The organism is Amycolatopsis rifamycinica, from assembly GCF_000695625.1.
In the GTDB taxonomy this organism is placed as follows: Bacteria; Actinomycetota; Actinomycetes; order Mycobacteriales; family Pseudonocardiaceae; genus Amycolatopsis; species Amycolatopsis rifamycinica.
On record NZ_JMQI01000050.1, the window covers coordinates 1 to 57,671 of the forward strand.

50 protein-coding genes, 1 tRNA gene and 1 pseudogene (1 of these 52 running past the window's edge) are annotated in these 57,671 nt (G+C 70.5%); 30 read left to right on the forward strand and 22 right to left on the reverse strand.

Annotation, left to right across the window (positions count from 1 at the left end):
* The first annotated feature begins 48 nt into the window (after window positions 1-48).
* Window positions 49-917 (forward strand): IS5 family transposase gene (locus DV20_RS44230; RefSeq protein ID WP_235190703.1). Its coding sequence is split into 2 segments (ribosomal slippage): window positions 49-420 and window positions 423-917, totalling 867 coding nucleotides; the frame shifts between segments, so codons are not numbered across the junction.
* 7 nt (window positions 918-924) lie between these two features.
* Here the strand turns inward: DV20_RS44230 and DV20_RS23325 are convergent.
* Window positions 925-1,209 (reverse strand): annotated as a pseudogene (locus tag DV20_RS23325) (diguanylate phosphodiesterase); the annotation flags it as partial.
* A gap of 228 nt (window positions 1,210-1,437) precedes the next feature.
* Here DV20_RS23325 and DV20_RS23330 point away from each other — a divergent pair.
* From DV20_RS23330 to lon, 3 genes are all read left to right on the forward strand, one after another.
* Window positions 1,438-2,385: a GNAT family N-acetyltransferase gene (locus DV20_RS23330; RefSeq protein WP_084093631.1), complete on the forward strand. Its 948-nt coding sequence runs from the start codon at window positions 1,438-1,440 to the stop codon at window positions 2,383-2,385.
* A 71-nt stretch (window positions 2,386-2,456) separates the two neighbouring features.
* Entirely contained in the window at window positions 2,457-3,311 is an 855-nt protein-coding gene (locus DV20_RS23335) for an SAM-dependent methyltransferase (RefSeq protein ID WP_043783761.1), read from the forward strand.
* A 100-nt stretch (window positions 3,312-3,411) separates the two neighbouring features.
* Entirely contained in the window at window positions 3,412-5,814 is a 2,403-nt protein-coding gene (gene lon, locus DV20_RS23340; protein ID WP_043783763.1) for an endopeptidase La, read from the forward strand.
* A 415-nt stretch (window positions 5,815-6,229) separates the two neighbouring features.
* Here the strand turns inward: lon and DV20_RS23345 are convergent.
* Window positions 6,230-6,311: transfer RNA gene (locus tag DV20_RS23345), tRNA-Tyr, on the reverse strand.
* Window positions 6,312-6,428: 117 nt separating this feature from the next.
* Here DV20_RS23345 and DV20_RS23350 point away from each other — a divergent pair.
* From DV20_RS23350 to rfbA, 3 genes are all read left to right on the forward strand, one after another.
* Complete coding sequence (locus tag DV20_RS23350) at window positions 6,429-6,920, forward strand: YajQ family cyclic di-GMP-binding protein (RefSeq protein ID WP_043783765.1); 492 nt, start codon at window positions 6,429-6,431, stop codon at window positions 6,918-6,920.
* 124 nt (window positions 6,921-7,044) lie between these two features.
* Window positions 7,045-8,199 carry a sialidase family protein gene (locus tag DV20_RS23355; RefSeq protein WP_084093624.1) on the forward strand — a complete coding sequence of 385 codons (1,155 nt, stop codon included), beginning with the start codon at window positions 7,045-7,047 and terminating at the stop codon, window positions 8,197-8,199.
* A gap of 53 nt (window positions 8,200-8,252) precedes the next feature.
* A complete protein-coding gene (gene rfbA / locus DV20_RS23360; RefSeq protein WP_043783766.1) occupies window positions 8,253-9,134 on the forward strand; it encodes a glucose-1-phosphate thymidylyltransferase RfbA in 882 nt (293 codons plus the stop codon).
* A 14-nt stretch (window positions 9,135-9,148) separates the two neighbouring features.
* On the opposite strand, the gene htpX is transcribed toward rfbA, so the two are convergent.
* Complete coding sequence (gene htpX, locus DV20_RS23365) at window positions 9,149-10,000, reverse strand: zinc metalloprotease HtpX (RefSeq protein WP_043783768.1); 852 nt, start codon at window positions 9,998-10,000, stop codon at window positions 9,149-9,151.
* Between the two features lie 129 nt (window positions 10,001-10,129).
* On the opposite strand from htpX, the gene DV20_RS23370 reads away from it, so the two are divergent.
* The 12 genes from DV20_RS23370 (at window position 10,130) to DV20_RS23425 (ending at window position 23,210) form a co-directional block, all read left to right on the forward strand.
* Window positions 10,130-11,098: a YncE family protein gene (locus DV20_RS23370; protein ID WP_043783770.1), complete on the forward strand. Its 969-nt coding sequence runs from the start codon at window positions 10,130-10,132 to the stop codon at window positions 11,096-11,098.
* 225 nt (window positions 11,099-11,323) lie between these two features.
* A complete protein-coding gene (locus tag DV20_RS23375; protein WP_043783772.1) occupies window positions 11,324-12,556 on the forward strand; it encodes a class I SAM-dependent methyltransferase in 1,233 nt (410 codons plus the stop codon).
* Between the two features lies 1 nt (window position 12,557).
* Window positions 12,558-13,352: a glycosyltransferase family protein gene (locus DV20_RS23380; RefSeq protein WP_043783774.1), complete on the forward strand. Its 795-nt coding sequence runs from the start codon at window positions 12,558-12,560 to the stop codon at window positions 13,350-13,352.
* Window positions 13,349-13,996 (forward strand): PIG-L deacetylase family protein, encoded by a 648-nt coding sequence (locus DV20_RS23385; RefSeq protein ID WP_043783775.1) that lies wholly within the window; start codon window positions 13,349-13,351, stop codon window positions 13,994-13,996. Before DV20_RS23380 ends, DV20_RS23385 begins: the two co-directional genes overlap by 4 nt.
* Before the next feature lie 5 nt (window positions 13,997-14,001).
* On the forward strand, window positions 14,002-15,021 hold the full coding sequence (locus tag DV20_RS23390; protein ID WP_043783777.1) for an NAD-dependent epimerase/dehydratase family protein: 1,020 nt from the start codon (window positions 14,002-14,004) through the stop codon (window positions 15,019-15,021).
* Complete coding sequence (locus tag DV20_RS23395) at window positions 15,021-16,301, forward strand: DUF4910 domain-containing protein (protein ID WP_043783779.1); 1,281 nt, start codon at window positions 15,021-15,023, stop codon at window positions 16,299-16,301. Before DV20_RS23390 ends, DV20_RS23395 begins: the two co-directional genes overlap by 1 nt.
* Window positions 16,302-16,306: 5 nt before the next feature.
* Entirely contained in the window at window positions 16,307-17,632 is a 1,326-nt protein-coding gene (locus tag DV20_RS23400) for an MATE family efflux transporter (RefSeq protein ID WP_043783964.1), read from the forward strand.
* 7 nt (window positions 17,633-17,639) lie between these two features.
* Window positions 17,640-18,584: a glycosyltransferase family 2 protein gene (locus DV20_RS23405; protein WP_043783781.1), complete on the forward strand. Its 945-nt coding sequence runs from the start codon at window positions 17,640-17,642 to the stop codon at window positions 18,582-18,584.
* The gene (locus tag DV20_RS23410; protein WP_043783783.1) at window positions 18,581-19,765 is read left to right on the forward strand and encodes a polysaccharide pyruvyl transferase family protein; all 1,185 of its coding nucleotides are present in this window, start codon (window positions 18,581-18,583) and stop codon (window positions 19,763-19,765) included. Before DV20_RS23405 ends, DV20_RS23410 begins: the two co-directional genes overlap by 4 nt.
* Window positions 19,762-20,310 carry a dTDP-4-dehydrorhamnose 3,5-epimerase family protein gene (locus DV20_RS23415; RefSeq protein ID WP_043783784.1) on the forward strand — a complete coding sequence of 183 codons (549 nt, stop codon included), beginning with the start codon at window positions 19,762-19,764 and terminating at the stop codon, window positions 20,308-20,310. The genes DV20_RS23410 and DV20_RS23415 overlap by 4 nt, the downstream gene beginning before the upstream one ends.
* Before the next feature lie 8 nt (window positions 20,311-20,318).
* Entirely contained in the window at window positions 20,319-21,635 is a 1,317-nt protein-coding gene (locus DV20_RS23420; protein ID WP_043783786.1) for a glutamate-1-semialdehyde 2,1-aminomutase, read from the forward strand.
* A gap of 93 nt (window positions 21,636-21,728) precedes the next feature.
* The gene (locus DV20_RS23425; RefSeq protein WP_043783788.1) at window positions 21,729-23,210 is read left to right on the forward strand and encodes a right-handed parallel beta-helix repeat-containing protein; all 1,482 of its coding nucleotides are present in this window, start codon (window positions 21,729-21,731) and stop codon (window positions 23,208-23,210) included.
* A gap of 259 nt (window positions 23,211-23,469) precedes the next feature.
* Here DV20_RS23425 and DV20_RS23430 read toward each other — a convergent pair whose 3' ends face one another.
* The 14 genes from DV20_RS23430 to ddaH all read right to left on the reverse strand — a co-directional run bounded on the left by DV20_RS23430 (window position 23,470) and on the right by ddaH (window position 43,109).
* The gene (locus tag DV20_RS23430; RefSeq protein ID WP_043783789.1) at window positions 23,470-24,117 is read right to left on the reverse strand and encodes a phosphatase PAP2 family protein; all 648 of its coding nucleotides are present in this window, start codon (window positions 24,115-24,117) and stop codon (window positions 23,470-23,472) included.
* Entirely contained in the window at window positions 24,114-25,283 is a 1,170-nt protein-coding gene (locus DV20_RS23435) for a glycosyltransferase (RefSeq protein ID WP_043783790.1), read from the reverse strand. Before DV20_RS23435 ends, DV20_RS23430 begins: the two co-directional genes overlap by 4 nt.
* Window positions 25,280-26,467, reverse strand: a complete 1,188-nt coding sequence (locus DV20_RS23440) for a membrane protein (protein WP_043783965.1) — start codon at window positions 26,465-26,467, stop codon at window positions 25,280-25,282. Before DV20_RS23440 ends, DV20_RS23435 begins: the two co-directional genes overlap by 4 nt.
* Before the next feature lie 118 nt (window positions 26,468-26,585).
* Window positions 26,586-28,112: a right-handed parallel beta-helix repeat-containing protein gene (locus DV20_RS23445; RefSeq protein ID WP_043783791.1), complete on the reverse strand. Its 1,527-nt coding sequence runs from the start codon at window positions 28,110-28,112 to the stop codon at window positions 26,586-26,588.
* 9 nt (window positions 28,113-28,121) lie between these two features.
* Window positions 28,122-30,353, reverse strand: coding sequence for a heparinase II/III family protein (locus tag DV20_RS23450; RefSeq protein WP_051736100.1), 2,232 nt, complete (start codon window positions 30,351-30,353; stop codon window positions 28,122-28,124).
* Entirely contained in the window at window positions 30,350-32,527 is a 2,178-nt protein-coding gene (locus tag DV20_RS23455) for a bi-domain-containing oxidoreductase (RefSeq protein WP_043783794.1), read from the reverse strand. Before DV20_RS23455 ends, DV20_RS23450 begins: the two co-directional genes overlap by 4 nt.
* Window positions 32,524-34,434: an asparagine synthase (glutamine-hydrolyzing) gene (gene asnB, locus DV20_RS23460; protein WP_043783795.1), complete on the reverse strand. Its 1,911-nt coding sequence runs from the start codon at window positions 34,432-34,434 to the stop codon at window positions 32,524-32,526. The genes DV20_RS23455 and asnB overlap by 4 nt, the downstream gene beginning before the upstream one ends.
* Before the next feature lie 42 nt (window positions 34,435-34,476).
* Window positions 34,477-36,441 (reverse strand): Wzz/FepE/Etk N-terminal domain-containing protein, encoded by a 1,965-nt coding sequence (locus DV20_RS23465; protein ID WP_043783796.1) that lies wholly within the window; start codon window positions 36,439-36,441, stop codon window positions 34,477-34,479.
* A complete protein-coding gene (locus DV20_RS23470; RefSeq protein WP_043783797.1) occupies window positions 36,438-37,796 on the reverse strand; it encodes an exopolysaccharide biosynthesis protein in 1,359 nt (452 codons plus the stop codon). Before DV20_RS23470 ends, DV20_RS23465 begins: the two co-directional genes overlap by 4 nt.
* A 110-nt stretch (window positions 37,797-37,906) precedes the next feature.
* Complete coding sequence (locus DV20_RS23475) at window positions 37,907-39,088, reverse strand: glycosyltransferase family 4 protein (RefSeq protein ID WP_167344394.1); 1,182 nt, start codon at window positions 39,086-39,088, stop codon at window positions 37,907-37,909.
* Window positions 39,078-40,388 carry a nucleotide sugar dehydrogenase gene (locus DV20_RS23480; protein WP_043783798.1) on the reverse strand — a complete coding sequence of 437 codons (1,311 nt, stop codon included), beginning with the start codon at window positions 40,386-40,388 and terminating at the stop codon, window positions 39,078-39,080. Before DV20_RS23480 ends, DV20_RS23475 begins: the two co-directional genes overlap by 11 nt.
* A gap of 194 nt (window positions 40,389-40,582) precedes the next feature.
* Complete coding sequence (locus DV20_RS23485; protein WP_043783800.1) at window positions 40,583-41,278, reverse strand: glycoside hydrolase family 75 protein; 696 nt, start codon at window positions 41,276-41,278, stop codon at window positions 40,583-40,585.
* Between the two features lie 252 nt (window positions 41,279-41,530).
* The gene (locus DV20_RS23490) at window positions 41,531-42,190 is read right to left on the reverse strand and encodes a polysaccharide deacetylase family protein (RefSeq protein WP_043783801.1); all 660 of its coding nucleotides are present in this window, start codon (window positions 42,188-42,190) and stop codon (window positions 41,531-41,533) included.
* A gap of 82 nt (window positions 42,191-42,272) precedes the next feature.
* Window positions 42,273-43,109, reverse strand: coding sequence for a dimethylargininase (gene ddaH / locus DV20_RS23495; RefSeq protein ID WP_084093625.1), 837 nt, complete (start codon window positions 43,107-43,109; stop codon window positions 42,273-42,275).
* Window positions 43,110-43,183: 74 nt separating this feature from the next.
* Between ddaH and DV20_RS23500 the strand changes: the two genes are divergently transcribed.
* Both DV20_RS23500 and DV20_RS23505 read left to right on the forward strand, forming a co-directional pair.
* Window positions 43,184-43,630: an Lrp/AsnC family transcriptional regulator gene (locus DV20_RS23500; protein ID WP_043783804.1), complete on the forward strand. Its 447-nt coding sequence runs from the start codon at window positions 43,184-43,186 to the stop codon at window positions 43,628-43,630.
* 107 nt (window positions 43,631-43,737) lie between these two features.
* Window positions 43,738-44,310, forward strand: coding sequence for a dihydrofolate reductase family protein (locus tag DV20_RS23505; RefSeq protein ID WP_043783806.1), 573 nt, complete (start codon window positions 43,738-43,740; stop codon window positions 44,308-44,310).
* Between the two features lie 73 nt (window positions 44,311-44,383).
* On the opposite strand, the gene DV20_RS23510 is transcribed toward DV20_RS23505, so the two are convergent.
* The gene (locus tag DV20_RS23510; RefSeq protein WP_043783808.1) at window positions 44,384-44,773 is read right to left on the reverse strand and encodes a hypothetical protein; all 390 of its coding nucleotides are present in this window, start codon (window positions 44,771-44,773) and stop codon (window positions 44,384-44,386) included.
* 36 nt (window positions 44,774-44,809) lie between these two features.
* On the opposite strand from DV20_RS23510, the gene DV20_RS23515 reads away from it, so the two are divergent.
* From DV20_RS23515 to DV20_RS23530, 4 genes are all read left to right on the forward strand, one after another.
* Window positions 44,810-45,574 carry an enoyl-CoA hydratase gene (locus DV20_RS23515; RefSeq protein WP_043783810.1) on the forward strand — a complete coding sequence of 255 codons (765 nt, stop codon included), beginning with the start codon at window positions 44,810-44,812 and terminating at the stop codon, window positions 45,572-45,574.
* Between the two features lie 258 nt (window positions 45,575-45,832).
* Complete coding sequence (locus DV20_RS23520; RefSeq protein ID WP_043783812.1) at window positions 45,833-47,758, forward strand: 2-oxoacid:acceptor oxidoreductase subunit alpha; 1,926 nt, start codon at window positions 45,833-45,835, stop codon at window positions 47,756-47,758.
* Window positions 47,755-48,819, forward strand: a complete 1,065-nt coding sequence (locus DV20_RS23525; RefSeq protein WP_043783813.1) for a 2-oxoacid:ferredoxin oxidoreductase subunit beta — start codon at window positions 47,755-47,757, stop codon at window positions 48,817-48,819. The genes DV20_RS23520 and DV20_RS23525 overlap by 4 nt, the downstream gene beginning before the upstream one ends.
* Before the next feature lie 96 nt (window positions 48,820-48,915).
* Window positions 48,916-49,266, forward strand: coding sequence for a VOC family protein (locus tag DV20_RS23530; RefSeq protein WP_043783815.1), 351 nt, complete (start codon window positions 48,916-48,918; stop codon window positions 49,264-49,266).
* Here the strand turns inward: DV20_RS23530 and DV20_RS23535 are convergent.
* Together DV20_RS23535 and DV20_RS23540 are read right to left on the reverse strand one after the other, a co-directional pair.
* Window positions 49,259-50,476: a sunset domain-containing protein gene (locus DV20_RS23535; RefSeq protein ID WP_043783817.1), complete on the reverse strand. Its 1,218-nt coding sequence runs from the start codon at window positions 50,474-50,476 to the stop codon at window positions 49,259-49,261. The genes DV20_RS23530 and DV20_RS23535 overlap by 8 nt on opposite strands.
* A 23-nt stretch (window positions 50,477-50,499) precedes the next feature.
* A complete protein-coding gene (locus DV20_RS23540; RefSeq protein WP_043783819.1) occupies window positions 50,500-51,552 on the reverse strand; it encodes a polyprenyl synthetase family protein in 1,053 nt (350 codons plus the stop codon).
* Window positions 51,553-51,811: 259 nt separating this feature from the next.
* Here DV20_RS23540 and DV20_RS23545 point away from each other — a divergent pair, with 259 nt between their 5' ends.
* The 5 genes from DV20_RS23545 (at window position 51,812) to DV20_RS23560 (ending at window position 55,655) form a co-directional block, all read left to right on the forward strand.
* A complete protein-coding gene (locus DV20_RS23545; protein ID WP_043783821.1) occupies window positions 51,812-52,438 on the forward strand; it encodes a hypothetical protein in 627 nt (208 codons plus the stop codon).
* Window positions 52,439-52,748: 310 nt separating this feature from the next.
* On the forward strand, window positions 52,749-53,021 hold the full coding sequence (locus DV20_RS23550; RefSeq protein WP_235190927.1) for a hypothetical protein: 273 nt from the start codon (window positions 52,749-52,751) through the stop codon (window positions 53,019-53,021).
* 35 nt (window positions 53,022-53,056) lie between these two features.
* The gene (locus tag DV20_RS23555; protein ID WP_268747438.1) at window positions 53,057-53,647 is read left to right on the forward strand and encodes a DUF3558 domain-containing protein; all 591 of its coding nucleotides are present in this window, start codon (window positions 53,057-53,059) and stop codon (window positions 53,645-53,647) included.
* Window positions 53,647-54,981: a hypothetical protein gene (locus DV20_RS44235; protein WP_152603752.1), complete on the forward strand. Its 1,335-nt coding sequence runs from the start codon at window positions 53,647-53,649 to the stop codon at window positions 54,979-54,981. Before DV20_RS23555 ends, DV20_RS44235 begins: the two co-directional genes overlap by 1 nt.
* Window positions 54,978-55,655: an ESX secretion-associated protein EspG gene (locus tag DV20_RS23560; RefSeq protein WP_043783825.1), complete on the forward strand. Its 678-nt coding sequence runs from the start codon at window positions 54,978-54,980 to the stop codon at window positions 55,653-55,655. Before DV20_RS44235 ends, DV20_RS23560 begins: the two co-directional genes overlap by 4 nt.
* A 28-nt stretch (window positions 55,656-55,683) precedes the next feature.
* Here the strand turns inward: DV20_RS23560 and nuoN are convergent, their stop codons facing one another.
* Window positions 55,684-57,213, reverse strand: a complete 1,530-nt coding sequence (nuoN, locus tag DV20_RS23565; protein WP_407638348.1) for an NADH-quinone oxidoreductase subunit NuoN — start codon at window positions 57,211-57,213, stop codon at window positions 55,684-55,686.
* 44 nt (window positions 57,214-57,257) lie between these two features.
* Window positions 57,258-57,671, reverse strand: partial view of an NADH-quinone oxidoreductase subunit M gene (locus tag DV20_RS23570; protein ID WP_043783827.1) — the 3' portion only. It continues 1,137 nt past the right edge of the window; 414 of the gene's 1,551 nt are visible here — the last part of the coding sequence; its start codon lies off the right edge, out of view; the stop codon is at window positions 57,258-57,260.

The window sequence follows — 57,671 nt, forward strand, 5'->3', positions numbered from 1 at the left end:
GGGCGTGTCCTGTAAGTGGTTGAGCTGGTCTTCTGGTAGTCGTGTTCGGTGGTTGGTCGCGGTGAGTTGACGGACAAGGCATGGGCAGTGATCGAGCCGTTGCTGCCGCCGCAGCAGGGCGGCGGGCGGCGATGGCGGGATCACCGTCAGGTGATCAATGCGATCCTGTGGAAGCTGCGCACCGGTGCTCCGTGGCGTGACCTGCCCGAACGCTATGGCCCGTGGAAGACCGCGCATGAGCGGCTGCGGTTGTGGACCAAGGACGGCACCTGGAACAAGATCCTTGACCGCGTGATCGTCAAAGACGACGCCGTCGGCGACCTCGAATGGATCATCTCGGTGGACTCGAGCGTGGTCCGGGCCCACCAGCATGCCGCTGGTGCCCGGAAAAAGGGGGATGCAGCGACGGAATCGAAGCCCTCGCACTCGACGGGGAAGGGCTCGGCCGGTCCCGAGGCGGGCTGAGCACGAAGATCCACCTCGCCGTCGAGGGGCGTGGCCTGCCGATGCGGTTCCTGCTCACCCCAGGCCAGGCCGGTGACAACCCGCAGTTGCTGCCGTTGCTGGATGGCATCAGCGTCGCCCGGATCGGACCGGGCCGGCCACGCTGCCGGCCGGAGACGGTGATCGCGGACAAAGCCTATTCGCATCCTTCGACCCGCCAGGCGATGCGAGACCGCAGGATCGCCTTCGTCAGTCCCGAGCGGGACGATCAGATCACCCGCCGCGCGGCCAAGGGCTCCCGCGGCGGGCGACCACCCACGTTCGATGCTGAGGTCTACAAGCAGCGCAACGTGGTCGAACGGTGCTTCAACCGGCTCAAGCAGTTCCGTGACCTAGCCACCCGCTATGCCAAACGCGCCGCCTACTACCAGGCCGAACTGACCATCGCCGCCATCGTGCTCTGGCTCCGATGACTTACAGGACAGCTCCGCGGACGTCGACGTTGATGCCGAGCTGTTCGGCGAGCAGGAAGGCGACCGCGAGCACCGGCCCGATCCACAGCAGCCGGTCGTCCCAGTGGAACGGCAGCCACGAGCCGACCGCGAACGCGGCGACGAGCCCGAGGCTCAGGACGGCGAAGGTGTAGACGCGGAAGCGGCGTTCGTCGGTGCGGGCTTCGGCGGAAACGGGTGGTGCCCCGGAGGCGGCTCCCGGCCCGGGCTGCGCCTGCGCGACGGCGTCGCCGTGGGCGTTCGTGTCCGGCATCCGACCTTCCCTCCCGGCTTGTCCACCGGTGCTGATCCGTGACTTCGGGTGTGGACAGGGGCCATACCGTACCCCGTAGGGCGTACCCGTGTCCCTTTCGAGACAGTAGGAGATCACCCCAGGGTTAACAATGCCTCGAACGCGCTGACCTGCGTGGACCAAGGGGTGAAAGGCCGGGTGTACGAACTCGGCCGGTTCCCCGCACACGGCGGCCCGGGTCGCGCTTCAATGGGGCGCATGCACAGCGATGTGATTGCCACCGAGCACGCGGCGCGGCTCGCGGCGGTGGATTCCCTCCTCCCCGGCTCGTCCCCTTTCGAAGCGGCGGAAAACGCGGTGGTCCTGGAGGTCGCGACCGGCGGCTCGGCGGCGTCCGGGCTGGCTTCCCGCGTCCAGGTCGACCGCGACGCCCCGAACGCGCCGTGGCGCGCGCTCACCGAGCACCGGCTCGACGTCCAGCTGGCCGGTCCGGAGCCGGCGGCCGTCCTGGACGCCCTCCTCACCCGATGGGATGAACATCTGCGCGCGGTCGCTGAACCGGGTGACACCGAGACGGCGGCGATCGTGCCGCGCGCGAGCCGGGACGCCGCCGGGGCGCGGGAAATGCTGCACCACGGCTTCGCGCCGCTGCGGGTGGTCGCGGTCCGCCCGGCCCAGCGGATGGTGCCGGCGGCCCCGCTCGGCACCCCCGGCGTCAAGATCCGCCGCGCCGAGCCCGGCGACCTCGAGACCGCGGTGGCGCTCGGCATGGAGCTGCACTCCTACGACGCCCAGTACGGCACGGTGAACTGGCGCACCGGCGTCGAGGAGATCCTCGCCAAGGACCTCGCCGAGCAGCTGAAGCGGCCGGAGCCGCCGTTGTGGATCGCCGAGCTGTACGGCCGTCCGCTCGGCATGGTGAGCGTCCAGCACCCGGGCGAGACCGGCTGGATCAGCGGCCGCGTCGCCGCGTCCCGCGTCGGCTACCTCTCGTCGCTGGCCGTGGCGGAGGCCGCGCGGTCGTCCGGTGTCGGCACGGCGCTGGCGACGCACGCCCACCAAGTCCTCGACGAAGAAGGCGCCGACGTCGTCCTCCTGCACCACGCGGCGGCGAACCCGCTGTCGACGCCGTTCTGGTACGCGCAGGGGTACCGCCCGCTGTGGACGTACTGGCAGCGTCGACCGGCTGTTCGGTGAACCACCGGAGGATTTCCGGGCGTGCGCGGGGCTTATAGGCTGGGCCCCGCCGCCAGCGAGGGGAGCCTGAAGTGACCGACCAGCGGGATTCGGCGCCGAGAGCGCCCGAGGGTGTCGACACCGAGAAGCCGTCCGCGGCCCGGATCTACGACTGGTACCTGGGCGGTACCCAGAACTGGGCCGTGGACCGCGAGTTCGGCCGGCGCATGGAGCAGCAGTGGCCGCTGGTGCGCCCGGGGTCGAAGCAGAACCGCGAGTTCATGAACCGCGCGGTGCGAGCGGCGCTGCGGGCCGGCGTCCGGCAGTTCATCGACCTGGGCTCGGGCGTGCCGACGGCCGGCAACGTGCACGAGGTCGTCGAGGCGGAGCTGCCCGAGGACCACGACGCGAAGGTCGTGTACGTCGACTACGAGCCGGTCGCCGTCGCCCACGCGACGCTCATCCTCGAAGAGGGCATGGCGACCGACTGGGCCGGCATCGTCCAGGCCGACATGCGCGACGCGAAGTCCGTGCTGCGCGCCCCGGAGACGCGGCGGTTGATCGACTTCTCCCAGCCGGTCTGCTTGATCATGGCGGCGGTGCTGCACTTCGTCGGCCCCGACGACGACCCGGAAGGCCTGCTCGCGGCGTACCGGGACGCCCTGGCGCCGGGCAGCTGGCTGGCGATTTCGCAGATGAGCGAAGGCGACGGGGCCGGCGAGATGCTGGAGGGGCTGCGCTGGTTCGTCGAGCAGTACCGGAAGACGAGCAACCCGGTCTGGCTGCGCGACCGCGACGAGATCGAGCCGCTTTTCGGGGACTGGCCGCTGCTCGAACCGGGCATCGTGCACCTGCCGGACTGGCGGCCGGACCGGAAGATCAACGCCCTCGAGGCGGAGGCCCGGCCGTTCGCCTGGTGTGCCGTCGGCGTCAAACCAGGGGCCTGACCTGCGGTTTTCGCGATCGCTGTGGGCGAACGCACCATCGGAAACAAACACACCCATCGGAGAGTTGAGCTAGGCAGACTCAACTAACCGAGGAGTGCACATGTCCGACACCCGCCTCCTGCCCGTCCTCCCGCTCGATGACGACGTCGTGCTGCCGGGCATGGTCGTCCCGCTCGACCTGACCGACACCGAGACGCGGGCCGCGGTGGAGTCCGCCCAGGCCAAGACGCCGAGCCAGGCGTCCTTCCCCGGCATCCGCTCGGCCGCGGCCACCAAGGCCGAGGTCCTCATCGTCCCGCGCGTCCACGGCGAGTACGCCGAGTTCGGCACCGTCGCCACGGTCGAGCGCATCGGCCGCGTGCCCGGCGGGAAGGCCGCCGTCCTGCTCCGCGGCACCGCCCGCGCCGCCGTCGGCCGGATCGCCGACGGCCCCGGCGCCGCGCGCTGGGTGCACGCCGAGGACGCCCCCGAGACCACCGACGACCGGACCGCCAAGCTCGCGGCCGAGTACAAGGCCGTCGTCATCTCGATCCTCCAGCAGCGCGGCGGCTGGCAGCTGATCGACGCCGTCCAGCAGGTCGAAGACGCCTCCGCGGTCGCCGACCTGTCCGGCAACGCGCCGTACCTCGACACCGACCAGAAGCTCACCCTGCTGTCCACTTTGGACGTCAGCGCGCGGCTGGAGAAGGCGCTGGAGTGGAGCAAGGAGCACCTCGCCGAGCTCGAGGTGACCGACACGATCCGCAAGGACGTCGCCGAAGGCATGGAGAAGCAGCAGAAGGAATTCCTGCTGCGCCGCCAGCTCGAGGCCATCCGCAAGGAGCTCGGCGAGCTCGACGGCACCGCTGACGAGACGGACTACCGCGCCCGCGTGGAGGCCGCCGAACTGCCCGACGCCGTCAAGAAGGCCGCACTGGCCGAAGTGGACAAGCTCGACCGGACGTCCGACCAGTCCCCCGAAGGCGGCTGGATCCGGACCTGGCTGGACACCGTCCTGGAGCTGCCCTGGAACGAGCGCACCGAGGACGTCTACGACATCGCGGCCGCGCGGGCCATCCTGGACGCCGACCACGCCGGCCTCGACGACGTGAAGGAACGCATCATCGAGTACTTGGCCGTCCGGAAGCGCCGCGCGGAATCGGGCCTCGGCCCGGTCGGCGGCCGCCGGTCCGGCGCCGTGCTCGCCCTCGCGGGCCCTCCCGGGGTCGGCAAGACGTCGCTGGGTGAGTCCGTCGCGAAGGCCATGGGCCGCAAGTTCGTCCGCGTGGCGCTGGGCGGCATCCGCGACGAGGCGGAGATCCGCGGCCACCGCCGCACGTACGTCGGCGCCCTGCCCGGCCGGATCGTCCGCGCCATCAAGGAAGCCGGTTCGATGAACCCGGTCGTCCTGCTCGACGAGATCGACAAGGTCGGCGCCGACTACCGCGGCGACCCGACCGCGGCGCTGCTCGAAGTGCTGGACCCGGAGCAGAACCACACGTTCCGCGACCACTACCTCGAGGTCGAGCTCGACCTGTCCGACGTCGTGTTCCTGGCGACGGCCAACGCGCTGGAGACCATCCCCGGCCCGCTGCTGGACCGCATGGAGCTCGTCACGCTGGACGGCTACACCGAGCACGAGAAGGTCACCATCGCCCGCGACCACCTGCTCCCCCGCGAGCTGGAGCGCGCCGGGCTGGGCACTTCGGACGTCGTCCTGACGGACGCGGCGTTCAGCCGGATCGCCGCCGAGTACACCCGCGAGGCGGGCGTGCGCGACGCGAACCGGACGATCGCCAAGGTGCTGCGCAAGGTCGCGACCAAGGTGGCACTGGACGAGGTCGCGCTGCCGGTTTCCATCGACGCCCCCGACCTTCCGGACTACCTGGGCCGCCCGCGGCACATCCCGGAGTCGTCGCTGCCGGCGTCGACGCAGCGCACGGCGATCCCGGGCGTGGCAACGGGCCTGGCGGTGACCGGCGCGGGCGGTGACGTCCTCTACATCGAGGCGTCGCTGGCCGACGAGGAGTCCGGCGCGTCCGGGCTGCAGCTGACCGGCCAGCTCGGCGACGTGATGAAGGAGTCGGTGCAGATCGCGCTGTCCTACCTCAGGTCGCACGGAGCGGAGCTGGAGCTCCCGGTGGGCGACCTGCGCAAGCGAGGCATCCACGTCCACGTGCCGGCGGGCGCGGTCCCGAAGGACGGACCGTCGGCGGGCGTGACGATGACGACGGCGCTGGCCTCGCTGCTCTCGGGCCGCGTGGTCCGCGCGGACGTGGCGATGACGGGCGAGGTGTCCCTGACCGGCCGCGTCCTGCCGATCGGCGGCGTCAAGCAGAAGCTGCTGGCGGCCCACCGGGCGGGGATGAAGACGGTGATCATCCCCCAGCGCAACGAGCCGGACCTCGACGACGTCCCGGCCGAGGTGCTGGCCGAGCTGGACGTCCACGCGGTGGCGAACGTCCGCGAGGTCCTCGACCTGGCATTGACCCCGGCTTCGACGCCGGTTTCCCAGGCGGCGTAACCCCGAGCGCCGCCGACGGCCGGTTCCCCCTTCCCGCGGGGGAACCGGCCGCTCATCCGGATGAGGCCCCGTGACCACCCCCCGGTCACGGGGCCTCCGGCTGCGCGCCTGCCGCTTGCGGGACAACCGCACGACTGTCGCGTGGAGCTGACAGGCCACCCGGGAGTGGTCGTCCCGGCGGAGCCGCACGAAGGCCTCTTGGGCGACGTCCTCGGCGTCGTCGGCACCGAGCAGGCGCGCCAACCACACGAGGCGGCCGAAGTACTGCGCGAACAACACCTCGTCACTCGGAGCTTCGCTGGTCACGTCACCCCCACGCACGGCCGGGCCTGCCGGTTTAGTCCGCGTCGGGGTGGCAGCGCACGCGCGAAGAAGCCCCGTGACCACACAGTGGTCACGGGGCTTTCTCGCTGGGTGGCGGGTGAGGGATTCGAACCCCCGTAGGCAATGCCAACTGGTTTACAGCCAGTCCCCTTTGGCCACTCGGGTAACCCGCCCAGGCCGGTCTCACCGGCCGGGGTGAAGCTTACCCAAGGCCTCCCGGCGGGGAGCAACCGGGTTACCCGGGGCTAGTCTGGGAGGCCCCGACAAGCGAGTACGAGGTGTGAGGACACGTGGCGGATCCCTCTTTCGACGTCGTGAGCAAGGTCGACCGCCAGGAGGTGGACAACGCGCTCAACCAGGCGAGCAAGGAGCTGGGCACCCGGTTCGACTTCCGCGGCACCGGCACGACGATCAACTGGGCCGGCGAGGAGGCGCTCACGATCGAGTCCGAGACCGAGGAGCGCGCGCTGGCCGCGGTCGAGGTGTTCAAGGAGAAGCTGATCAAGCGCAACATCTCCCTGAAGGCCTTCGAAGCCGGCGAGCCGGCGCTGTCGGGCAAGATCTACAAGATCTCCGGCAAGATCCTCCAGGGCATCGCCTCGGACAAGGCGAAGCAGATCGCCAAGTTCATCCGCGACGAAGGCCCCAAGGGCGTCCAGGCCCAGATCCAGGGCGACCAGCTGCGGGTGTCGGGCAAGAAGAAGGACCAGCTGCAGGACGTCATCGCCCTGCTCAAGGGCAAGGACTTCGAGATCGCGCTGCAGTTCACGAACTACCGGTGACGCCGCGGGCACCCGCGCGCCGGGTGCCCGCTCCCGGCGGCATCAGCACCACGAGCGGTTACCCGAACGCGTGAATGCGCCCCGAAACCAACGGCAACCCGTGTTGTAATCGCGCGGTCACCGCGTGGAGGGGGTCGAGTTGCGCCGTTCGCTGGCCTTCCTGCTGACGCTCGCGGCCGTCGCCTCCCTGCTGACCCCGGCGAGCGCCGCAAGCGCCGCGAGCGCCACCGAGCGACAGCAGCTCGTCCCCGGCTTCGGCGCCTACCCGCGCCTGATCCGGCTGGCGAACGGGCACATCGTCGCCACCCTGACCAGCGAAGACGCCGATGGCAAGTTCACACCCGTCATGGAGAGCACCGACGAAGGCGAGTCGTTCCACCGGATCGGCGTGATCCGCGACCCCGACGGGCGGTCCGGCATGTGCTGCGGCACCGTCTACGAACTGCCGGAACGGGTCGGCAGGCTGCGCGCGGGCACCCTGCTGTGGGCCGCGTCCTACCGGCAGGACGCCGGGCCGCGGCGGCGCATCGGGATCCGCGTCTGGGCCAGCAAGGACGGCGGCCGCTCGTGGAGCTTCCTGTCCGAAGCCGCGCGGTCGCACAACATCGACGGCATCTGGGAGCCCGAGTTCACCGTCGACGCCGGCGGCACGCTCTGGCTCCACTTCGCCGACGAGACGCAGGCGCCGAAGTACGCGCAGGTGCTCAACCGGGTCGCCTCGACCGACGGCGTCCACTGGGGCACCAAGCAGCTCACCATGGCCATCCCGCCCGACCGCGTCCGGCCGGGGATGCCGATCATCCGGCGGCTGCCCGACGGCCGCTACTACTTCGCCTACGAAATCTGCAACTTCCGCGACCGCTACTGCGACCCGTACTTCAAGATCTCCACCGACGGCGCCAACTGGGGCGACCCGGCCGACCCCGGCACCCGCGTCGAGACCGCCACCGGCAACTACTTCCAGCACGCGCAGACGATCACGCTGTTCCCCGGCGGGCCGAACGGGGTCCGGATCGTCATGGTCGGGCAGATCTACACCGACGCCAAGGGCGTGCCGCAGCCGCAGAACGGCCAGGTCCTGCTCGCGAACGACGACTTCGGCAGCGGCCACTGGTACGAACTGCCCGCTCCCGTGCACATCAGCGGCATCTCGAACAACTTCTGCCCCAACTACTCCTCGACGCTGCTGCCGGTCGACGACGGCCGGAACGTGCTGGAGATCGCCACCGAGGACAACGGCGGCTGCAAGGCCTACTTCGGTAAAGGATCCGCCCTCTAGTGACGGCCCGTAGGGTGGGCGACGTCGCGGCCACGGGAAGAGGGAGGCAGTTCATGAAGGGGATCGTGCTGGCCGGAGGCAGCGGGACACGCCTGCACCCGATCACCCAGGCGGTGTCCAAGCAGCTGCTGCCGGTCTACGACAAGCCGATGGTCTACTACCCGATCTCGGTGCTGATGCTGGCCGGGATCCGCGAGATCCTCGTCATCTCCACCCCCACCGACCTGCCGATGTTCCGCCGGCTGCTGGGCAACGGCGACCAGTTCGGCGTCTCGTTCTCCTACGCCGAGCAGCCGAGCCCGAACGGGCTGGCCGAGGCCTTCGTGATCGGCGCGGACTTCATCGGCGACGACGACGTGGCCCTCGTCCTCGGCGACAACATCTTCTACGGCCAGGGCTTCTCCAGCCGGCTGCAGCAGGCCGTGCGCGAGCTCGACGGCTGCGTCCTGTTCGGCTACCCGGTCAAGGACCCCGAGCGCTACGGCGTCGGCGAGGTCGACGACACCGGCAAGCTGCTCACCATCGAGGAGAAGCCGCTGAAGCCGCGTTCCAACAAGGCGATCACCGGCCTGTACTTCTACGACAACCAGGTCGTCGACATCGCCCGCGCGCTGCAGCCCTCGAAGCGCGGTGAGCTCGAAATCACCGACGTCAACCTGACCTACCTGCGCCAGGACCGCGCCACGCTGGTCGAGCTCAGCCGCGGGTTCGCGTGGCTCGACACCGGCACGCACGACTCACTGCTCGAAGCCGGCCAGTTCGTGCAGGTGCTGGAGCACCGCACCGGCGTGCGCATCGCCTGCCTCGAGGAGATCGCGCTGCGCATGGGCTTCATCGACGCCGACGAGTGCTACGCGCTGGGCGCGAAGCTGGCGAAGTCCGGCTACGGCGATTACGTGAAGGCAGTCGCCGTAGCGGCGGGAGCGTCGGCCTAGCGGAGCGCATCCGGTCAGATCTGGCGGCGGGCGATTTCCTCCAGGCGGGCGATGCGGTCGGCGATCGGCGGGTGGGTCGAGAACAGCTTGCTCAGGCCCTCGCCCGGGCGGAACGGGTTCGCGATCATCAGGTGCGACTGCGACACCAGCTGCGGCTCGGCGACCAGCGGCCGCGCCCGCGTGCCGGCGTCCAGCTTCCGCAGCGCCGAGGCCAGGCCCAGCGGGTCGCCGGTCAGCTCGGCGCCGGACGCGTCGGCCTGGTACTCCCGCGACCGGCTGACCCCCATCCGGATGACGGCGGCCGCGATCGGCCCGACGAAGATCAGCAGCAGGCTGAGCAGCGGGTTCCCGTCGCGGTTGCTGCCGCCGAAGAACAGCGCGATGTTCGCCAGCACGCTGATCAAGCTGGCCAGCGCGCCGGCGACGCAGGAGATCAGGATGTCGCGGTTGTAGACGTGCGACAGCTCGTGGCCGAGCACGGCCCGCAGCTCGCGCTCGTCGAGCAGGTCGAGGATGCCGGTGGTGCAGCACACCGCCGCGTGCCGCGGGCTGCGGCCGGTCGCGAACGCGTTGGGCGCGACGGTCGGGCTGATGTACAGCTGCGGCATCGGCTGGCGGGCGACCTGCGCGAGCTCGCGCACGATCCGGTACATCGCGGGCTGCTCGACCTCCGACACCGGCCGCGCCCGCATCGCTCGCAGCGCCAGCTTGTCGGAGTTGAAGTAGGCGAACGCGTTCATCCCGAGGGCGACGAGCAGGCCGATCACCAGCGCGCCGCGGCCGAAGAGCCCGCTGATCGCGACGATGATCGCCGACAGCAGGCCGAGCAGCATGGCCGTCTTCAGTCCGCTCTGGTGCCCGTGCACGCTCGCCTCCGTCCGCTCTGGCAGTGGGTTACCCAGTGGAAACAACGCGATCGGGGGACGCGAAGTTCCTTCACGTGAGGATGGCGCGGGTTACGCTCGCACGGGGGATGATCAGGAGCGGAGGCGCCGATGCGAGGTGGCCGGCTACCCCGGCGGACCCTGTTCGCCCTGGTCACGGCGGGTGCCGGTGCTCTGGTCCTGCCCGGGACGGCGCGCGCGGAGAACGTCCGGTCGATCGAGCTGGGCGGGGCGCCGGCCGCGGTCGCGGTGAACCCGGTCAACGGGCTGGGGTACCTCACCGACGCCCAGGCCGGGACGGTTTCGGCGGTCGATCCGCGCAGCGCGTCGGTCGTCGACGTGGTCCACGTCGGCGGCGAACCCGGTGACGTCGCGATCGACCCCGACGCCGGCCGGATCTACGTCGCGAACCCGCCGGCGGGCACCGTGGTGGTCCTGGACGGCCGGACCCACGACCTGGTGAGCGTGATCGGCGCGGGCGCCGGCGCCTCGGCGCTGGCGGTCGACGAGGCGACCGGCCGCGTCTACGCCGCCAGCGGCACCACCGGGACGCTCGCCGTGCTCGACGGGGTGAGCTGCACGCTGGCGGCCCTCGTGCCGGGCCCGAAACCGGGGTTCGCGGGCATCGGCGTCGACCCCGGCCGCAAGCTGGCCTACTGCGCGAGCCCCGCCACCGATTCGGTCGAGGTGTTCTCGACTGACAGCGGGCAGTTCGTCGCCTCGGTCAAGGTCGGGCGCAACCCCACCGACGTCGCGGTGCACCACGCGAGTGGCACGGTCCACGTCGCGAACTCCGGCATCCACCACATGTCCATTGTGGACTCCGCGACGCTCGCCGAGCGCAAGACGGTACTGCTGCGCAGCGAAGCCTCGGCGCTGGCCGTGCACCAGGGCACGAACACGGTGTTCACCAACGGCGGCCAGAACGGCCTCGCCCGCGTCGACGGCACGGCGGGCACGCTGAGCGGCGAGCTGTCGCTGGGCGTGAACCCCGGCGACGTCGCCGTCGACCAGCGGAGGCGCGCGGTGTGGGTCACCGACCCCCTGCACGGCCGGGTCTTCGTGGTCCGCGATTTCTGACCGGCCCGGGCGCGGTCAGCCGTCCTCGGCGAGGGCCCGGGAGCAGGTCCACTGTGGACGTTACGGGTACGGACGAGCACGGTTGGTGATTCTCACCACAGTTAGCCCATTCAGGTTGCGGTTCCGAATCGGTCCACCAGCGGGTCCCGCGTCGCTGTAACGACCTCCCGGCGCCGGTCGACGTGTCTGGTGCACATCGCGACCGCGAGCCAAGGAGCCTGGTAGATGACCACATGTCGACTCTGCGGTTCGACAAACACGGCCAGCGTCGTCGACCTCGGCGCGACTCCCCCGTGTGAGCGATTTTTGACGGCCGAGCAGCTCGACGAGCCGGAAGCCACCTTCCCGCTCCACCTGAAGGTGTGCACCGACTGCTGGCTCGCCCAGATCCCGCCGCTGATCGACCCCGACGACACCTTCACCGAGTACGCGTACTTCTCGTCCTTCTCGACGTCGTGGGTCGAGCACGCGAAACGTTTCGTCGACGGCGCCGTCGACCGGCTCGGGCTCGGCGAGAAGTCGTTCGTCGTCGAGGTGGCGAGCAACGACGGATACCTGCTCAAGCACGTCGTCGGGCACGGGATCCGGTGTCTGGGCGTGGAACCTTCGGTGAACGTCGGGCAGGCGGCGCGCGACGCCGGCGTGCCCACCCTGACGGCGTTCCTGTCCGAGGAAACCGGCCTGAAGGTGCGCGAAGAGCACGGGCCGGCCGACCTCGTCGCCGCGAACAACGTCTACGCGCACATCCCCGACGTCCTCGGCTTCACCAAGGGCCTGCGGGCGCTGGTCGCGGACGACGGCTGGGTCTCCATCGAGGTCCAGCACCTGCTCACGCTGATCGAGAAGAACCAGTACGACACGATCTACCACGAGCACTTCCAGTACTACACGGTCGAATCCGCACGCCGGGCCCTGGCGACCGGCGGGCTGACCGTGGTCGACGTCGAGCTGCTGCCCACGCACGGCGGGTCGATCCGGCTGTGGGCGCGGCCCGCCGAGGTGGCCGGTGAGCCCAGCGAGCGGATGACCGACGTGCTGGAGCGCGAAAAAGCCGCCGGGCTGCACGAGCTGTCCGGGTACACCGAGTTCGCCGAGCGCGTCACCCGAGTGCGGCTGGACCTGCTGAAGTTCCTCATCGAGGCGCGGGGCGACGGCAAGACCGTCGTCGGTTACGGCGCCCCCGGCAAGGGCAACACCCTGCTCAACCACTGCGGCATCCGGACGGACCTGCTGCAGTACACGGTCGACCGCAACCCGTACAAGCACGGCCGGTTCACCCCGGGCACCCGGATCCCGGTGCTGCCCCCGGAGCGGATCGAAGCGGACCGGCCCGACTACGTGCTCGTCCTCCCGTGGAACCTCCGGGACGAATTGACCGAACAGCTTTCGTTCGTGGGTGTCTGGGGCGGAAAGCTCGTGTTCCCCATCCCCCACCTGGAAATCGTCGAGGTGCAGTGAAGTGAAGGTCGTCCTCTTCTGCGGTGGTTACGGGATGCGGATGCGCAACGGCGCGGCCGACGACGTCCCGAAGCCGATGGCGATGGTCGGTCCGAGACCGCTCATCTGGCACGTCATGCGCTACTACGCGCATTTCGGCCACACCGAGTTCATCCTGTGCCTCGGTTACGGCGCGGCGCACATCAAGAACTTCTTCCTGAACTACCAGGAAACCATTTCCAACGACTTCGTCCTGCGCAACGGGCAGGCGGAGCTGTTGTCGACCGACATCGCGGACTGGACGATCACGTTCGTGCAGACGGGCATCGAATCGCCGATCGGTGAGCGGCTGCGCCGGGTGCGCCCGTACCTCGACGGCGAAGAAATGTTCCTCGCGAACTACGCCGACGTCCTTTCCGACGTGCCGCTGCCCGACATGATCGAGCGGTTTTCGAACTCGGACGCCGGCGCGTCGATGATGGTCGTGCCGCCGCAGTCGTCGTTCCACTGTGTGGAAATGGACGAGGGCGGCATGGTCGGCTCGATCACCGCGGTCAGCGAAATGCCGCTGTGGGAGAACGGCGGGTACTTCGTGCTGCGACAAGAGGTGTTCGACCACATCCCGGAGAACGGCGACTTGGTCGCCGACGGCTGCGGTGAGCTGGCCAAGCGCGGCCGGCTGCTCGCCTACCCGTACCGCGGCTTCTGGAAGCCGACCGACACGGTCAAGGAGCGCGCGGCGCTGGACTACGCCTACAGCCACGGCGAACGGCCCTGGGCGCTCTGGGAGAAGCAGCCCGCGGCGAGCATCGCGTGATCGGGCTGCGCCCGGACCGGCTCGGCAGCGTCGTCACCCTCGGCGCCCACTGCGACGACATCGCGATCGGCGCCGGTGGCACGCTGCTGACGCTGTGCTCGTCCCGGCCCGGCCTGCGGGTCGACGCCCTGGTCCTCAGCGGCGGCGGCACGCCCCGCGAGGACGAGGAGCGGGCGGCGCTGGCGGCGTTCTGCCCGGGCGCGGACGTCGCCGTCACGGTGCTGAAGCTGCGGGACGGGCGCTTCCCGGCCCACTGGGAAGAGGCCAAGGACGCCCTGGAGGAATTGCGGCGGCGGACCGACCCGGACGTCATCCTGGCCCCGCGCACCGACGACGCCCACCAGGACCACCGCGGGCTGGCGAAGCTGGTGCCGACGACGTTCCGCGACCACCTGACGCTGGGGTACGAGATCGTCAAGTGGGACGGCGACCTCGGCCGTCCATCGGTGTACCAGCCGCTGTCCGACGAGCTCGCGGAGGAGAAGGTCCGGCTGCTGCAGGCGCACTACGCCTCGCAGCGGCACCGGCCATGGTACGACCGCGAGGCGTTCCTCGGGCTGGCCCGGATCCGCGGGATCGAAGCCGCCGCGAAGTACGCCGAAGCGTTTTTCGTCAAGAAACTCACTCTCGATCTGAAGGGCTGAATCCGATGCGGGTGTTGCTGACGGGGCACAAGGGCTACCTGGGGACGGTGATGGCCCCGGTGCTCGCCGCCGCCGGCCACGAAGTCACCGGCCTGGACTCCGGGCTGTTCGAGGACTGCCTGCTCGGGCCCGCCCCCGCCGACCCGGCCGGGCACGCCGTCGACCTGCGGGACGTCACGCTTTCCCATGTCGAAGGCTTCGACGCGGTCATCCACCTGGCCGCCCTGTCGAACGACCCGCTGGGCTCGCTCGCGCCGGAGCTGACCTACGACATCAACCACCACGCGTCGGTGAAGCTCGCGAAGCTGGCGAAAGAGGCCGGCGTCAAGCGGTACATCTACGCGTCGACGTGCTCGGTGTACGGCGCCGGCGGCGAGAACCTCGTCGACGAGGACGCGCCGCTGCGGCCCGTGACGCCGTACGCGGAGTCGAAGGTGCGCGTCGAAGCCGACGTCCACGAGCTCGCCGACGACGACTTCACGCCGGTGTACATGCGCAACGCGACCGCGTTCGGCTACTCGCCCCGCCTGCGCGGCGACATCGTGCTGAACAACCTGACCGCGCACGCCCACCTGTCCGGTGAGGTGCTGGTGCTGTCGGACGGTACGCCGTGGCGGCCGCTGGTGCACGCCCAGGACATCGCGCGCGCGTTCACCGCGGTGCTGACGGCGCCGAAGGAGGCCGTGCACGACAAGGCCTTCAACATCGGCACCGAGGAGAACAACGTCACCGTCGCCGAGATCGCGCAGGAGGTCGTCGAGGCCGTGCCGGGCTCGACGCTGAACATCACCGGCGAGGCGGGGCCCGACCCGCGGTCGTACCGGGTCGACTTCTCGCGCTTCCGCGCGGCGATCCCCGGCTTCACCTGCGAGTGGTCGGTCAAGGACGGCGCCGTCGAGCTCATCGAGGCCTACCGCAAGTTCGGGCTCACCCGCGAGTCGTTCCAGCAGCTGTTCACCCGGCTGGCCTGGCTGAAGAGCGAGGGCGAAGCGGGCCGCGTCGACACCACCATGCGGCGGAAGTAGTGGCGGCCCCGCAGCTGCGGACCGGGGCGGAACTGCACGCCCTGGTCGAGCGGCTGTACCCGCTCTGCCGCAGCATCACCGGCGACGGCGTGCGGCAGACCCTGGACATGATCGGCGAGCACATCGCGCTCGAGCGGCACGAGGTCCCGACCGGCACGGCGGTGCTGGACTGGACGATCCCGCAGGAGTGGAACATCCGGGACGCCTACGTCGCTTCGCCTTCGGGCGAGCGCGTGATCGACTTCCAGGAGCTGAACCTGCACGTCGTCGGGTACAGCGTCCCGGTGTCGCGGCGGATGCCGCTGAGCGAGCTGCGGGAGCACCTGCACACGCTGCCCGACCAGCCGTCGTGGGTGCCGTACCGGACCAGCTACTACGCCCCGGCCTGGGGCTTCTGCCTTGCGCAGGAGAAGCTCGACGCGCTGCCCGACGGCGACTACGACGTCGTCATCGACTCGACCCTTTCCGACGGCTCGCTGACCTACGCCGAGCACGTCGTGCCGGGGCGCGTCACGGACGAGGTCATCGTGTCCTGCCACGTGTGCCACCCGTCGCTGGCCAACGACAACCTCGCCGGTATCGCGGTGGCCGTCTCGCTGGCCCAGCAGCTGGCCCGTTCCCAGCCGCACTACACGTACCGCTTCCTGTTCATGCCGGGCACGATCGGCTCGATCACCTGGCTGGCGCGCAACGCCTCCCGGATCGAGAAGGTGCGGCACGGGCTGGTGCTGGCGTGCGCCGGCGACCCGGGCTCCTTGACGTACAAGAAGTCCCGCCGCGACGACGCCGAGATCGACCGGGTCATGCAGCACGTGCTGCGCTCGCGCGAACACCAGGTCGTCGACTTCTCGCCGTACGGCTACGACGAGCGCCAGTTCTGCTCACCGGGCTTCAACCTCGGCGTCGGCTCGCTGACGCGCACGCCGTACGCGGGCTACCCGGAGTACCACACCTCCGCCGACAACCCGGGTTTCGTGTCGCCCGCGGCCATGGAGGACACGCTCGGTGTGTTGAAGGACGCGTTCGGCGTCCTGGACCGCAACCGCCGGTACGTCAACCTCAGCCCGTACGGCGAGCCGCAGCTCGGCAAGCGCGGGCTGTACGACTCGCTCGGCGGCCGCAGCGACGCCAAGCAGGCCCAGATGGCGATGCTGTGGGTGCTCAACCTCTCCGACGGTTCGCACAGCCTGCTCGACATCGCCGAGCGCGCCGGGCTGCCCTTCGACATCGTCGACGTCGCGGCCCGTGCGCTCCACGACGCCGGTTTGGTCAAGGAGTGAGCGACGTGGCCGACCACCGCCGTGCACCGCGCTCGATCTTCCGGTCGGGCGCGGTGCGCGCGATGGCGGGGAGGTTGAGCTGGGGCCTCGGCGACCAGGCGGTGTCCAGCCTGACCAACTTCGCCGTCGGGCTGTACGTGGCCCGCTCGCTCGGCACGTTCGCGTTCGGCATCTTCAGCCTCGCCTGGGTCACCTACGGCGTGGTGCTCAACATCTCCCGCGGCCTCGCCACCGACCCGCTGATGGTGCGGTTCAGCGCCGTGCCGGAGGACCGGTGGCGGACGGGCGTGGCCAGCGCGTCCGGCACCGCGATCGGCGTCGGCTGCGTGACCGGGCTGGTCAGCCTCGTGGCCGGGCTGGCCGCGGGCGGCCCGCTCGGCAACGCGTTCGTCGCGCTCGCCGTGGTCCTGCCGGGCCTGCTCCTGCAGGACGCCTGGCGCTTCGCGTTCTTCGCGCGCGGCGCGGGCAAGAAAGCGTTCGTCAACGACTGCGTGTGGGGCGTGGCCCTGATCCCGGCGCTCTACGTCGCCGCGCAGATCCACACGGTGGTCGCGTTCGTGCTGGCCTGGGGCCTTTCCGGCGCGGTCGCCGCCCTGTACGGCGGGTTCCAGACGGGCATCCTGCCGCACCCGCGGGAGACGCTCGGCTGGCTCCGGACGCAGCGTGATCTCAGCGTCCGGTACCTCGTCGAGAACGTCAGCAACAGCGGCGCGTCGCAGCTGCGCGCGTACGGCCTCGGCGCCATCACCGGGATCACCGCCGTCGGCGCGGTCCGCGGGGCCGAGCAGCTGCTCGGCCCGTTCCTGGCCCTGCTCATGGGGCTGTCCCTGGTCACCGTCGCCGAAGGCGCGCGGGTGCTCCAGCGGGCCCCGCACCGGCTGAAGCACTTCTGCGTGATCCTCGGCGGCGGACAGGCCGCCGCCGCGCTGTGCTGGGGCCTCGGCCTGCTGCTGCTCGTGCCCGACGCCGCCGGCCGCTGGGTGATGGGCTCGGTCTGGGACTCGTCGTCCCCGCTGATCCTCCCGGTCACCCTCGCCGTGGTCGGCGCGAGCTTCGCCACGGGCGCGGCCGCCGGCCTGCGCGCCCTCGGCGCCGCTCCCCGCAGTTTGCGGTCCCAGCTGATCGCCTCCCTGTTCTACGTCACCTTCGGCATCACCGGCGCGTTCCTCGGCGGCGCGGCCGGCTCCGCGTGGGGCGTCGCGACGGCCACCCTCAGCGGGTCCGTCGTCTGGTGGTTCCAGCTCCGCCTGGGACTGCGCGACTACGTCCCGCCGGGCGCCGACGAGCCCACCGTGGTCTTCGAGCCGATCAAAGAGCCGATCAAGGAATGAGGACTCCATGACCACCGCCCCGCGGCTGAGCCTCGGCCTCCCGGTGTACAACGGCGAGGAGTACCTCGCCGAGTCGCTGGACGCCCTGCTCGGCCAGACCTACGAAGACTTCGAGCTGATCATCTCGGACAACGCCTCCACCGACGGCACCGACGAGATCTGCCGCCGCTACGCCGAGAAGGACTCCCGGATCCGGTACGTCCGCCAGCCGAAGAACATCGGCGCGACGCCGAACCACAACTTCGTGTTCGACGTCTCCCGCACCGAGCTCTTCAAGTGGGTCTCCCACGACGACCTCTACGCCCGCGACCTGCTCAAGCGGTGCGTCGAGGCCCTCGACGAGCACCCGGACATCATCCTCGCCCACTGCGACCAGGCGATCATCGACGGCGACGGCCGCATCGTCCAGCGGCTCGAGTACACGCTGAACACGGCGTCCCGGCACGCGCCGGACCGCTTCCGCAGCATCCTGTTCGAGCCGGGCGGCGACGACTTCTACGGCGTCATCCGCGCCGACGTCCTCCGCCGCGTCAAGCCGCTCGACAGCTACCACCACGCCGACCGGACGTACTCGGCCGAGATGGCCCTGCACGGCCCGTTCCACCAGGTGCCCGAGCTGCTCTACTTCCGCCGCGACCACCCCGGCCGCGCGGAGCGGGCCAACCCGACCATCCGGAGCCGGTGCGCGAATCTGGACCCGCGGCGCGCGAACCGGCTCCGGAACCCCACCGTCCGCCTGCTCGGCGAGTACGTCTACGGGTTCGCGGACCTGATCCGCCGCGCGCCGATCTCGGCCGCCGACAAGCGCGAGTGCTTCGGCCACCTCGGCGCCTGGCTGACCAACCGGGCCCGCTCCGGCCACGGCGAGCGCGTCGAGGACCGCGCGCCGACCGCCTCCGACGTCGCCACGGTCAACGAGATCGTGGCCGGCCGCGAAGGCAGGCTCGCGTGAGGCGTCCACCCCGCGTCGGCGTGTTCGGCCTGCTCGGCTCGGGGAACCTCGGCAACGACGGTTCCCTCGAAGCCGTGCTCGGCTACCTGCGCGCCGAGTACCCGGACGCGGTGCTGAGCGCCCTGGTCGGCGGCCCGGACCTCGTCCGCGACCGGTACGGCCTCGACGCGACGCCGCTGCACTGGAACCAGTCCGAGTACGAGACGGCGTCCGGCCTGCGCTCGATCGTCCTCAAGGGACTCGGCAAGCTGGTCGACGTCGGCCGCACGGCCGCCTGGGTCCGGAAGCAGGACGTCGTCATCGTGCCCGGCATGGGCGTGCTCGAAGCGACGCTGCCGCTGCGTCCCTGGGGTTTCCCGTATTCGCTTTTTCTCCTCTCCGCCACCGGGCGCCTGTTCGGCACCAAGGTGGCACTCGTCTGTGTCGGCGCCAACGAGATCAGCGCCCGGGCGACGCGCACCCTGGTCCGCTGGTCCGGCCGGCTCGCCGCCTACCGCTCCTACCGCGACGACATCTCGCGCGACGCCATGCGCGCCATGGGCGTCGACACGAGTGCCGACGGGGTCTATCCCGACCTCGCGTTCTCCCTTCCCACCCCGGCCGCCGACGGCAAGCCGGGCACCGTCGGCGTCGGCGTGATGGCCTACTACGGCGGCAACGACGACCGCGCCGAGGCCGACCGCATCTACCGTCACTACGTCGACACGATGAACCGTTTCGTCGCGTGGCTCGTTGACCAGGGCAGACCCGTCCGGCTGTTCATCGGTGACCGGATCGACCGGCAGGTCGTCGACGAGATCATCGAGCAGACCGCTTCCCCGCTGGTGACGGCGGCTCCGGCGGAGACCCTGGACGAGCTGATGCACGAGATGGCCGCGGTGGACAGCGTGGTGGCCACGCGCTACCACAACGTGCTCTGCGCCCTGAAGGTCGCGAAGCCGACCGTGGCGATCGGCTACGCACCGAAGAACGACGTCCTCATGGCGGAGATGGGCCTCGAGGGCTTCACCCAGCGGGCGAAGACCGTCGGCTTCCACCGGCTTGTCGAACAATTCACCGAACTGGAGAACCGTTCGGCCGAACTTCGCCAGACGCTCCAGGAACGGAACGAGATGAACGCGCAACGGCTCAAGGACCAGTTCGCCGCGCTTTCGGCGGCCCTCTTCGGGGGTGGGCGATGAAGGCCATTCCGGTGCCCGAGATCGACGGTGCGTATCTGTTCGAACCCACCCCGCATACGGACCAACGCGGATTTTTCAGCCGGACGTTCGACCGCGACGTCGTCGCGTCGGTCGGGATCGACCCGGACGGCTTCGCCCAGGACAGTCTTTCCCGCTCCCGCAAGGGCGTCGTCCGCGGGATGCACCTGCGCGGCGGGGCCGGCGAGGCGAAGCTGGTGCGGTGTTCGCACGGCGCGATCTTCGATGTCGTCGTGGATCTCCGACCGGATTCGCCGACATTCCGGAATGTGAAAACCTTCGAACTCTCCGGTGAGACGCAGGTTTCCGTGTACATCCCGGCGGGCTGCGCGCACGGATTCCAGTCACTCACTGATCCCTCTGACGTTTCGTACCGTATCGATCGGCCGCATGATCCGAACGAAGACATTACGATCTCGTACAAAGACCCCGAACTGGACATTTCCTGGCCACTTTCGGTCACAATGGTCAGTGACCGGGACGAACGGGCGCCCTCCCTCGGAGAGGCGTTGAAATCAACGAGGTGAGCCACGACATGGGAACGAACCTGCCCCGCTCCACGGAGGCGAACGAGCGGTTGCACCGGGTCATCCCGGGCGGTGCGCACACCTACGCCAAGGGCTCGGACCAGTATCCCGAAGGGATGGCCCCGGTCATCTCCCACGGCCGCGGCGGCCATGTCTGGGACGTCGACGGCAACGAGTATGTCGAGTACGGCGCCGGGCTGAGAGCCGTCAGCCTCGGCCACGCCCACCCGCGGGTCGTCGAAGCGGTGCGCGGCGAGCTGGACAAGGGCAGCAACTTCATCCGCCCGTCGATCATCGAGGCCGAAGCCGCCGAGCGGTTCCTCGAGAACGTCCCGACGGCCGACATGGTGAAGTTCACCAAGAACGGCTCCGACGCGACGACCGCCGCGGTCCGGCTGGCCCGCGCCGCCACCGGCCGCAAGCTCGTCGCCAAGTGCGCCGACCACGCCTTCTTCTCCACCGACGACTGGTTCATCGGCACCACGCCGATGAACGCGGGCATCCCGGAGGAGACGACGGAAGCGACGGTGTCCTTCCCGTACGGCGACCTTCAGGCCGCGGAGGAGCTGCTGCAGCGCCACGAGGGCGAGATCGCGTGCATGATCCTGGAGGCGGCCGCGGCGGTGGAGCCGCCGCCGGGGTACCTGCAGGGCCTGCGCGAGCTCGCCACCCGCCACGGCGTCGTCCTGGTCTTCGACGAGATGATCACCGGCTTCCGCTGGTCCGCCCACGGCGCCCAGGGGCTCTACGGCGTCACGCCCGACCTCTCGACGTTCGGCAAGGCCCTCGGCAACGGCTTCGCGGTGTCGGCGCTGGCGGGCAAGCGGGAGCTGATGGAGCTCGGCGGCCTGCGCACCGACCGCGAGCGGGTGTTCCTGCTCTCGACCACGCACGGCGCGGAGACCCACTCGCTGGCCGCCGCGATGGCGGTCATGGACGTCTACCGCGACGAGGACGTCATCGGCAGGCTGCACGCCCTCGGCGACCGGCTCGCCGCCGGTGTCCGCGAGGTGGCGGCCGGGATCGGCGTCGAGGACCACGTGGTCGTCCGCGGCCGGGCCAGCAACCTGGTCTTCGGCACGCTCGACGAACAGGGCAAGCCGTCGCAGCCGTACCGGACACTGTTCCTGCGCGAGCTGATCAGCGGCGGCGTGCTCGGACCGTCCTTCGTGGTCAGTGCCGCGCTCACCGAAGCCGACATCGACAAGACCATCGACGTCGTCGCCCAGGCCTGCACGGTGTACCGGAAGGCCCTGGACGCGAACGACCCCACGCCGTGGATGGGCGGGCGCCCGGTGCAGCCCGTGTTCCGCAAACACGCCTGATCCCCGCACGGGCGGGCCGGATTCACCCGTTGGGTCCGACGAGGACACTTGAGGGTGACTGTTTTCCGGCCCGTTCGTGCGTAACTTCCTGCCATGGGCAGATCTCGTGCGGTACTCGTCGCTGCTTGCTCGCTCCTGATCGCCGTCGCGTGCCCGGCGGTCGCGCGCGGCGCGGAGGGGCCGGGCCCGGTCTGCGGCCACCAACCCGCCGAACACCAGCGGCCACCCTCCGGAGCCGTCGCCGTCGACCCGGCCGTCGACGGCGACCTTTCCGCCAAGACGGCGGCGCACCCGGCGGGCACGACGTTCTGGCTGGCGCCCGGCACCCACACGCTCGGCAAGGACGAGTACGGCCAGGTCGTCCCCAAGGACGGCGACGTCTACCTCGGCGCGCCGAACGCGGTCGTCGACGGCCGCGGCGTCAACCGGGCGGCCTTCACCCAGCAGGCCCGCGACGTGCAGATCCGCGGGCTCACCATCCGCGGCTTCGTCGCGCTGCAGGACCAGGGCGTGGTCAACCACGACTCCGGCGACGGCTGGCTCATCGAGAACACCACGATCGAGGACAACGCGGGCGCGGGGCTGATGGCCGGCGCCGGCCAGGTCGTGCGGCACAGCTGCCTCCGCGACAACGGGCAGTATGGGCTCAACGCGTACCAGGCGGGCGACGGCATCACCGGGCTCGTGCTGGAGGGCAACGAGATCACCGGCAACAACACCGGTGACTGGGAAGCGAAGGTGCCGGGCTGCGGGTGCAGCGGCGGCGCCAAGTTCTGGGCCGTGAACGGGGCCGACATCCGCGGCAACTGGGTGCACGGCAACCACGGCGCGGGCCTGTGGGCCGACACGAACAACAACGACTTCCTCGTCGAGGACAACCTGTTCGAGGCCAACGACGCCGAGGCCCTGTTCTACGAGACCAGCTACAACCTCGTGCTGCGCGGCAACACGTTCCGCCGCAACACCCTGGTCCAGGGCCGCACGTTCGCGGGCCGCGGCGACAACTTCCCGGTGGCGACGGTGTACCTGTCGGAATCGGGCGGCGAGCCGCGCGTGCGGGCCCGGACGTCGGCCATCGACATCAGCGGCAACACGTTCGAGGACAACTGGGCCGGGATCACGTTGTGGGAGAACGCCGACCGCTTCTGCAACAGCCCGGCGAACACCTCGACGGGCTACTGCACCAAGACGGCGGCGAAGTCTTCGTGCACCGCGGGCGCGATCGAGAAGGCCCCGGCGTACGACGACTGCCGCTGGAAGACGCAGCGGGTGGAGATCCACGGCAACACCTTCCGGCTCGATCCCGGCCGCATCGGCTGCACGAGCCTGTGCGGGCGGATGTCCCTGCTGTCCAACTTCGGGACGTTCCCGGACTGGTCGCCCTACAAGGGAACGGTGGTCGAGGAGGCCATCACGTTCCGCCAGGCCAACCGCTGGCACGACAACACGTACGCCGGGCCGTGGGCTTTCGTGGTGCATGACACCTCCATGACGGTGGATGCTGCGGGCTGGCAGGCGAAGCCCTACGCGCAGGACGAGTGCTCTTCGTTCGGCGGTGGGTCCGCCGGCTGCTGATCACGAGCATGCCGACGGGGTCCGACACTTTCAAACGCCATTTCCGTCGAAGACACAGATTTCCGTTGTGGCATAAGGGAAAAGTCGCGAACGGAGAATTTCGGCGCGACTGTTCACCCGATTCAGCGACTGGCATTCGCACGGGTGTTCGGTACCGTCGAAGACATGACCGCATCGACAGCCAGCATGTCCACAGTGGACTCTTTCGCCCACCGCCCCGGCGGGCGACCGACTCTCGACTCCGCGCCCTGGCGCGCGCTCAGAGCCGGTCGGCCACCCGATCCACCACCCAAGCCGTAGCCGGGACGGCGGCCAGCGCAGCGCAGAACCCGCCGAGGGCGTCTGTCGGGTAGTGCGCGCCCAACGCCACCTCGGCCCAGCCCATCACCAGCCCGGCCACCACCGCCAACCCCAGCGCCAGTGCGGCCCCGGCGGGGCGCCCCAGCCCCAGCCGCTGGGTGAGCACCAGCGCGATGATCAGCGCGAGCGCCGTCGCCAGGGCCGTGTGCCCGCTCGGGTACGACAGGAACTCGCCGTGGATGGTGCGGCCGACCACCGGCTTCAGCACCGTCGTCACCGCGACCGTCACCGCGACACCCAGCACCGTCACCACGGCCGTCCGGACGAGGCGGACCAGCCAGCACACTGCCGAAAGGAGCGCGATCAGGATCACCGACCCCACCGGCTCGCCACCGAAGTCGACGACCAGGGCGACGTACCGCCATGGCGGCTGGACCGGATAGAGCGAAGGGAGCACAGCCGCGTCGATGCCGGTCAGGCTCGCGTCGCGGAAGTGCAGGATGCCGAGCGCCACGACGACCGCGGTCGCCAGGGCGGCCGTCATCGCCAGCGGGGCGCGCAGTGCGGCCGGCAGGGCCGCGGGCGCGGTCCGGACCAGCTGCCTCACGCCTCGATCGCCGCCTCGTAACCGGCGATCAAGCGGTCCAGGCCGACCGCGGGGGTGAAGTCCTTCTCGTACCGGACGCGGGCCGCGTCGCCCATGTCGCGGTTGCGGTCGCCGATCACCGCGCGCAGGCGGTCGGCGAGTGAGGCCGCGTCGTTCGGGACGTGCAGCAGGCCCGTCACTCCGTCGTCGACGAGTTCGGGGAACGCGCCGTGCGCGGCCGCGACCGTCGGCACGCCGGCGGCCATCGCCTCGACCACCACCAGGCCGAAGGCTTCCAGCCACGTCGAGGGGGCGACCACCGCCACCGCGTCGGCGGTCAGGGCACGGCATTCCGCCTTGTTCTGCAGGCCGACGTACGAGACGTCGTCGCGGGTGGCGGCCCAGGCCGCGACCTGGTCCTGCATCGGGCCGGTCCCGGCGATGACCAGCGGCACGCCCAAGGCACCGTCGAGACGCTCCCAGGCGCGCATCAGCAGGCCGACCCCCTTCTCCTCGGTGACGCGGCCGAGGAACAGCACGTGCCGTCCGGCGCCGGTCCGGCGGACACCGGGGTCGGTGACGAAGTTGTGCTTCACCGCCATCCGCTCGCCGGGCATCCCGGCCGACACCAGGAGGTCACGTTGGGCCGCCGAAATGCAGAAGAACCGGGAAACGCCCGTCCACCACCGGCGCCGGTTCGCGACCATGCTCGCCGCCATCGGGAGCGTGGCCGCGCTGGAACCGCGGTAGCAGCCGTGCTTCACCGCCGGCAGCGGTGAGCCGCCGACGCACTCGGTGCAGATGCGGCCGTCGCGGTGGAGCGTGCCGGGCGGGCAGACCATCGTGTAGTTGTGCAGTGTCGCGACCGCGGGCACGCCCGCGTCCGCGCACGCGGCGACCACCGACGGCGACAGCAGCGGGAACGTGTTGTGGATGTGCACGACGTCCGGGCGCGACGCCCGCAGCCGGCCGGCGAGCTCCTTCCGCACCGCCGGGTTCCACGGCACCATCAGCGGCACCGCGGCCTTGCGGGGCAGCGGCATCTCCGCGATGTCGTCGCTGCGGCGTTCGAACAACGACACCTGGTGACCGCCCTCGGCGAGGAGCGTCACCTCCGCGTCGACGACGTTGTTCTCGCCGCTCGGCTGCTCGGACCGGTACCGGTTGTGCACCACGAGCACCTTCACGCGCCTGCACCTCGCACGTCTGCCCCCTTCGCCGGGATGAATGCTTGTTCGTCGTACTGCGGCACCCCGCGGACCAGCAGTGACGCGGCGACCGCCAGGTGCAGCAGGTACGGCGACGCGTCGCCGAGACCCGCTTCGGTGTAGGAGGCCGAAACGCAGTAGGTGATCAAAAAGATCGCGCACGCCCTCGCCAGCGAAGGCGGCCGCAGGACCGCGACGACGCTCAAGGTGAGCAAGAACGCGGCGACCAACGCAATGCCCAGGAAACCCTGCTCGTGGTAGATCGCGAGCCAGCTGTTGTCGATCGGGAGGCCGTCGTAGGACTTGTCCGTCAGGCCGACGCCGAAGATGTACTCCGCCGTCGTCCGCGGGGCCTCCAGCAGCGCGTCCCACACCTTCGCGCGGCCGGTCAGGCTGGAGAAGTTGTCGGCGCTCTGCCCGCGGAGGAACCACGTCTGCAGCGCACCCGCCAGGACCACGCCGGCCACCCCGCCGATACCGACCGTCCACGCGAACACCTTCCGGGCGCGGGCACTGGTCAGCACCATCGACAGGAAGGCCACCGCCAGGCCGGCGACGAGGCCGAGCGTCGCCGTGCGGGTGTGCGTGAGCAGCAGCAGTCCCAGCACCGGTACCACGATCCCCAGCGCGCTGCGCCAGGTCGTGCGGCGCCCGAACCAGAGGAGGAGCGTGAGCCCGGAGATGACCGCTGCGTACTGGCCGATCTGCGGCGGGGTCAGCGGCCAGACCGCGCCCGAAAGCCGGCCGCCGTACTCCTCCGGCATCGCGTTGCCGGGCGAGATCACCAGGCCGACCGCCACCGACGCGAGCACGACCGCGTACGTGCGGATGTGGTACCGGACGAAGCTGAACCCGCCGTCCCACCAGCGGGTCAGCAACCAGAGCGTGGAGACGAACACCGTGAGCCGGAAGCACCGGAACAGCGCGCCGAAGCCCTCCTGGAGGTCGGCGCTGGAGAGGATGCTGGCCCCCAGCAACACCGTCAGCAGGGTCAGGTACGCGCTCGGGCGGATCCGCAGGTGCTTGTTCAGGGCCAGCGCGATCACGAAGGCCGTCATCAGCGAGCCCATGGTGACCAGCTGGCTGACCGACCGCGGCAGCGGGAGGACCGTCTTGGCGCCGGTCGAGCCGAGCGTGTTGAGGATCAGGAGCGCCCACGCCAGGCCGGCCCACTTCGGCGTCGAAGACGCCGGCTCGGGCGCGGCGTCGCCGCGGAGGCCGCTCAGCCCGGTCGATCCGGTCGATCCGGCCCGACCGGCCGGTCCGGTGTGTGCGGTCATGTCAGCCCCCGCCCTGCGCGGTGAAGGTGCTGCCGCTGTCCTGCGAGTACGGCGCACCCTCCCACTCGCCGATCTGGAGGACGCGGTCGGCCGAGTAGGCGATGAACGTCCAGGGGCCGGCGTAGCTGTTGTCGTGCCAGCGGTTGTCCTGCTTGAACGTGATCGCCTCCTGGACGACGTCGCCGCGGTACGGCGACCAGTCCGGGTAGCTGCCGAAGTTCGACAGCAGGCCCATCCGGCCGCAGGAGGCCTGACATCCGACGACCGCCGGGTCGAGGACGAACTTGTTGTCGTGGATGTCGACGTGCTGGGTCTTCCAGCGGCAGTCGGCCAGCAGCGCGCCGCTGGTGATCGCCGGGGCCGCGCACTGCTTGACCGACGGCACCAGCCGGGTGCAGTCGCCCGAGGAGGTGTTGGCCGGGCTGTTGCAGAACCGGTCGGCGTTCTCCCACAGCGTGATCCCGGACCAGTTGTTCTCCAGGTAGTTGCGGGAGACGTCGATCTTCGCCGTGCGGGCCTTGATCCGCGGCTCGCCACCGGACTCGGAGATGTAGATCGCCGAGGTCGGGAAATTGTCGCTCTTGTCGGCGTACCGGCGGCCGTCGGCCCAGTTGTTCTTGCGGATCGTGTTGTCGCGGATGACCGCGTTATAGCTGATCTCGTAGATCAGCGCGGCGCTGTCGTTGTTCTCGATGAGGTTGCCCTCGATGAGGAAGTCGTTGTTGTTCGTGTCGGCCCACAGCCCGGTGCCGTGGTTGTCGTGCACCCAGTTGCCCCGCACGTCGGCGCCGTTCACGGCCCAGAACTTGACTCCGCCGCTGCAGCCGCAGCCGTCGATCTTCGCTTCCCAGTCGCCGGTGTTGTTGCCGGCGATCTCGTTGCCCTCGACGACGAGCGCGGTCAGCGGCGTGCCGCCGGAGTAGGCGTTCATGCCGTACTGGCCGTTGCGGCGCAGGCAGTTGCCGCGCACCTGCTGGCGGGCGCCCGCCATCAGCCCGGCGCCGTCGTTGTCCTGGACGGTCGAGTGCTCGATCGCCCAGCCGTCGCCGGAGTCGTGGTTGACCACGCCTTCGTCGTGCGGGGCGGCGAAACCCTGCACGGTCAGGTAGGTGATCTTGACGTTGACCGCGTGGCCGGTGAAGGCGTACTGGTTGATCTTGCGGCCGTCGAGGACAGCGCCGGGGGCGCCGACGTAGACGTCACCGTCCTTGGGGGACACCTGGTCGTACTTGTCGTCGCCGAGGATGTGCTTGCCGGGCTTGAGCCAGAACGTCGTACCGGGAGCGGCCGAGCGTGTCTTCGCCGCCAGGTCCCCCGGCACGGCGGGATCGACGACGACGGCCCCGGCCGGCGCGGCGGCCGGACCGGCGGGCTGCTTGTCGCACACGGCGGCGACCGACCCGCTGGGAGCCGCGGTGGCCTGGGCCGGGCCGCCGTCGGTATCGGGCCCGCCCGAGCACGCCGCGACCGTGAGCAGGACACCGAGCAACGGAGCTGCACGGCGAAGTCGGAAGCGGCGGACTGTCACGGGCGGGTCCTAACTGAAGCGGAGCAGGGTGGTGAGAAGTCCGGGCGACCCGGAGCCGACAAGGGTGGTGGCGGGTTCCTTGCGCCCGAACCCCGCGGAGTACCAGCCAAGCGGCGGCTCGGTATCCCCGCGGTGCACGGTCCACGAGAGCTCGGAAGGCAACTCCATGACGGCGGTGCGCACGGCGCCGGCAAGAGAACCGGAGACCCGCCCGACAAGCGGATCGCCGGCGGCACCCGCCGAAGCCCCACCGCCGGTGGCAGGACCGACCCGGCCGGCGGCAGCAACGGAACCGGCCGCCCGGCCCCCGTCGCGAACCGGGGAGCCGGGCTGCCCAGCGCCGGCGGGGGAACCGATGAGGCCCTCTCCCCCAACGGCGTCGGGCGCACCGGCAACCGAGGAACCGAGGTGCCCAGCGCCGGGCGCACCGGCAACCGAGGAGTCGGGCCGCCCAGCGCTGGGCGCACCGACGAGCGGCGACTCCGGCGCGGCCGTCCAGCGGAGGCGGGCCGTGGTGCCGTCCAGCATCACCGTCACCGATGGGCCGAAGTGGAACGCCAGGCGTGCCTCCTCCGGTGGCTGGTCGCCCAGGACCTCGTCGACGATCTTCAGCACGTCGCCGTCCAGGTCGACCGTGCGGCGGTGGAGGGCCGGGGCGTAACCGTCGTGGGCTGCGGACCAGCGGGCCGGGCCGTTGTCCGGGGTGTGGACCTCCAGGACCCTCGTCACCGCGTGGCGGGTCCACAGGAACGGGCCGCCCGAGACCGACTGGTCGCGGCCGGCCAGCTCGAGGGTGTTGTGGCCGAGGGTCGAGCGGAAGTACTGCCGCCACCGCGGTTCGCCGTGGTAGCAGAACGTGCCCGGGTCGGCCAGGATGTCCACGCCGTCGTGGCGGACCTCCAGCGACAGTGCGTCCGCGTGGGCGTGCGCCGCGATCGACAGGAACCCGTGGGGGCCTCCGTCGCAGCGGACCCATACCGGGCCCGAGCGCAGGATCGTCATCCCCGCGTCCCGCAGGTGCGCCTGCCGGCGGCCGGGGCGGGCACCCGATACCCGCGGGGTGCGCGACACCAACGACGCCAGCAGCGGTGTCCGCACGTCGTCGGCCGGGACCGGTGGCCACCAGTCCAGGCGGCCGAACAGCGCGTCCCCCGAGGCCAGCAGCGAGGCCCAGCGGTCCGTCGCCGTGCCGTCGACGATCAGGCCGAAGCCGTCGTCGGCGTCGCCCTGGCGGGGCGGGCGCAGCCTCTGGTCCACAATGGACGCCAGGGCGTCGGTCATCCGGAGCAGGACGTCCCACGTCGAGTCCGGCGCCGGGGTGCCCGCGGCGTCGGCCTCGGCCGCCGCCGCCAGGCCGAGTTCCAGCACCAGGCCGTGGTACTCGGACGCCAGTTCGGCGTTGAGGCCGGAATCGAACGTGTTGCGCCCCAGCTGGACGTCCAGCGAGCGCATCGCCGCGGCCCGCCAGCCCGCCGACTCCGGGAACCAGCCGAACGCGCACGCCGCGGCCAGCAGACCGGCGTCCTCGGCGATCACGTGGTTGTTCGCCGACGAGCCGTGGCTGCGCAGCGTCGCGAGCCAGTTCTGGTGGTGCCACAGCTGGAGCTGGAAGTCCGGGTTCTCCTCGAACAGCTCCGCCACGCCCGGCCAGCCGTCGAGCAGCCGGCGCGTCCAGACCCACGACAGGAGGCGGATACCCAGCTCGATGCCGCTCACCCAGTGCGGCCCCCGCAACGGCGGGTTCGCCGCCCACCACGACCGCAGGTGCTCGGCCGCGCGCGCGGCGTACGCCGAAGAGCCGGTCAGGGCGTAAGCCGCGGCCAGCACGGTGAGGTGCTGGTGGCGCGACGGCTCCCAGATCTGCTTGATGTCGCCGACCGTGTCCTCCGACCGGTACGGGACGTCGAACGCGTACACGGCCGAAGGCGCGCGACGCCCGGTCTTCGGGTCGAGGAACCAGTCGGGCGCCTCGAAATCCGTGCGCTCGACGCCGAAGTACTCCGCGCGGCCGGCCATCAGCTCGTCGGCCGTCGCCAGCAGCCGCTTGGCCGCTTCGCCGGACACCTTGTCCAGCGCCCCGGCGGGCAGCGTGGCCGTGAACCGGGGGTGCGACGGCCAATCGGGGGGCGTCGGCGGCGCGGACCGCCACTGCCGCTGGACGACGGCGTGCCGCGCGCGCCCGACGACCTCCGCCGGCCCCATCCGGGACAACCGGCGCAGGTACCAGCCGGGACCCATCATGCCGGGGCACCCGCCTTCCGCGGCAGCTCGATCCGCACCGGCGCCGCGTTCGCGACGCTCGTCTGCGCGGCCAGCGTCGCCAGCGTCGTCGCCGCCAGCGAGGTGATCGAGATGGGCATCGGGCCGCCGGTCCGGACCGCCTCCAGGAAGGCGTTCACCTCCGCGGCCTGCCCCTTGTCCCGGCCCTTCGGGATGCGCGAGCTGGCCCACTTCTTCCGCGAGTACACCGACGCGCGGACGAAGTCGTCGAACTTGAGGACCTTGCCGTCCGCGGTGAGGTCCAAGGTTTCCTTCGGGAAGCCCGACGAGCCCGTCTCGGCGTAGGTGATCACCGCCGTCGAACCGTCCGGGTAGCCGAGGGTCACCTGGAGGTCGCCGGTGGCGTACACCGAGACCGGGTCGGCGTCGAGCAGCCAGCTCACCGTGTCGATGAAGTGGCCGCCCTCGCCGGCGAAGCGCGACCCCTCCGACTCCGTCTGGTTGTACCAGCTGCCGTGGTCGAGGCGGCCGGCGTTGACCAGGTACCGGACGGTCGCCGGTCCGACGCGCGGGCCGAACTGGTCGCGGGCCTCGTGCAGCAGCGGCGCGAACCGGCGGTTGAAGCCGACCTGCAGGCGGTCGTTGCCGGACTCCTCGATCGCGTCGAGGACCTTCTGCAGCTCTTCGGGAGACAGCGCGAGCGGCTTCTCGACGAACACCGTCTTGCCCGCCAGCAACGCCTGCCGGGTCAGCTCGGCGTGCGAGCTGTGGCGGGTCACGACGAACACCGCGTCGATGGACGAGTCGCCGAGGACGTTGTCGATGTCCGTCGACGCCTCGGCGAAGCCGAACTTGCGCCGCGCGTTGGCGCCCGACAGGGCCGACGTGGTCGCGACGTGCTTGAGCTGGACGTCGTCCCGCTCGACCAGGTGCGGCAGCAGCATCGACGACGCGTAGTTCCCCGCCCCGACGAAGCCCAGGCGCACCGGCTGCCCCGCCGGGAGGGCGGTTGCCGAAGACGACGCCACCGCGACCCGTGCGGAGGTCACCACGGGCTCCGTCCGGGCGACCGCGTCCGGGTAGCGGAACAGCACCGCCACGGCCTTCAACGCGCCCTCGTTCAGCGACTGGTACGTCGAAACCGCGTCGGAGAAGTCCGAGACGTGCGTGATCAGCGGCTCGACGTCCAGCCTGTCGCGCGCGATCAGGTCGAGGACGCACTCCAGGTTGCGGCGCTCGGTCCAGCGGACCTGGCCGATCGGGTAGTCACGGCCTTCGAGCTCGTACGACGGGTCGTAGCGGCCCGGCCCGTAGGAGCGCGAGAACCGGACGTCCAGTTCCTTCTCGTAGTAGGCGTTCCACGGCAGGTCGAGCTTGCACTTGCCGATGTCGATGACGCGGCCGCGGTCGCGCGACAGCTTCGCGGCCAGCTCCACCGGGTCGTTCGTGTTGCCGCCGGCGGCGAGGTAGGTCTGGTCGACGCCCGCGCCGTGCGTCAGCTCGTCCACGGCCGTGTCGACGATGCCGGACGCCGGGTGCGCGCAGGTCAGCGCGCCGAGGCTCTCGGCGAGCTTGCAGCGCTCCGGGTCGGGATCGACGCCGACGACGCGCACGCCGGACGACGACAGCAGCTGCACCACCAGCTGGCCGATCAGGCCGAGGCCGATGACCAGGGCGACGTCGCCGATCTGGGGCTCACCGCGGCGGACGCCCTGCATCGCGATGGACCCGACCGTGCCGAACGCCGCGTGCCGCGGGTCGACGCCGGCCGGAACGCGCGAGTACAGGTTCTTGGGCACCCAGTTGAGCTCGGAGTGCAGCGCGTGCTCGTTGCCCGCGCAGGCCACCAGGTCGCCCACCGCCACGTCGGTGATGCCGTCGCCAACCCGCTCGACGATGCCACACAGCGAGTAGCCGAGCGGGGTGTAGGAGTCCAGTTTGGACGTCACCTTGCGGTAGGTGGCCGAGAGGCCGTTGGTGGCCACGCTCTGCATGACCTTCGCGACCTGGTCCGGCCGCGCCTTCGCCTTGCCCACCAGCGACATGCTGGCCTCGGACACCTTCATCATCTCGGTGCCGGTCGAGATCAGCGAGTACACCGTCCGCACCAGCACGCCACCCGGCTTGCACGCCGGCTCGGGCACGTCGAGGAGCGCCAGTTCCCCGCTCTTGTAGTTCTGGACTACCTGCTTCACTTCGCTCCCGCTCCAGACATCGCGTTCCGGTACCAGTATTCGAGGGTCAAGACGTGCCAGAGGTGCTTGCCGCGGTCTTCCTGACCGGCGGCGTCCTCGGCGACCATGCGCTGCAACGCCTCGCGCTGCAGGAAGCCCGACGAGACGAGCACCCCTTCGTTGACGACTTCGCGCACCAGCGGCGCCAGGTCACGGCTCATCCAAGCCCGCAGCGGCGCGCTGAACAGGCCCTTCGGCCGGTGCACGATCTCGCTCGGCAGGATGTTCAACGCCGCGTTCTTCAAGGCCATCTTCCCGGCGCGGCCGACGATCTTCTTGTTCCCCGGGATCTTGAACGCCGCCCGCACGACCTCGACGTCGACGAACGGGGTCCGCACCTCGGTGGACGCCGCCATCGTCGAGCGGTCGGTGTAGGTCAGGTTCAGCCCGGGGAGGAACATCCGCGAGTCCGCCAGGCACATCCGGTTGACGAAGTCGTCGAGCGCTTGGTCGTGGTAGGTGTCCGCGTGCTCGGTGAGGACGTCGTCGACCAGCGGGGCGAAGTCCGGGTTCAGCAGCGAAACCAGCTCGGCGCGGTCGTACATCGTGTAGCTGCGCCGGAACGCCGTCTCCTCGGGCAGGCCCGCGAAGGACAGGAACCGCTTCGCGAACCGCACCGACCGGTAGCCGCGCTTGGCCGACGCCACCGGCAGTCTGTCCACAAGGGACTCGACCGGCTTCCGGACCGCACCCGGCACCTTGTGGTAGCGCAGGGCGATCAGGTTCGCGAGGTGCTTGCGGTAGCCGGCGAACAGTTCGTCGGCGCCCATTCCGGACAGCATCACCTTGACGCCGGCCTCGCGCGCGGCCGAGCAGATCAGGAACGAGTTGATCGCCGCCGGGTCGCCGATCGGCTCGTCGAGGTGGTAGGTCATCTTCGGCAGCAGGTCGAGCACCTGCGGCGCGATCTCGATTTCGTGCAGGTCGACGCCGAACTGCTCGGCCACGATCCGGGCGTACTTGAGGTCGTCCGGCATGGCTTCGAACTTGGCGTCTTCGGCCCGGAACCCGATGGTGTAGGCCGAGATCCCGGGCTGCGACCGCGCGGCCAGCGCTGTCAGGTAGCTGGAGTCGAGCCCGCCCGAGAGGAAGGTCGCCACCGGGACGTCGGAGAGCAGGTGCTTGGCCGTCGACTCGGCGATCACGGCGTGCAGGTCGACCTCGCCGTCGAAGGCCGCGCCCTCCTCGGCGACCTCCCGCAGCGACCAGAACCGGCCGCGGTCGACTTGGCCGTCCGGGCGGCAGCGCAGCCACGTGCCCGGCTGCAGCTTCTCCGCGCCCTGGTAGGCGCACCGGCTGTCCGGCACCCAGTAGTAGAGCAGCGACGCGATCAGCGCGGCGTTGTCGACCTGCAGCGACCCGCCGAGCTCACCCGCGAGGGCTTTGAGCTCGGAGGCGAACGCGACCCCGCCGTCCCGCTGCACGAAGAACAGCGGCTTGATGCCCAGCTGGTCGCGGACCAGGAACAGCTCGCCGGTGCCTTCCTCGAACAGCGCGAAGGCGAACATGCCGCGCAGCTTCGGCAGGCAGTCGGTGCCCCAGCGCCGCCACGCCTGCAGCAGGACCTCGGTGTCGGACGTCCCGCGGAAGCGGACGCCGGCCGCGGACAGCTCGGCCCGCAGCTCGGGCGCGTTGTACAGCTCGCCGTTGTAGCTCAGCGCGAGCCCGTCGAGGACCATCGGCTGGGCGCCGGTCTCGGACAGGTCGATGATCGAGAGCCGCCGGTGTCCCAAGTGGACTTCACCGGGGCCGGCGCGGTGCTCGTAGCGGCCGGAACCGTCCGGGCCGCGGTGGGCCAGCGTCTTCGTCAGCCGGTCGGTGAGCGGCCCGCCGTCCGGCCAGAGGTAGGTGCCTGCGATGCCGCACATCTCGGGTGCGTTCCCCTTCGGTCGCGGCGCGGGTCGGGAGACTCACGCACTCTTTTCGGGGGTCTGGGTGGCGGAGCCCCCGGTCCGGGGCGAAGCCCCGGTTGTCACAGCACTCTTTTCGGGGGTCTGGGTGGCGGAGCCCCCGGCCCGGGGCGAAGCCCCGGTTGTCACAGCACTCTTTTCGGGGGTCTGGGTGGCGGAGCCCCCGGCCCGGGGCGAAGCCCCGGTGGTCACACTGCTCTTTTCGGGCTCGAGTCCGGCGTTCAGTTCGCCCTGGTGGGTCGGTTCGGCTTGGTCGCGCTTGAAGGGCGTCGGCCGCCGCTTCGGGGGCTTGACCGGCGCGAACTTCTTCGTCGGCGCGTTCAGGTGGTCCGGGACGCTCACCCGGCCCGGTGGCGGCAGCGGCGACGCCGGCGGCCGCGGGGTGGCGAGTGCGGGCGGGAGCACCGGCCGGACCGGGGTGAACCGGCGCGTCGGCTGTTCGGTGGTGGCGACGCGCTCGGCGACGCGGGCGACCAGCTCGTCCAGCCGGTCTTCGCGCTCGGCCGAGGCCGGCGGCGCCGCGGCGGCGGCGGCCGGGCGGCCGCGTCCGCGCAGGGCCGTGTGCAGGCCGTCCCACAGCGTTCCGTCGGACTTGTCGCGCGGGTCCGGGTCGACCAGCACGACGCCGATGATCGGGATCTGCTGGTCGGCCAGCTGCCGCGCGACCGTGTGCAGCCACAGCGTGTTCGCGTGCCCGGCCTTCACGACCAGCACGGTCTCCTTGCCGAGATGCTCCAGGTCGGTCCACGCCGTGCCCGGCGAGACCGTGCCGACGCCGACGCGGCGCTCCTCCGGCGTCCCGGCCGGGTCGCCGGCTCCGACGACCGGGACGTCGCTCTGGGTTTCCTGCGCCAGCTTGCGGACGTCCTCGCCCGGCAGGTCGTCGACGACGCTCGCGGCGCCCTCGGTGGCCAGCTCGCTCGCGATGTCCAGGCCGAGTGCGGCGGCGACCTTCGGCGCGCCGAGCTCCAGCAGCGACACCTCGCGCGGGTCCTGCTTGATCAGGCGGACCAGCGTCGTGGCGACGCGCCGGCGTTCGGTGACCGCGCGCGAGCGCCGCCACAGCCGGGCGGGCCCGCGCGGCTTCGACGGCAGCTGCGCGATCACGGACGCGCCGAGGTGCGTCGAGATCTCGCGGCGCAGCACCGGCCGGTCGCGCGAGACCGCGCCGACGGCGACGAGCGCGAGCCCGAGGGCCAGGCCGAGCGCGAACCCGATGCCGGCGTTGGTCGCGGTGGTCTTGAGGAACGCCTTGGGCAGCACGCGGGCCGCGTCGACGATCTGGGTCCCCGCGGCGACCTGCGGGCTGCCGATGCCGGCCTGCTGGGCGCGCGAGGTGAAGTCGGTGATCTGCGCGGTGAGCGCCGCGCGGCGGCTGTAGAGGTTCTCGAGGGCGGGTTGGCTGGCCTGGCGGCCCTTGCCCTCCTCGGCGACGATCTGCTGCTCGACCTTGGCCAGCTCGTCCTGGGCGTTCTTGCGCTGGTCGAGGATGGCCTGCGACTGGGCGGCCGCGGCCGCCTGGCTGCGCTTGACGTGGTCGGCGATGAACGTCTCGGCCAGCGCCTGCGCCCGCGACACGGCCTCTTCGTTGCTCTTGGCCTTGACCGTGATCTGCAGGATGTTGTTCGTCAGCCCGAGGCCCGCGTAGTTCTTCATGAAGTCTTCGGGCGAATCGGTGCTGCCCAGCTTCTTCAGCGCCGCCTCGGCGACCTGGGTCGTCTGCAGGACGGCGACGTCGGTGCGCATCAGCGTGCCGCTGTCGGTCGGCGAGTCGTCCTGGTGGACCACGATGACCTTGGCGACCGCGGTCGGCGGCGCGGGCAGCGCGACGGCCAGTGCCGCGCCGGCGATGAGCCCGAGCAGCGCGGTGGCCAGCCAGATGCGCTTGCGGCGGCGGATGGCGACGAACAGGCGCTGCAGATCGATCAGCGGGGCGGCCTGGGCCTGCGAGGAGGGAGTCGTCACGCCGAACCTGCCAGAGCTTTCTCGGGGGCTTCCGCCGCGGGTCCGGGGTCCTCCGGCGCAGGCGGCCGGACGGGGTGGGTGAGGACGGCGCCGACGATCTCCTGGCCGGCGTCGGCGGCGGCCTCGGCGAGCCGGACGAGCTGCCACGCGGTGCGCGTGCCGGCACCCAGCACGACCAGCACGCCGGAGCTCGCCGTTGCGTCCGGCACGGTCGGCCGGTCGGGCGAGAACTCGAAGACCCGCAGCGGCACGGAGAGCCGGTCGGCCAGTTCGGCGAGCTGCGCGGCGGCCAGGCGGCCGGTCTCGTCGTCCTCGGCCACCAGCAGCAGAACGTCGGCGGGACCGGTGGCCACCCGGGCCAGCACCCGGCGGTAGCGGATGTCGCGGTTGACCTCGTCGGCCGAGGTCGCGACCGGCGGCAGCACCCACGGCCGGTCGCCGCCGAGCAGGTGCCGCACCTTGCCGAGGAAGCCGGTGGCCGGGCGGCGGTCGCCTTCCGGGGTGGTGACGTCGACGCCGGCCAGGATCGGCGCGCCGAGCGCGGCGGCGATCTGCGGCTCGCCGCGGAGGCGCCGGTCGGTGCGGGCGGTGAACAGGTGGCCGATCAAGCCGGCGAGGAAGAACAGCACCGCACCCCCGGCGACGAACTGCGTCATCGTCGGGGCCGCCGGTGACGTCGGGCGCTGCGACGGCCCGAGCACGACGGTGTTGCCGACGCCGGTCGCGAGATCGGCTTCGTTCAGGTCGTTGATCGCCTGCTCCAGCGACGACTTCAGGCCTTCGAGCTGGGTGCGGACCTGCACGCTCTCCACGGTCAGGTCGCCGCCGACGTTCTTGGCGAGGTCGCTGATCTTCTCCGTGGTGAGCTTGACCTGCTGGCGCAGCGACTCGCGCTGTTCCTGGGCCAGCTGCACCGAAGCGTCGGCGGAGTTGCTCGCCAGCTGCCCGGCGAACTTGACGTACTGCTGGGCGACCTGGTCGGCGAGCTGCTGGGCGTGTTCGGCGGTGTCGGCGGAGACGGTGATCGTCACGACGTTGCTCTGCGCCACCGACGTGCTGACCTGGTCCTTCAGGTCGGCGCCGCTGGGGTGCCACGGCAGCATGGCCGCGGCGCGGTCGAGGACGACCGAAGCCTTCGCGATGTCGGCCTGGGTGAGCAGCTCGTCGGCCTGGCGCGGGCCCTGGAGCAGCACGCTGGCCGTCGTCTTGTAGCCGGGCGAGAACAGGACCGACGCTCCGGCGCCGATCAGCGCGCCCAGCACGGCGATGGCGGCCAGCAGCCGCCAACGCCGTCGCAGGACCTGCCCGACCAGGGCCAGGCGCACCGTGTCTTCAGTCAACGGCGGGATCTCCATTCCTGAGACGGGTACGCCGAACGGATCCAGTTGATCGGCCGGTTACCCCAACCGTCGTCGGACCGGAGGCATTGGTTACACGTCCGGGTGACTTCTTGACCGAATGGCGATCAAGACTTCACGGCGTGCTCATACGCGGCGAGCAGGTTCTTCGCGGAGTTCTCCCAGGAAAGGGGCCCCGCCACCCTGGCCTGGCCGAGCTTGCCCATGCGAACCCGTTCCTCCGGGTCGTCGAGCAGCTGGGCGACGAGCTTCGCGAACGCCGACTCGTCGTTCGCCGGGGCGTAGACCGCCGCGTCACCGGCGGACACCCGCGCTTCCCGCAGCTCGAACGAGACGATCGGCTTGCTCATCGCCATGTACTCCATGACCTTGTTCATCGTGGAGACGTCGTTGAGCGGGTTCAGCGGGTCCGGCGACAGGCAGACGTCGGCGGTGGACAGGTAGCGGACCAGGTCCTCGTCGGAGATCCGGCCGGTGAACTCGACCTGGTTGGCCAGCCCGAGCTTCGCCGACAGCGCGACCATGTCGTCGAACGCGTCGCCCGAGCCGACGAACACCGCGTGCCAGTCGGTGCGGCCGATCTCGTCCCGCAGCTTCGCGAGCGCGCGCAGGGCGTAGTCGACGCCGTCCTGCGGGCCCATCACGCCGAGGTAGGCCAGCAGGTGCGGCTTGCCCTTCTTCAGCTCGGGCTCCGCGGGAACCTCGTGGAACCGCTCGACGACCGGCGCGCTGCGCACGACGAAGACGTCTTCGGGCTTCTTGCCGCCGCGGATCCGGGCGACCTGCTGGTAGCTCTCGTTCGTCGAGATGACGACGTCGGCGGCGCGGTAGGTGGCGCGTTCGAGCGCGCACACCCCGCGGTAGAGCAGGTCCTGCCCGCGGTCGAACCGCGAGAGGTACAGCTCGGGGCACAGGTCGTGCTGGTCGAAGACGAACTTCGCGCCCTGGCGCTTGAGCACCTTCGCGACCAGGTACAGCAGGTCCGGCGGGTTGCAGGCGTGCACGACGTCGACCGGCCCGACCTTGCGGGCCAGCCGCAGCGTGTGCCACAGCGCGGTGCCGTACTCCTGCAGGTAGCCCGCCGGGCCGCCGGTCGCCGCCTTCAGCGGGTAGCGGTGGATGTGGACGCCGTCGACGACGGCTTCGGCCTCGGTGTCGCGTTTCGTGCCCTGCGGGCAGATCACGTGGACTTCCCACCCGGCGTCGCGCAGGGTCGTGGACTCCTGCCAGACGCGCCGGTCGAAGGGAACGGAGAGGTTTTCGACGAGGATGAGCGCTTTACCAAGCAAGGCCGGCGTATCCCTCTTCAAGGCGACGCTCGGCGGCGTCGGGCAGGCGGACGAGGTCGACGATCTCCCGGCCGTGCGGCAGGGCCGCCAGGACGTCCGGGTCTTTGGTGCCCACGAGCAGGACGTCGGCGTGGTTCACCACTTCTTCGACGGTCCCGGCGAGCAGCTGGCCGAGGTGCGGCAGCCGGCCCTCGATGTACTCGCGGTTGGCGCCCATCAGCCGCGAAAGGCTGACGTTGGCGTCGTAGATCTTCAGGTCGTAGCCCTTGCCGAGCAGCTTCTCGGCCAGCTCGACCAGCGGCGACTCGCGCAGGTCGTCGGTGCCCGGCTTGAACGACAGCCCGAACAGCCCGACCTTCCGCTTGCCGGTGCGCGCCACCAGGTCGAACGCGCGCTGCAGGTGGTCGTCGTTCGACGCGAGCACGTGCGACAGGATCGGCACGCTGACGTCGGCGCGGTGCGCGGCGTAGACGAGCCCGCGCAGGTCCTTCGGCAGGCACGAGCCGCCGAAGGCGAACCCGGGCTTGAGGTAGGCGGGGCTGATGTTGAGCTTGGTGTCGGCGAGGAAGACGTCGATCACCTGGTGCGAGTCGAGGCCCAGTGCCCGGCAGATGGCGCCGAGCTCGTTGGCGAAGCCGATCTTCAAGCCGTGGAAGGAGTTGTCGGCGTACTTCGTCATTTCCGCGACCGGGATCGGCACGCGGAACACCGGGCCGGGCAGCCCCTCGTACAGCCCGGCGACGGCGTCCCCGCTCGCGGTGTCGATCTCGCCGATCACCGTCTTCGGCGGGTCGAAGAAGTCGCGGACGCTGGTGCCCTCGCGCAGGAACTCCGGGTTCACCGCGACGCCGAAATCGACGCCGGCCGTGCGGCCCGAGGCTTTCTCCAGGATCGGGACCAGCAGGTCCAGGCAGGTGCCCGGCAGCATCGTGCTGCGGAAGACGACGGTGTGCCGCTCGCTCTTCAGCGCGAGCGCTTCCCCGATTTCCTCGGCGACGCGCTCGAGGTAGACGGTGGAAAGGCTGCCGTTCGGCGCCGACGGCGTCCCGACGCAGACCAGCGAAATCTCGCTGTCGGCGACGGCTTCGGCGACGTCGGTCGTGGCTCTCAGCGCGCCGCTCGCGACGACCTCGGCGGTCAGCTCGCCGATCCGCTCCTCGACCACGGGGGCGTTGCCCTGCGTGATGAGGTCGATCTTCACCGGGTTGACGTCCACGCCGACCACCCGGTGCCCCTGCCCCGCCAGGCACGCGGCGGAGACACAACCGACGTAACCGAGCCCGAAGACACTGATCTTCACGCCACAACCTCCGCTATTCCGCGCGACCCTCAAGTTGGTCGGCGGGCGCCCCTGGATCGTTACCGCGGGCGTGGCGAACGGGGGACAGCGTGAGACTGCGGTGAGACGCAAGGGATTCCGGTGCGAATCACGTTTCGATTCGGCGGCGGACCGTGGCCGGGAACCACGATCCGCCGCCGGCTCGTGAATAGGTGTCAGTTGTTGTTCACGAAAGTGGTGGCGAGGCTTTGGCCCTTGCTCACCGCGTTCGCGTGGTTCTCGATCGGCGAGACGGCCGAGTTCTTGAAGCAGATGTACGTGACGCCGGAGTCGGTGCCGCCGTTGGACGGGTCGGGGTTGATGCCGAGGTCCTTCGCCGTCGCGTAGGAGGCTTCGCCGATGATCTGCGACGGGCCGGTGTCGCCGATGACCGCGTACTCGACCTTGCCGTTGTAGATCACCGCGCAGGAGCCGCCGCCCTTGAGGCCGGAGGAGGAGTACTTCCAGATGCTGCTGGAGCTCGGCACGACGATGTAGGGCAGCTTCGCGGCGTTGAGCGGCTTGCCGTCGGACTGGTGGAACGCCGTGTCGGCCTGGAAGCAGCAGTCGGTGTCTTCGTTGCACTCGGTGGTGCGCTGGCCGTCGCAGTCGATGTCCATGTCGGCCTTCCAGAAGACCGCGCCGTTGGCGTCGCAGACCGCGACCGTCTTGCCGGAAACGTCTTCGTCGGTCTTGTACTTGCCGTTCGAGATCTGGTTGCAGCCGGCGGTTTTGGCGAGCAGCTGGGCTGCCGTGGGGGCGGCTTCCGCGGCGGCCGGGGCCGCGGCCGGGGCGGGCGACGCCGACGCGAGGGCCGACGGCAGCAAGGCCGCCGCCAGCGCGAGCGTCGCGAGCAGGATCAGTTTCCGCATTCCTGGTGCTCCCTTTAGTTAGGAAACTTTCCTTACGGCGGCGGGGCACCAGGATGCACCCCGGAACCGTGCTCACTCAAGCCCCGCAGGTGCGGGAATTTCCCATCACGTGGCCGAACTTGACGAAAACGCTGCTCATCGGTCCAGGTGCGCGGAGGCCGGTGTCCCGTTGGCCGGGACGCCCCAGCCGCCATCCACCCAGAGTCATGAGTGTCGAGGCGGGTCGGAAGCGGCCTTACCCCTCACGAGGGTTCAGCGGGCGGGGCGGCGGAAGAGGCGGTTCGTCCAGCGCGGGGTCCGCCGCCGGGAGCCGGCGAGCACCGCGTCGAGCCAGTCGCCGTCGAGGTCGTGCGGGAGCTCGGTGCGCGCCTGCAGCCAGCCGTCGCGGCGGACCTCCCCGCCGTCGCTGGAGTAAACCCGGGTGGCACCCGCCTGCCGCAGCCGCGCGAGCACGCGCCGGTCGTAGGCGCCGAACGGCAGCGAGTACCGCCGCACCGGCCGGCCGCAGAGGTCGCCGAGCAGCTTCGGCGCGTCCCGCAGTTCGCGGTCGGCGTGCCGGTCGTCGAGCCGCCGCCAGTCACGCGGTTCCCAGCCGTGCGAACCGATCTCCATCCCGGCCCGCGCGAGCTCGCACAGCCCGTCGCGGTCGAGGTAGCCGCGCTGCCCGAGCCGGCCGGCGAGCGGGAAGAACTCCGCCGTCAGCCCGCGGTCGACCAGCCGCGGCAGGACGATTTCGACGTCGGAGTCGTTGCCGTCGTCGAAGGTCAGGTGGACGTCTTCGCGCTCGGCGGCGACGTCGAGGACGCGTTCGAACTGCTCGACGGTCAGCCAGCGCTCGTCCTCCCCCGGATCGAGCGGGCGCGCCGGCCGGCCGACTCCGTGCACGGCGAGGATCACCGTCACCACTCCCACCGCCTGCCACCGTGAGTAGTCGATTTGTTACTTCGATTAATCGCGCTGGCAAACGGGTGAGTTACACGTTTTCGGGAGTTGATCAGCCTTTGCGGATTTCCAGCGTGCAGCACTTCGGGCCGCCGCCGGCTTTCCGCAGCTCGGAGATGTCGACGTAGACCGGTTCGTACCCCTGTGCGGCCAGAAGTTCACCCAGCCGGGTGGCTTCGACCGGAAGGACCACGTTGCGGCCGTCGGACACGCCGTTGAGGCCGAAGCACTCGGCGTCTTCCCTGGTCGCGAGGACGGCGTCCGGGAACACCCGCTCCAGGACGCGGCGCGAGCCGGCCGAGAAGGCCTCCGGGTAGTAGACGATCTGCGCGCGGGTCGTGTCCGTCGCTTCGGCGAGCACGAACAAGGCGGTGTCGAGGTGGTAGTAGCGCGGGTCGACCAGCTGCAGCGAGACGACCGGGACGCCGAGGACCTCCTGCGCCTCGGCGTGCGCGGCCGGGTCGGTGCGGAAGCCGGTGCCGGCGAGCAGCAGGGAGCCGGTCCAGGCGAAGTCGCCTTCGGCTTCGTTGATCTTCTCCGGCATGGTGATGTCGCGGTAGCCGTGCTCGACGAACCAGCGGCGGAAGTGCTCGGCCTCCGCGGTGCGCTGCGGCGCGCGGAACCGCGAGCCGAGCACGCGGCCGTCGACGACGGTGCCGGAGTTGGCGGCGAAGACCATGTCGGGCAGGCCGGGCTGGGGCTCGATCTCCTCGACGGTGTGGCCGAGGCGGCGGTAGGTGTCGCGCAGCTCGGTCCACTGCGCGACGGCGACGTCCGCGCTGACCGGCTGGGTCGGGTCCATCCAGGGGTTGATCACGTAGTCCACCGCGAAGTAGCGCGGAGGGCACATCAGGTATCGACGGGTGGTCGGTACGCGCATCGCCTGCATGAGTGCAGGGTAAGGCGGACCTAATATCGCAATCAATCGCTGTTCGCTGCGCATATCTGTGCTAAATGTTGCGTGTGAACACCATCGACCAGCGAATCGTTTCGTGTCTCGTGGCGAACGCGCGAAGCAGCTACGCGGAGATCGGCAAGGTGGTCGGCCTCTCGGCGCCGGCGGTGAAGAGGCGCGTGGATCGCCTGCTGGAGACCGGCATCCTGCGGGGCTTCACCGCGGTGGTCGACCCGGAGGCCCTGGGCTGGGGAACGGAGGCGTTCGTCGAGGTCACCTGCCAGGGCAACATCACGCCGGCCCGCATCCGGTCCCGCCTGGAGCCGTTGCCGGAGGTGGTGGCGGCGTACACGGTGTCGGGCGCGGCGGACGCGATCGTCCACCTGCGGGCGGCCGACATCCACCACCTGGAGACGGCGCTGGAGCGGCTGCGCGGACTGGAGATCGTGGACCGGACGGTGTCGACGGTGGTGCTTTCCCGGCTGCTGGAGCGACCGCCGACGCCGGAGCAGTGAGGACTCCCCGCGAAAAGTTCCGGGGTGGCTGTCGGATCGGGCCGGTGGCGTTCGTAGCGGGAGTGAGGCGCCGCCCGGCGCGACCGACTTCCGCGAGGAGCCCCACGATGACCGCCACCTACACCTTCGACATCTTCTCGACGCTCGACGGCTTCGCCAACCACAACGGCGACTGGGGCGGTTACTGGGGCAAGCAGGGCCCCGAGTTCCTCGCTCACCGCGCGGCCGCCCACCGCGACCCGCTGCGCATGGTGCTCGGCGCCCGCACCTACGCGGGGAACGCGCCGTTCCTCGACGCGGGCTTCGACCGCGGCCTGCTCGACACGTGGATCGTGCGCATGTTCGCCTCCCCGGTGACGGTGCTTTCCAGCCGGCTGACCGAACCGCTCGACTGGCCGGGCACGACCATCGAGCCCGGCGATCCGATCGACGTCGTCCGGCGTCTCAAGGTCGAATCGGCCGTGCCGCTGCGCTCCCACGGGAGCCTGACGCTCAACCGCGCGCTCCTGAACGCCGGCCTGGTCGACACCATCGAGGTGACGGTCTTCCCGGTGATCTCCGGGGACACCGGCGTGGACCGGGTCTTCGACGGAGTGGCCGACTTCGACCTCGAGCTGCTCGGGGCCCGGACCTTCGACGGCCACACGCAGGTGCTGACCTACCGCCCGGCCCGGCACTGAGCAGCACGGCCCCCGGAACTGTCGGCCCTCGCCGATACGCTGATCACCGGGGGCCGGAGGCCGGAGGCCGCCCTCAGCCGCCCAGCGCGCGCAGCACCGCCGGCGCTTCGTCCGGGTGCAGCCGCAGCTCCGTGCGGCCGCCGGCCGCGTGGAACGTCACCGCCTGCCGGTCCACCGCCTGCATCGTCAGCTCCCCCGGCGCGAACACCACCGGCTCCTCGCGCGGGGACCGCCACCGCACCGGGCCCTCCCCGGCCACCAGCCACCCGCGCCGCTCGCGGCCCGCCGTCTGCTCTTCGGAGCGCAGCACGCACGGGTACTCCACGCGCTCGCCGCGGGCCGCCGCCGCGGCGCGGGCCCGGCGGCGGCGGGCTCCGAACAGCTCGACCGTGTCGATCATCGTCAGGAGGTGGCCCACCACCACGACGATGCCCTTGACCAGCACCCCGACCAGTTCCCCCATGCACCCGAAACTACCGGAGCGTGCCACGCTGAAGCCATGACCGACAGCATCGTCAGCGAGCACTCCGGCGGCGTCGCCCTCCTCACCGTCGACGCGCCCGGCAGCCGGAACGCGCTGACCCTCGACCTCTCCGCGCAGCTCGCCGCCGCCGTCGCGGCGGCCGAACAGGACGAGTCCGTGCACGCCGTCGTCGTCACCGGGACGCCGCCCGCCTTCTGCGCCGGCGCCGATCTGTCCGCGCTCTCCGCCGCCGACGAAGCCGGCCTGCGTGCCATCTACGAAGGCTTCCTCGCCGTCGCGCGGTGCGCGCTCCCGACCATCGCCGCCGTCGGGGGTGCCGCCGTCGGGGCCGGGCTGAACCTCGCGCTCGCCGCGGACGTCCGGCTCGCCGGGCCGCGGGCGAAGTTCGTCGCCCGGTTCCTCGAGCTCGGCCTGCACCCCGGGGGCGGAATGACCTGGATGACGCAGCGGCTCGCCGGCCCGCAGCAGGCCGCCGCGATGACGTTGTTCGGCCAGCCCCTCGACGCCGAGGCCGCGGTGCGCGCCGGGCTGGCGCTGCGCGTGGTCGACGGCGGCCACGACGAGCTGCTGACGGCCGCGCGTGAGCTCGCTCACCCCGCCGTCGCCGCTCCGCGCGAAGCGCTGATCGCCACCAAGCGCAGTCTCCGCACCACCGCCGGCCTGGCCGAACACGCCGACGCCGTCGACGTCGAGATCCGGCCGCAGCTGGCCTCGCTGGCGTCACCGGAGTTCGCCGAGCGGGTTTCCCGGTTGCGGGACCAAATCCGTTCTCGGCCGTGACTCGAGCCGGCGGATCTACCCTTCGGGAGACACGCATCACAACGCGGCGCAGTGGGTACCCGTTACCATCAGTTACAGGTATCTGGCGTACCTGCGCAGAGACATTGAAGAGCATCAATGAGGTCGCCCAAGAGCCGGGACACTACCAACATCGGTGTTGAGGGCGAGCTAACCTCGAGGGTAGACCTGGTGAGCGCAGCCGCGGCACCGGCAGGTGAACGGAAGCCGTACCGTCGGGAGAGAGGGAATCCCTGACCCATGAGCACGAGTGCGAACGGCAACGGCGCTGGCCACGGCTCGCTCGCCGCAACCAGGCCGACCGAGGTCAGCAAGCTGGACCGGGTGGTCATCCGGTTCGCGGGCGACTCCGGTGACGGCATGCAGCTGACCGGCGACCGGTTCACGTCCGAGGCCGCCGCGTTCGGCAACGACCTGTCGACGATGCCGAACTTCCCCGCGGAGATCCGCGCGCCACAGGGCACCATCCCCGGTGTCTCGAGCTTCCAGGTGCACTTCGCCGACTACGACATCCTCACCCCCGGCGACCGGCCGGACGTGCTGGTGGCGATGAACCCGGCCGCGCTGAAGGCGAACCTCGCCGACGTCCCGCACGGCGGCACGATCATTCTCAACACCGACGAGTTCATCAAGCGGAACCTCACCAAGGTCGGCTACGCGACGGACCCGCTGGACGACGACACGCTCGCGCCGTACCAGGTGCACCGGGTCGCCATGTCGACCCTGACCCAGGGCGCGCTCGCCGAAACCGGCCTCGGCAAGAAGGACGCCGAGCGCTGCAAGAACATGTTCGCGCTCGGCCTGCTGTCGTGGATGTACCACCGGCCGACCGAGGGCACCGAGCGGTTCCTGCGCGAGAAGTTCGCGAAGAAGCCGGACATCGCCGAGGCGAACATCCTCGCCTTCCGCGCGGGCTGGAACTACGGCGAGACCACCGAGTCGTTCGCGACGACGTTCCAGGTCGCCCCGGCGAAGCTGACCCAGGGCACCTACCGGCAGATCACCGGCAACACCGCGCTGGCCTACGGAATCGTGGCCGCCGGGCAGCGCTCCGGCCTGCAGATCCTGCTCGGCACGTACCCGATCACCCCGGCGTCGGACATCCTCCACGAGCTGTCCAAGCACAAGCACTTCGGCATCATCACCTTCCAGGCCGAAGACGAGATCGCCGGCATCGGCGCCGCGCTCGGCGCGTCCTACGGCGGCGCGCTCGGGGTCACCTCGACGTCCGGGCCCGGTGTCGCGCTGAAGTCCGAAGCCGTCGGCCTCGGCGTGATGGTGGAGCTACCGCTGGTCGTCATCGACGTCCAGCGCGGCGGCCCGTCCACCGGGCTGCCGACCAAGACCGAGCAGGCCGACCTGCTGCAGGCGATGTTCGGCCGCAACGGCGAATCGCCGGTCCCGATCGTCGCGCCGCTGTCGCCGGCGGACTGCTTCGACGCGGCCGTCGAGGCGACCCGGATCGCGCTGAAGTACCGCACGCCGGTGCTGCTGCTCTCGGACGGCGCGATCGCCAACGGTTCCGAGCCGTGGCTGATCCCGGACGTCGACGAGCTGCCCGACCTGCGGGTCGAGTTCGCCACCGAACCCAACGCGGACAACGACTCCGGCGAGTTCTGGCCGTACGTCCGCGACCCCGAAACGCTCGCCCGCGCCTGGGCGATCCCGGGCACGCCGGGGCTGCAGCACCGCATCGGCGGGCTGGAGAAGGCCGACAAGACCGGCCACATCTCCTACGACCCGGACAACCACGACAAGATGGTCCGGCTGCGGCAGGCGAAGATCGACGGCATCGACGTCCCCGACCTCGTCGTCGACGACCCGAGCGGCGGCAAGGCCCGCGTGCTCGCGCTCGGCTGGGGCAGCTCGTTCGGCCCGATCGGGGCGGCGTGCCGCCGCGTGCGCAAGCTCGGCCTGCCGATCGCGCAGGCGCACCTGCGCCACCTCAACCCGCTGCCGGCCAACCTCGGCGACATCCTGCGCAGCTACGACAAGGTCGTGGTGCCGGAGATGAACCTCGGGCAGCTGGCCCTGCTGCTGCGGGCGAAGTACCTGGTCGACGTCCACTCGCACACCAAGGTCGCGGGGATGGCGTTCAAGGCCGAAGAGCTGCAGAACCTGTTCTCGGAGATCATCACCAGCGTCACCACGGAGGCGGCGAAATGACCGCGATCGATCTGGGGATACCCAACCTCGGCGGCCTGGACCTCGTGCCCACCACCGACGAGCCGCAGAAGGCCAAGGACTACAAGTCCGACCAGGAAGTCCGCTGGTGCCCCGGCTGCGGCGACTACGTCGTCCTCAACGCCGTCCAGTCGTTCCTGCCGACGCTGGGCCTCAAGCGCGAGAACATCGTGTTCATCTCGGGCATCGGCTGCTCGTCGCGCTTCCCGTACTACCTCAACACCTACGGCATGCACTCGATCCACGGCCGCGCGCCGTCGATCGCGACCGGCCTGGCCACCACGCGGCCGGACCTGTCGGTGTGGGTCGTCACGGGTGACGGCGACGCGCTGTCCATCGGCGGCAACCACCTGATCCACGCGCTGCGCCGCAACGTGAACATCAAGATCCTGCTGTTCAACAACCGGATCTACGGGCTGACCAAGGGCCAGTACTCCCCGACGTCCGGGCAGGGCATGGTCACCAAGTCGACCCCGATGGGTTCGGTGGACACGCCGTTCAACCCGCTGTCGCTGGCGATCGGCGCGGAGGCGTCGTTCGTGGGCCGGGCCCTGGACTCCGACCGCAAGGGCCTGACCGAGGTCCTGCAGGCGGCGGCGCAGCACCGCGGCTCGGCGCTGGTCGAGATCTACCAGAACTGCCCGATCTTCAACGACGGCGCGTTCGACGTCCTCAAGGACGCCGACGAAGCCGCGACGCGCCTGATCCCGCTGCGCGCGGGCGAGCCGATCCGCTTCGGCCCGAACCAGGAGTTCGGCGTCAAGCGCGGCGACTGGGGCGGCCTGGACGTCGCCAAGGTCGCGGACATCGGCGAGGACAACATCGTGGTGCACGACCCGTCGATCGCGGACACGTCGTACGCGTTCGCGCTGTCGCGCCTGGGCGACCAGAACCTCAACCACGTCCCGACGGGCATCCTCCGCCAGGTCGAGCGCCCGACGTACGACGACGGCGCCCGCGCCCAGGTCGAGGAGGCCCGCGCGGCCCGCAAGCCGGACCTGCAGGCCCTGCTGCGCGGCAAGGACACCTGGACCGTCGCGTAACCCGCCGCTTTTCGAAGGCCGCCATGCCCCGGGCATGGCGGCCTTCGGCGTTTCCGGGCTTGCCCCAGTTGGGACATGTGTCCTAAGTTCTAGTCCATGCGACCTGACTCACCGTTCGTCTTCTTCGACGTCCGCACCGCCGACGCGGCGGGCAGCAAGCGGTTCTTCGCCGAATTGCTGGGCTGGGAAACCCGAGACGCCCTGCTGACGTCCGGCGGCGCGCCCTGGGGCGGCCTCACCGAGCTGGCTCCCGGCGACGACCGGACGCCGCAGTGGCTCCCCTACGCGCCGGTGTCCGATGTGGACGCCGCCGCGGCGAAAGCGCGGGAGCTGGGCGGAACCCTGGTGCGCGAACGCACCGACCTGCCGTTCGGCTCCCTGGTGGTGGTCACCGATCCCGGCGGCGCGGCCCTCGTGCTGTTCCAGGCCGCGCCGGGGCTCAGCTGAGCGGCCGGAACCCGACCCGCTCGGCGTCCTCGGCCGTCCGGAACCAGACCTCGGCGACCATCTTCGGGAACTGCGCCGATTCTTCGGTGCAGTAGCGCAAGGCTGTGACGCTGGCCTTCACGGCGAAGCTGTCGCTGGGTGCCCCGCCGCCCGGGCGCGGCATCGCCGAACCGGGGCCGAACGGGCCGGGCGGGACGGCGTCGCCCGCCACCTGGCGGGCCGGGGGCGGCTCGGGGGCCGCGACGCCGGCGGCCGCCTGGTTCGGCTGCACCGACGGCTCGAACAGCGAGCCGCTGTGCGCGCCGGCCAGGTCGGGCTCGCGGCGCTCGACCGTGCGCATCGACGGCTGGATCGGCTGCGGCGCGTCGAACCCGCCGCGCGCCGCTTCCCGCGGCTGCCGCTTCGGCAGCACCTGCGTCGCTTCGGCGGGGGTCTCCGGCGGCACGTCCAGGTCGGCTTCGTCGATGTCGCCGCCGAAGGCGTACTGCGGCGGCTCGGCCTCTTCCGCCTCGTCCTTGCGCACCGAGCCGAGGTAGCGCGTGCGCTCCACCGGCTCCTCGAACGCCGACCGCTCGGACGGCGCCTCGGGGTCGAACCAGTCCGGCACGGCCGCCGGCTCACCGGACGGCGGCTGGAACAGCGATCCGGCCGGTTCGGGGTCGGCCGTCCGGTCGAGCCGCGACAGCGTGGGCACCTCGAGCTCGTCGTCGTCGAACGAATCCCCGGCCGGGACCAGGTACTGCGTCGCGGTGGCGCGGTCGGGCGCCTCCGGCTCGGCTTCCGGGGTCAGGAACTCGGCGGCCGCGCTCCGGTACGGGTCGTCCTCGTCGGGCTCCGGCTCGGGCGCGCGGACGGGTTCCGGCTCCGGCGGGATCCGCGGCGGCACCTGGGCGTCCAGCTCGGCGAAGTCCTCGTCGATGTCGTCGTGGACGTCGTCGCGGTGGATCGGCGGCGCGGCGACCAGCGTGCCGGGGTAGGAGGTCTCCTCGCGGGTCGGCTCCAGCTCCGGCCGCCGGAACACCTCGGCGGTGGCGCTCACCGCGGCCGCGTTCGCGGGGGTGCGCGCGGCGTCGGCGTGGGCCTGCGCCAGCGAGCTCTCCAGCCGGCGGACGCTCTTGCGGAGCGGCAGCACGAGCACCAGCCAGGTGAGGAGGACCCCGACGAAGAACGCGGCCAGGCTCCACAGCCAGACCTGTCCGAATATGGACATCTTTCCCTGCCCCTGTTTAGTGCTTAGCGCGTGCGCGCGACCAGGTAGTCGGCGACCGACTCGCACGCGTCCCGGGCGGGTGACGCGGGCAGCGCGGTGAGCTCGGCTCGCGCGCGCTGAGCGTAGTCGGAAAGGGTGACGCGGGCTCGATCGAGTCCGCTACTGACCCGCAGCAGCTCCAGCGCCTCCTGCACGAGGGCGTCGTCGGCGATCGGGCCGGACAGCAGCTCGGTGAGCCGCGGGTCGGTGCCCGGGTCGGCCAGCGCGTACAGCATCGGCAGCGTCCGGACGCCTTCGCGCAGGTCGGTGCCCTGCGCCTTGCCGAGCTCGTCGGACGGCGACGCGATGTCGATGATGTCGTCGGAGATCTGGAACGCGGTGCCGATGATGTCGCCGAACCGGCGCAGCGCCTCGACGTGCTCCTCGGCGGCGCCGGACATCATGCCGCCGAAGCGGCCGGAGGTGGCGATCAGCGACCCGGTCTTCTGGGCGATGACGGTGAGGTAGTGCGCGACGGCGTCGTCACCCGGCCCCGGGCCGACGGTCTCCCGCATCTGGCCGGTGACCAGCTCGCCGAAGGTCTCGGCGATGATCCGCGCCGCGTCCGTGCCCAGGTCGGCGACCAGGCGCGACGCGTGGGCGAAGAGGAAGTCGCCGGTGAGGATGGCGATGGTGTTGTCCCAGCGGGCGTTGACGCTCTCGGCGCCCCGCCGCATGGTGGCCTCGTCCATGACGTCGTCGTGGTAGAGCGTGGCCAGGTGCACCAGCTCCACCGCGGCGGCGGCGATGATGACGTGGTCGTCCTGCTTGGGGCCGAACTGCGCGGAGAGCAGCGTGAACAGCGGACGGAAGCGTTTGCCACCCGCCTCGACCAGGTGCAACGCGGCGTCGTTGACGGCCTGGACGTCGCTGCGGACGACCTCACGCAGCAGCTTCTCGACCTCGGTCAGCCCGCCGGCGATCGAGCGCAGCAGGGTTTCGTCGGCGATCTGCAGCCCGACCGACGCCCGCAGGTCGTCGAGGGCGCCGCCCGGCGCAGCGGGGAGGGATCCCGCCCCGGGGGCTGGGGAAGGCACAGACACGTCGGCTCCGCTCTACTCGTGCACCGGTCGGTTGCCCCTTGAGCGTAGTGGCTACGCCGCGCGGTCGTTTACCCGCTGTCCAGCGGAAACGGTGATGAACATGACACCGCCCGCGGCCACCCACCGGGTGGTTCCCGATCCTCGAAAGGGTGATCGGCGATTCCGGGCGCAACGGACGTCTCCGGCGCGCGGATATCCAGTCGGGGAAAGAGCGGCCGCCCACGGCCGCGTTCCGCGGGTCGAGGAGGAAGAGATGCGCAGCACGATCGTCACCGCGCTGGCGGTGACGGCCCTGGCAGCGTCGGCGGCCACGCCGGCCGCGGCGGCGGCGGCCACCCAGCCGGGCGTGGCGGACATCGGGGAGGCGTCGTTCACGAAGGCGGGCACGACGGTCACGATCCCGGCCCAGGGTCACTGTTCGATCGACGGCCCGACGAGCGCGACGGCCGAAGCGGTGTCGAAGCCGGGCATCACGTTCGGCGGCGGAACGTCCTCGTGCACGACGGCGGACGCGACGACGAAGTCGACGGCAACGGGCAAGAACTTCGACCTGTCGGCGTTGGTGAGCGCGGGCGGCCCGAGGGTGAAGCTGGCCAGTTTCACGGTGACGTGCGAGGCGACCCGGACGCAGGCGAACGCGACCTGGACGTACGGCGGGATGACGGGGATCGCGAACCCGCCGAGCCCGGTCCCGGCCGGGTACGTGTCACCGCTCCGGAAAGCGGACGGAACGGCACTGGCGAACGCGGTGTTCAACACGCAGACCCTCCCGGGCGACGGAAGCGTCGGCTTGACGATGCTGCGCATCGAGTTCCTGCCGCCATCGGGCCTCACCGGCGAGGTGACAGTGGGTCGCACGAGCTGCACACCGACCCCGTAGACGTCCCGAGGGCCGCGGCATGGGAGAGCACCGAGAGGGTTGCCGCGGCCCTCGTGACCTTGGCTTTTGCCGAGAGGGAACCCTGGTAGGGTGCGAGACGTCGGATACGCAGGGTGCCCGGGAGGGAGCACACTGCAAGCTAGGGGAGAGCTGATGACGACGGTGGTGCACTGTGCCTGAGGGACCGGTTTACGACCCGGGCGGGAATTGGGAGCTGCCGGGGCCGAACGGGATTCCGGTCCCCGGGTCGTACGGTGGAGGTGGGTCCGGTGGGGGCTTCGAGTATGACGAGCAGACCCTTCGTGAGTTGATGCACGAGTGGAACGACCTGGCCAACGAGTTCCGCGACGACCAGCAACGTGCGCAATTGGTGGCTCAGGCGCAGGCACCCGGGCTCGAGTACGCGAGCGAAGGCAACGCCGAGCAGATCCGGAATTCCGGCTTGGCCCTCCTGACCACGCTCGACGCCCGGGAACAGTACTGCCGGGCAATGGCGAAGAAGTTCGAAGCAGCGTTAGGCAGGTACGCAGCCACCGAGGACGCGAACAACACGGACATCAAGCAGACCGGAGGCACGCTTTGATCCGCCGGACAGCCGTTCTGCTCTGCACCTCGCTGTTGACACTCGCGGCTTGCACCGACCGCATGGACGGCACCGCGTCACCGTCGGCTTCCGGACCTCCGCCGGCTACGACGCCTTCATCGATCGCGGCTGTTCCCGGCCCTGGCGTGCCGAAGGTCGACACCCCGCTCGACGTGCGCCATTTCCAGCAAGCGCCGTGTGACTCACTGACCCCGGAGCAGAGCAAGGAACTTCTCGGCGCAGGCGTCACAACCAATCCGGCGGTGGACGATCAGGCCGGACCCACTTGCCGGTGGAACGTCCCCGCGGTTTCCCAAGCCGGCGTCGGGGTGACCTACTTCAAGACGACCCAGCTCGGGTTGACCGGCGTCTATCGGGCGAAAGACACCATCTATCCGTTTTTCGAGCCACTCGACCCGATCGACGGCTACCCCACAGTCGCGTTCGGCCAGGTCGACGAGAGAAGCACCAAGGGACGCTGCCTGCTCGCGCTCGGGACGAGCGATACGCAACAAGTCGACATCGCCATCTCCCTGTCCGAAGCGAATGTCGGGAAAAAAGATCCTTGTGCAGCCGCCCACGACGTGGCGGCAAAGGTGCTGGAAAACCTGCGGAAGGCGACCTGATGGTCACCGAGGGCCCGTTGACGGCTGCTCAGATCTACGAGCAAGTCACCGGTGGAGCCGGAATCGATTCGCTCGCCAACGCACAAGACGGTGCTATCGACCTGACTGATCGGATGGCTGACCGGGCTCTGCGAATCGCGGCTCTCCGGGCCAAGACCACGTCCGGCTGGCGGGGGAACGCCGGAGAAGCGGCCGCTGATGCTACTCGGCCTCTTGTGGATGCTGCTGCTGATGATGCTGTTCATCTTCAGTATGCTCAGGCTGCTGTTGGGGCTCAGATGGATGCCTTCGGTACCGCCAAAAACTCGGTCAAGCCTGTTGCTCCTCAGCCGCCGGAGCTTGACAAGAATGATGTTCTCAATGTCATCACCGGTAAAGGGTGGGATTCCTACACCACCAAGGTTGCCGGGTGGCAGGCTGACAGCCAAGCCAACATCGATGCCTTCAGCGCCTATCACTCCGCCAGTACCACCAATGGCGGGCAGATGCCCGCGCAGTACGCGCAGCTTGCCGACTCCGGGGCTCCCGTTTCCATGACCGATCGCTCGGCCGGGGACAAAGCCGGGGACAAGGCCGGGTCCACCGATACCGGGACCACCGATACCGGGGAATGGGCTCGGAATCCGCGGCAGACCCAGGTTCCCGCGCAGCAGGACCGGCGGACTGTCCAGTCCTCACAGGACCAAGTTGCCGGGCAAAACCAGCAGAACTTCCAGAACCTGCAGAGCCAACAGCCCGGAAGCCCCGACGGCACCCACGCCAACAGTTACATCCCCAAGCCCGTCCTGCCCGCTGCTCAGGGTGGGTACGAGTTCGGACCTACCGGGCAGGCCGTAAACAACCTCGGAACGAACTGGCCCGGTGGGTTCGGTCCGGGCACCGGGCCGTACGTCGGCGGCGGGTACCAAACCGGACCAGGGACGCCAGGAACCGGACCGGGGACCAGAACCGGCACTCCAAGCACCGGCACCCCAGGCACCCCCGGCGGCAGCACGGGAACCGGCACCCCAGGCACCAGAACCCCAGGCGGCAGCACGGGGACCCCAGGCACCCCCGGAAGCCGCCCGAACCAGCCCGGCTTCCGCTCCCCCGGCGGCAGCACCGGCGCCCGACTCCCCGAGGAACGCCTCCCCGGCACGAACCGCTCGGCCGGCCCCCGCGGCGCCAACGGCCTCCCTGTGGGCGGCACTCCGCTCGCCGGCCGCGGCGGCAAAGAAGAAGACCGCGAGAAGAAAAAAGCCCCCTACCTCCAAAACCCCGATCCCGACGAAACCTTCGGCGGCTTCACCGAAAAGCCCATGCCGCCCGTTATCGGTGAGACCAAGAAACGATGATCGCCGTCCTCTCGCTGAACACGCTTCTCACCGCCATGCGGCACGTCGGCTGCGGGGATCCGCATCCCGTCTTCGCGAAAGGGCTTCGGTACGTCCCGCCCTCCGCCAAGGACCGGGTCCAGCGGGAAGCCTTCGAAGAGCTCAGCCCCTACGGCTTCATCGAAGGCGACGGCTTCACCCCCGAATTCGAAGAGCTCCTCCACCTCATCGACCACCCGGCCCGCGACTACGTCGCCTACGCCCGGGACACCTCGGGGCAGCGCAACGTGCTCGTCGCCCAACGCGGGCGCACCGCCGTCTGCGTTGTCTGCCAAGGCGATCAAGTCGAACTCAGCGACGTCGACACCCACCCCGCCGACGCCCTCGTCGCCCAACTGCCCGCGTACCGGCCTGCCGGCATCAGGCCCTTCTCGCTCCCGCAAGAAGACTTCCGGACCGCCGAGGTCAGTGACATCTTCGACGAAGAACGCAGCCGGGAAGCGCACGAACTCGACGCCCTGTTCCAGCAGCCCCACTACGGCGTCGGCCAACTGCACGCCGCGGGCAGCACCGTCAGCTACCTCGACCTCGATGCCGGGCGGGTCGGGATCGCCCTCGCCGACGGCTACATCAGCGTCGTGCCCGGGCATCCGAAAGAACTGAGCCACAAACTGAAGGCCGCCACCCCCGGTTAAGGGAGTGACGGCCCGGAATCAGCAAAACTCAGAAGGCGAACCCGCCGGCACCCGCCCACGACAGGGCGAACGCCGGGACCAGGCCCAGCACCAGCGTCACCGCCGTGCCCAGGAAGATCGCCGTCCCGGTGCCGAAGCCCGGGACCGAGACCGAGGGGCCGTCCGCGGCCGGCTCGGAGAAGTACATCAGCACGATCACCCGCAGGTAGAAGAACGCCGCCACCGCGCTGAACACCAGGGCGACCACGACCAGCGGGGCCATTCCGTCGGACAGCGCCGCCGAGAACACCACGAACTTGCCGACGAAACCGGACGTCAACGGAATGCCCGCCAAGGCCAGCAGCAGGAACGTGAAGACACCCGCCACCAACGGCGACCGCTTCGCCAGTCCCGCCCACGCCGAGAGGTGCGTCGCCTCGCCCGAGGAATCGCGGACCAGGCTGATCACGCCGAACGCCGCCAGCGTCGTGAAGCCGTACGCCAGCAAGTAGAACAGCGTGCTCGAAAGCCCGTCCTTCGTCATCGCGATCGCACCGACGAGCAGGAAGCCCGCGTGGGCGATCGACGAGTACGCCACCATGCGCTTGACGTCCGTCTGCGTCAGGCCCAGCACCGCGCCGATCACCATCGAGATGATCGCCACGCCCCAGAGCACTCCGCGCCACTCCCACGAAGTCGACGAGAACGCCACCGACAGCACCCGCAGGATCCCGCCGAACGCCGCCACCTTGGTGCACGCCGCCATGAACGCCGTCACCGGCGTCGGCGCTCCCTGGTACACGTCCGGGGTCCACGTGTGGAACGGGCCGACCGAACCCTTGAACAGCAGGCCGACCACCAGCAGGCCCAGCCCGGCGAACAGCAGCGTGTCCGAGCGGTCCGAACCCGCCGCCGCGGCCGCGATGTCGCCCAGCTTCACCGAGTTCGCGTAGCCGTACAGCAGCGCCAGCCCGTACAGGAAGAACGCCGACGAGAACGCACCCAGCAGGAAGTACTTGACCGCCGCTTCCTGCGACAACAGCCTGCGCCGGCGAGCCAGGCCGCACATCAGGTACAGCGGCAGCGACAGCACTTCCAGCGCGATGAACATCGTCAGCAGGTCGTTCGCCGCGGTGAACGCCATCATGCCGCCGAGCGCGAACAGCGTCAGCGGGAACACCTCGGTCTGCATGACCGTCGCCGTCTGGGCGCGGTCCTGGACCGTGCCCGGGCGGATGCCGGCCTGGGCGACCAGGGCGCCGCCCGGCTCGACCACGCGGTCCGAAATCAGCAGCACCGCGCCGACCGCCAAGGCCAGGAGCGTGCCCCAGAGGAACAGCGCCGGACGGTCGATCGAGATCGCGCCGCTGAACGTCGTGACGCCGCCCGCCGGCGCGCTGCCCGTCGCGTAGACGACCAGGCTGACGCCGGCCGCGACGATCGACGCCAGGCTCAGGCCCACCTGGATGCCGAACCGCGACCGCTTCGACGCGAACGCTTCGACCAGCACGCTGACGCACGCCGCGCCGAACACGATCAGCACCGGCAGCACCGCCTGGTAGTCGACCGTCGGCACCATGATCGGCGGCTCCGGTGCCTGGGTCAGGAGGATGTCGAGCACTTCTACTTGCCTCCCTGGACCGCGGACAGCGTCTGCTGCACCGTCGGGGTGACTGTGTCGAGCACCGGCTTCGGGTAGAAGCCGAGAACGAGGATCAGCACGACCAGCGGCGCGAGGATCGCGATCTCCTTGCCGCCGAGGTCACGGATGGCCTTCTTCGCGCCCAGCTCCGGCGCGATCGCCGTGCCCGGGCCCCCGCCGACGCCCACGAGGGCGTCACCGCGGACCGGACCCTGGAAGACCCGCTGGTAGAGCCACAGGACGTACGCCGCGGCCAGGACCATGCCCACCGTGGCCAGGATCGTGTACACCGGCTGGTCCACGAAGGACCCGATGAGCACCAGGAACTCGGAGACGAACGAGTTGGTGCCCGGCAGCGAAAGCGTGGACAGACCGGCGAGGAGGAACAGGCCCGC

Bases quoted from the DNA above. Each gene is read 5' to 3' on its own strand.
- DV20_RS23330 (WP_084093631.1), top strand. From the start codon at position 1,438: ATGGGGCGCATGCACAGCGATGTGATTGCCACCGAGCACGCGGCGCGG.
- DV20_RS23420 (WP_043783786.1), top strand. From the start codon at position 20,319: ATGGGAACGAACCTGCCCCGCTCCACGGAGGCGAACGAGCGGTTGCAC.
- DV20_RS23415 (WP_043783784.1), top strand. From the start codon at position 19,762: ATGAAGGCCATTCCGGTGCCCGAGATCGACGGTGCGTATCTGTTCGAA.
- DV20_RS23535 (WP_043783817.1), bottom strand. From the start codon at position 50,476: ATGTCCATATTCGGACAGGTCTGGCTGTGGAGCCTGGCCGCGTTCTTC.
- DV20_RS23560 (WP_043783825.1), top strand. From the start codon at position 54,978: ATGATCGCCGTCCTCTCGCTGAACACGCTTCTCACCGCCATGCGGCAC.
- rfbA (WP_043783766.1), top strand. From the start codon at position 8,253: ATGAAGGGGATCGTGCTGGCCGGAGGCAGCGGGACACGCCTGCACCCG.
- DV20_RS23470 (WP_043783797.1), bottom strand. From the start codon at position 37,796: ATGGAGATCCCGCCGTTGACTGAAGACACGGTGCGCCTGGCCCTGGTC.
- DV20_RS23450 (WP_051736100.1), bottom strand. From the start codon at position 30,353: ATGATGGGTCCCGGCTGGTACCTGCGCCGGTTGTCCCGGATGGGGCCG.
- DV20_RS23390 (WP_043783777.1), top strand. From the start codon at position 14,002: ATGCGGGTGTTGCTGACGGGGCACAAGGGCTACCTGGGGACGGTGATG.
- DV20_RS23530 (WP_043783815.1), top strand. From the start codon at position 48,916: ATGCGACCTGACTCACCGTTCGTCTTCTTCGACGTCCGCACCGCCGAC.
- ddaH (WP_084093625.1), bottom strand. From the start codon at position 43,109: ATGCAGGCGATGCGCGTACCGACCACCCGTCGATACCTGATGTGCCCT.
- asnB (WP_043783795.1), bottom strand. From the start codon at position 34,434: ATGTGCGGCATCGCAGGCACCTACCTCTGGCCGGACGGCGGGCCGCTC.
- nuoN (WP_407638348.1), bottom strand. From the start codon at position 57,213: ATGGTGCCGACGGTCGACTACCAGGCGGTGCTGCCGGTGCTGATCGTG.
- DV20_RS23545 (WP_043783821.1), top strand. From the start codon at position 51,812: ATGCGCAGCACGATCGTCACCGCGCTGGCGGTGACGGCCCTGGCAGCG.
- DV20_RS23375 (WP_043783772.1), top strand. From the start codon at position 11,324: ATGACCACATGTCGACTCTGCGGTTCGACAAACACGGCCAGCGTCGTC.
- DV20_RS23515 (WP_043783810.1), top strand. From the start codon at position 44,810: ATGACCGACAGCATCGTCAGCGAGCACTCCGGCGGCGTCGCCCTCCTC.
- lon (WP_043783763.1), top strand. From the start codon at position 3,412: ATGTCCGACACCCGCCTCCTGCCCGTCCTCCCGCTCGATGACGACGTC.
- DV20_RS23405 (WP_043783781.1), top strand. From the start codon at position 17,640: ATGACCACCGCCCCGCGGCTGAGCCTCGGCCTCCCGGTGTACAACGGC.
- DV20_RS44235 (WP_152603752.1), top strand. From the start codon at position 53,647: ATGGTCACCGAGGGCCCGTTGACGGCTGCTCAGATCTACGAGCAAGTC.
- DV20_RS23520 (WP_043783812.1), top strand. From the start codon at position 45,833: ATGAGCACGAGTGCGAACGGCAACGGCGCTGGCCACGGCTCGCTCGCC.
- DV20_RS23425 (WP_043783788.1), top strand. From the start codon at position 21,729: ATGGGCAGATCTCGTGCGGTACTCGTCGCTGCTTGCTCGCTCCTGATC.
- DV20_RS23550 (WP_235190927.1), top strand. From the start codon at position 52,749: ATGCACGAGTGGAACGACCTGGCCAACGAGTTCCGCGACGACCAGCAA.
- DV20_RS23525 (WP_043783813.1), top strand. From the start codon at position 47,755: ATGACCGCGATCGATCTGGGGATACCCAACCTCGGCGGCCTGGACCTC.
- DV20_RS23510 (WP_043783808.1), bottom strand. From the start codon at position 44,773: ATGGGGGAACTGGTCGGGGTGCTGGTCAAGGGCATCGTCGTGGTGGTG.
- DV20_RS23370 (WP_043783770.1), top strand. From the start codon at position 10,130: ATGCGAGGTGGCCGGCTACCCCGGCGGACCCTGTTCGCCCTGGTCACG.
- DV20_RS23505 (WP_043783806.1), top strand. From the start codon at position 43,738: ATGACCGCCACCTACACCTTCGACATCTTCTCGACGCTCGACGGCTTC.
- DV20_RS23485 (WP_043783800.1), bottom strand. From the start codon at position 41,278: ATGCGGAAACTGATCCTGCTCGCGACGCTCGCGCTGGCGGCGGCCTTG.